Raw genomic sequence first — 57671 nt, 5'->3', positions numbered from 1 at the left:
CTTAACACATTCTGACTTAAAACCTTTTCCCGTGTAGGATCTGTAGGAATTGGATCTGGCGCTAAAGTTGCTCTGCCAGGATATTTATCTATCACAAGCACATCCAAAGCTCTGTAATTATCTATAGTCGTGTAATTGGAATTAATTACAGCAGTAGGATCAATATACGCAAACCTCCTAATATCTCCAGGAGTACTAGCATACAGGTTAAAAGTTTTTCTACCCATATCATACAAAATAGATCCATTAGCCTGCGACGCATTGGTTGCAAACAGAGTTACAATATTTCCCCAGCTTTGAAGTTGCGGCCTGTTTAAAGAAAATATTAACTCTCTCGGATTACCAGTATCTGTATTATTCCACATTTTAACGTATGGATTCTTGGAAGTATATGCATTCAGATCTTTATGAGCCTGATTATTTTGAGCCAGATTACCTGGATTAGGGGGACTTGCCACCGTAAGTGATAAACCAGAAGTATTTAACACTGCCTGTGCCGCAGCTTTAGCTTGAGGATACATACCTCTGTATAAATAATACCTTGCTTTAAAGGCATTTAAAAAATTTTTCGTAATCCTGTAATAATCACCACTGGTTGTCAAATTACTTTCTGCAAAGGCGATATCCGCATCAATTAATGCAAAAATTTGAGAATTCGCAACCCTTGGTTTAGTTTCTGTCAACTCAGGAACATCTTCTATTAGCATAACCCCTAAAGCATTAGGATCTTTCATATCTGTAGAAAAATAGGACAAAAGAGTAAAATAAGAAAATGCTCTTATTAGTCTGGTCTGCGAAACCACATTATTATATCTAGCTCGTTCAGACTCTGCCGGCACTATACCCTTGGCTCCTACCAAAAGCCTGTTAGCCCTATTTATTGTTGTATAATTCCCAAGCCAGATACCAGAAGTAGGCCCATTAGTAATATCAAGGTAAAATTGATGAGCACTAAGTGCCAACTCAGAATTCTGAGGCCCCATCCCCAACTCATCAGTTATTTGAGCAGATAAAAATAAATTATTGGTAATATCTAAACTAGTATATACAGCACCATTAAGATATTTATCTAAATCGTTTGTGTTAGTGAATGTCGACTCACCATTCAGTTCTCCCGCCTGCGTGATATCCAATGCATCATTACAAGAAGACACACTTACAATAACAGCTAAGGATAATATTGTTGTTTTAAAAATACTTTTCATATTGAATAATTAATAATTACTAAAAATCTAAATTAGCTCCAATTGAGAACGTTCTTGGGTTTGGATAAACACTTAAAGGAAATGTACCCAATCCCTCAGGGTCATACCCTCTCCATTTTGTCCAGGTAAAAATATTTTCACCTTGAATAAAGATTCTAGCAGCCTTCAGTATAGATTTTTCATTAAAGAATTTTTTAGGCACATTGTACCCTAGAGTTACATTCTTCATCCTCAAGAAGGATGCATCATATAGAAGCCTATCAGTAATGCTAGACATGGGTGCATTTAACGAAGGAATATCTGTATTAGTGTTAGTAGGAGTCCACGCATTAAGCAAATCAGCAGAAACATTATTTCCAGCACGCATGTATGATGGATTTAACGCCCATGCCAACTGATTGTCTGATCTCCAGAACTTAGCTTGGAATGAGAATAATGCATCTAAGAAAAACCCTTTATACTCACTATTAAAGCCAAAACCTCCCGTGTACTTTGGAAAATAGTTTTTCCCCGTTTTTCTTCTGTCTTTATCTAATGCTTGTTCTGATACATTCCCATTTGAATCCAAATATAACTCATTTCCATTATTAGGATTCACCCCTAAATAAGGCACTAGATTCCATTCATTGATGCTACCTCCTTCTACTAAAAGTAAAGATCCTGTACTTACTGGAATTGACAGTTTTTTAATAGTATTTTTATTATATGATCCGTTGGCAAATATTGTTAACTTATAATCTGATTTATTGAAAATATTATATCTCAGCACCGCTTCAAAACCTTCGTTTTTTAAAGCTCCATAATTACCTCTATAAGTATATTGACTGGTAATTGCCGATGAAGGAATATTATAATAAAGCATATCGGTATCTTTTCTGTAGACATCAAAATTACCTTCCAGCCTATTCTTAAACAATTTAAAATCCAACCCGAAGTTTGTTTGTTTAACCTCTTCCCATCGAAGTGTAGGGTTTGCTATATTACTAACAAAATAACCTGAAGTGTTGGAATACCCATTTCCAACCACATTCAAATCCCTTGTAATACCAGTTCCTAAAAGCATAGGATTCGTATCATCTCCAGCCGCAATTACGTTAGCATTCCCTTGGGTACCATACGAAGCTCTTAACTTCAACATATCGAATATTGATCCCTGCATAAAGTTTTCTTTATCAATATTCCAACGTCCTCCAACAGACCAAAACGTTCCCCATTTATTACCAGGAGCAAATCTATAACTACCATCCCGTCTTAATGTTCCACTAAAACCATATTTATCTTTATAATCATAATCTGCCGTTGCAAAATAAGAAAGGGAACCAGCAGTAGCCTTAAATGCCGAAACCGATGGTAGATAAATATTTCTCACAGGATCGAAAGCAATATACCCGACACCTGACCCAATCGCAAATGATCTTGGATCTAAACCATTTTGAGTTTGACTACTTGAATAGAAATGAACCTTATTATACTCTAAATATGCTCCTACTCCAATAGTATGATCTCCTAATACTTTATTATAATTAACGCTGGAAACTGTAGTAAAGTTCAGCTCTCTGGAGTTACCAATAGTCTCACTACCTCCGTACTCTGTCCCATTTGTTGCAGCAACCACCAACGAAAGATACCCGTTAGGATTTCTTCCTGCCATTGAATTGCCTATTTTAACATCTACCCCCGTTCTATTATTAAGCGTAAAGTCGTCTGTAAGTTTGTACGATGTAGTTACATTAGTGAAAATAGAAGTTTCATTGAAACGTCCAAATACGGATTGATCACCTCTCAGTACATCTTCAAGAATGTAGGCAAAATTACCCTCCCCTCCGGAATTAGTCCCAATTGCATTAAATAGATCACGACCATTAGCATATTGCCCAGAAGCAATATAAGGCAAAGCAAGAAAAGATCCTATTAATGGGTTTTGAACATAATTTCCATTTATACCAGAATTACTCTCTTGATTCAGCTGTTTTCTAGCAGAATACCCCAAACCAACTATAGCAGTATAATTAAACCTCTTATCAGCTGATCTACCTGTGATATTATTTCTAAATGTAAATCTCTTAAAATTCGTATTCGGAACTAAACCTCCTTGCTCCAAATATCCTAAAGATGAATATACCGATGTATTTTCACCACCAAAAGTTGCAGAAACATTATGTTGCTGCGTAACATCTGCCTTAAAGAAAGTTTTTTCCCAGTTTGTATTAATTGGATAGTTTGCAATTTCTTCATCAGTAAGCTTTCCGCCTGTAAGATTTGTTTGATTATTATTTTTTTGAATCCTAAGTAACTGCTGAGCATTTGCCATATTATATTTGTTTTTAGGCATAACACTAACCCCAGTCATAGTACTATAGCTTAATCTCAATTTTGAGTTAAACTTACCTCCTTTAGTTCTAATCAACAACACTCCATTCGCTCCCCTATTTCCATAAATTGAAGTCGCTGCCGCATCTCTCAAAATTGAGATAGATTCTATATCCTCCGAATTTAAATTCCTAAACTGATTAGCCCCAGTAGGAACCCCATCAATAATCACTAATGGCTCTGTATCTGCCGAAAGTGATGAAATCCCTCTAATAACCAGATCAATTTTTGCAGAACCAGGAGAACCCGAATTAGACGCAATAGTAACTCCAGGAGCAGAACCTTGTAATGAGTTTAGAAAACTAACATTTGGCCTGTTCTCTAAAACCTCCGCATTTACAGTAGTATTCGCACTGACATCCTTAGGCTTAGTTAAAGTTCTATTGTATCCTAAAACCACAACCTCCTCAATATCTTTTGATTTGATTGTGTCATTTTTTTTAACAGTTTGTGCATTATATAGGCCACATATAAAAAACAACGCGCCAGCACTCACCACCCGTAATTTAACATTCATATTAACATATTTTAATATATACAAGACAAATATGTTAATTAATACTAATATTTACAAATACATCAAACCAATAACATCAAATAAATTTAACTTTAATTCAAAAATCACCTACAATTGAATAATTATTCATCAAAAAAAGGCGCAAATATTAAATAAAAATAATATTATTATGACTTTTTAACTTAAATAATGATAATATAAAAAAATGTTAAAAAAACAATTTAGAATCAATATAAATTATATTTAAACAAAAAAAACCACTTTCGTAAAAAAGTGGTTTTCAAATATTTAGATGATTAATAAATTATTTCAATTTCTTCTTCACTGCAACTTCTTCATATACCTCAAGAATATCGCCGATTTCAATATCGTTATAACCTTTTAAATTCAATCCACATTCGTAACCTTTAGTTACTTCTTTCACATCATCTTTAAAACGCTTTAAACTCTCCAGCTCCCCGTCAAATTTAACGATACCATCTCTTAGAACTCTTACTTTAGCACTTCTTGTAACCTTCCCTGAAAGAACCATACATCCGGCAATTGTTCCCACCTTCGAAATTTTAAATACTTCTCTGATTTCCACATTACCAATTACCTGCTCTTTAATTTCAGGAGAAAGCATACCTTCCATTGCCTCTTTTACCTCATCAATAGCTGCATAAATTACAGAATAAGTTCTGATCTCAATTTCTTCCTTATCTGCTAATTCTTTAGCATTACCACCAGCCCTAACATTAAATCCAATGATAATAGCATCCGAAGCTGTAGCTAAGTTAACATCAGATTCTGTAATCTGACCAACTCCTTTATGTAAGATATTAACACTGATCTCTTCCGTTGACAACCTTTGTAATTGATCTGATAATGCTTCAACAGAACCATCCACGTCACCTTTCAGGATTATATTCAACTCCTTGAACTCACCTAGAGCAATTCTTCTTCCAAGTTCTTCAAGTGTTGTATGTTTCTTAGTTCTGATAGAAAGTTCTCTTTGAAGCTGCTCTCTCTTATTGGCAATAGTTTTTGCCTCACTCTCATCAGCATAGACTTTAAATTTATCCCCTGCTGTAGGAGCACCATCCAGACCTAAAATAGTAACCGGGATTGATGGCCCTGCCTCTTTGAGGTTTCTACCACGTTCATCAAGCATTGCTTTCACTTTACCATGGTTTTTCCCTGCAAGTACATAATCACCAACTCTTAAAGTTCCGGTTTGCACAAGCATCGTAGCTACGTACCCTCTTCCTTTATCTAAAGAAGCTTCAATTACAACTCCCTGAGCATTTCTATTCGGATTAGCTTTCAGCTCAAGCATTTCTGCCTGAAGCAACACTTTCTCCAATAAAAGGTCAATATTATTACCAAACTTCGCAGAAATTTCCTGAGCCTGAACATTACCACCCCATTCTTCAACCAAAATATTCATCCCAGATAATTGCTGACGGATATTATCAGGATTTGCACCCGGCTTATCAACTTTATTCAAAGCGATAATCATTGGTACACCTGCTGCCTGCGCGTGAGAGATCGCCTCTTTAGTCTGAGGCATTACATCATCATCGGCTGCAATTACAATAATGGCAATATCGGTAATCTGAGCACCCCTTGCTCTCATAGCCGTAAAGGCTTCGTGACCAGGAGTATCCAGGAAGGTAATCCTCTGCCCGTTTTCTAACTTCACATTATATGCTCCAATGTGCTGTGTAATACCTCCTGATTCACCAGCGATAACATTGGTTTTTCTGATATAGTCAAGTAAGGATGTTTTACCGTGGTCAACGTGTCCCATTACGGTTACAATTGGTGCTCTTGGAGAAAGATCCTCCTCAGCATCCATATCTTCTTCAGATTCTGCTTCTTCAAGATCAGCATCCGAAAACTCAATTTTATAACCAAATTCATCAGCTACCAATAACAAGGTATCAGCTTCAAGTCTCTGGTTCATAGTTACCATAACACCTAGAGAGAAACATGCAGAAATAACTTCTGTTGGAGAAACGTTCATCAAACTGGCAAGTTCCCCTACTGTAATAAATTCAGTAACTTTTAATGTTCTGTCCTGTGCATCAATCTCTTGCTGACGTTCATCCTGCTCTCTACGATAAGTTCTCTTATCTTTTCTATGCTTAGCAGATTTAGATTTACCTCCTTTATTAGTTAACTTCTCAAGGGTTTCTTTAATCTGATTCTTTACTTGTTCATCAGTTAGTTCCACAGGCATTGTTCTTTGCCCCGGTCTATTATTCTGACCTCCTTTCTTGAATCCTCCACCCTGACCTTGAGGACGGTTTCCTTGATTGTTATTATTGTAAGGACGGTTTCCACCAGGACCACCTTGACCTTGCGGGCGATTACCTTGACCACCCTGACCTTGTGGACGATTGCCTTGATTACCTCCTTGCGGACGGTTTCCTTGACCCCCTTGCTGATTGTTTCCTCCAGCCTGCTGATTGTTCCCTGTATTCTGTTGATTAGGTCCTCCAGGTTTTTCAATCCTTTTTCTTTTCTTCTTCGCACCTGAGTTAGGCTTAGGAGCAAATTGCGTTAAATCAATTTTTTCACCAACAATTTTAGGTCCGTCTAATTTTTGATAAACGGTTTCAATCTTCTGAGGCTCCTGAGATTGCTCGTCATCTTTTACAGATTCTTCCTTCACAGCATCAATTGGTTTGGCCTCAGTTTCAACAACTGGTTTTGGAGTTTCTTTCACAACTTCAATTGGTTTTTCTTCAGCTTTTTTCTCCTCCACTTTTGGTTTATCTTTTTTAACTGGTCTGTTTCTTGACTCTATTTGTGACAAGTCAATTTTATCCAGAACTTTAAATTCCTGTTTCTCTGTAGCTGCTTTAGTTTCAGGTTCCGGTTCTGACACTATCTCTTCCTTCTTCTCAACCGGAGGAGTTACAGGAGCCTCAGAAATCTCTTCAGCCTCAGGTTTTTTAGAATCCAAATCTATTTTACCTAAAATTTTAGTTTCTGGTTTATTAGCTTTAGCTCTTATTACTTCAGGGGTTTTCTTTTCTTCTATTTCCAGTTTTTCTTCCGGAACTTTAATGATCACCACCTCATGGGAAGCTTTACGTTGTTCGCCATCCTTGGCAAACTCAGCCTCCAATGCAGAATATGCCGCTTCTTCTAATTGAGCGTTAGGATTGTTTTCAACCTCGAAATCCTTTGACTGTAAAAACTCTACTAATCTGGACATCGAAATGTTGAATTCCTTAACCGCTTTATTTAATCTTATTTTTGGCATTTATATTATTTACTGTTTTTTTTAATTTCTAAAATTAAAGTATTTCTTTTTTACTTTTTATTAAAATTTATTTAAAATCTTAATCTTCAAATTCTTCTCTCAGAATGCGCTTTACATCTTCGATGGTTTCTTCTTCAAGGTCAACCATATTTAAAAGACTTTCAGTATCCTTATCCAATACTGATTTCGCAGTAGTAAGACCTACTTTCTTAAATTCATCCAAAATCCACTGCTCGATATCGTCATTAAATTCTCTCAAATCAACATCGTCATCCTCGCTAGACTCTCTATAAACATCTATTTCATACCCTGTCAACCAAGAAGCCAGTCTGATATTTTGACCTTGCTTTCCAATTACCTTAGAAATTTCTTCTACAGGTGTATAAACTAACGCATAGCTACTGTTCTCATTGATGTCTATTTTGTTAATTGTAACGTTACCTAACGCTCTCTTAACTAAAATTTCAGGATTTTTAGACCACTGAATAACATCTATATTTTCATTTTTCAACTCTCTTACAACTCCATGAATCCTGGATCCCTTAACACCCACACAAGCACCAACCGGATCAATTCTATCATCATAAGCATCTACGGCAATCTTAGCCTTTTCACCAGGAATTCTTACCACTTTTTTAAGCATAATCGTTCCATCCTGAATCTCAGGAATCTCCAGCTCCAATAATTTCTCAAGGAACTTAGGTGCAGTTCTGGAAATAATAATTTGTGGCTTTGAACCTTTAAAATCAACTGACTCTACGATAGCTCTGATGTTCTCTCCTTTTTTAAAGAAGTCAGAAGGAATCTGGTTTTCTTTTGGTAAAATAAATTCATTACCCTCATCATCTAACAAAATTACATGTTTGTGACGAATATGATGAATTTCTCCAACAACAATCTCTCCAATTCTGTCTCTGAACTGCTCATACAACATTGCATTATTATGCTCCTGAAGTTTTGTAGCGAGAATCTGCTTCAAAGTTAATATATTTCTTCTTCCCAGCTGTGCAACAGGAATCTCCATTGTAAAGTCTTCCCCTACTTCAAAAGTCGGATCGATTTTTTTAGCTTCAGAAATTTCAATTTCCAAATCATCGTCTTCCGACATCTCATCCTCTACGATTGTTTTATTTAAAAATATCTGAAAATCCCCCTTATCAGGGTTTACAATCACATCAAAATGATCATCTGAATCAAACCTTTTTCTCAAAAGAGTTTTCAGTGAATCTTCAATAATTGCCATAAGATCAATTTTACTGATCCCTTTTTCGTCTTTAAAATCACCAAAGGATTCAATCAACGCTATATTATCCATTTATTCTTTTTTCTTTTTAAAATTTAATTACTACTAATGCTTTTTTTATCTCAGAGTAAGGAATTTCCTTTTCCTCCTCCACATCTACTTTACCTTTTCCAATATCTTTTGGTTTTCGGTATCGTAAAATAAGTGTGATTTTTTCTTCATCCACTTTTGACAATTCACCTTCTATTTTAGAAGAATCATCAAGAACAATTTCAATTTCTCTTCCTATATTTTTGTTAAACTGTCTGGGAGTAGATAATGGTTCGCTTAGTCCCGCAGACATAACCTGAAGACTAAAATCATGTTCTTCACGATCCATATTGAACTCTATTGCCCGGCTTGCATCAAGACAATCCTGCAAAGAAACTCCATTATCACCATCTAAAATCACTGTAATATCATCCCCTGCAGAAAACTTCAGATCAATAAGAAATAAATCTTTTCTGGTTTCAAGGAATTCATTTAATAATTCTTCAATTTTCTTTCTAAACTCCATAATTTTATGCTTGATTTACAGTACGAAAAAAGGCTTTCTTCCGAAGCCTTCCCATTTTTTTCCGTAAATCCAATGCAAATATAAGATATTTTTTCTAAAAAAGCAAAATCATCTTATTATCAGATAAATAACCCGGCGATGTATTAACATTAAATTTAAAGAGGGGTTGACAGTATTTTTATTATTTTTGTGATGAATTTTAAAAACAAACATTTTGAATATAACAATTGTAGGAACAGGTTATGTGGGATTAGTTACCGGAACTACCCTTGCAGAACTTGGCAATTCAGTATACTGTGTTGACATTGATGAAAAAAAAGTTGAAGGCATGAAAAACGGCATTGTTCCCATATATGAGCCGAACCTTGAAGAGATGTTCCATAGAAACATTCAGTCTCAAAGGTTATTTTTCACCACCAATTTAAAAGAAGCATTAGATAAAAGCGAAGTCGTATACCTTGCTTTACCTACTCCTCCCGGGGAAGACGGATCTGCTGATCTTTCTTATGTGTTGAGTGTTGCCAATAGTATTGGCGAACTGATGACTGAATATAAGGTCATTGTTAACAAAAGTACAGTTCCCGTGGGAACGGCAGAGAAAGTAAGAGAAGTTATTTCTTCAAAAACAAACATTCCTTTTGATGTTGTTTCAAATCCGGAATTTTTAAGGGAAGGCTTTGCTGTAGAGGACTCTATGAACCCTGCAAGAGTTGTTGTCGGATCAAGTTCAGAGAGAGCTAAAAATATCATGTCCAAGATATATCAGCCTTTTACCAATACAGGAATTCCTATTATATTCATGGATGAAAAATCTTCTGAACTTACCAAATATGCATCAAACTCATTTTTAGCGGTGAAAATTACCTTCATGAATGAGATTGCCAATTATTGTGAAAAGGTAGGCGCTGATGTTGACAAAGTAAGATTGGGAATGGGAAGTGATGACAGAATTGGTCACCGCTTTTTGTTTCCCGGAATTGGGTATGGGGGAAGTTGTTTCCCTAAAGATGTGAAGGCATTAATTAAATCTGGGAAACAGGAAGATTTTAACTTCCGTATTTTAGAAGCTACAGAGAATGTAAATACAACTCAAAAAGTTATTCTGGTTTCTGATATTGAAAAATATTTCGAAGGAGATCTTAATGGAAAAAAGATTGCAATTTGGGGACTAGCTTTTAAGGCAAATACCGATGACATACGTGAAGCTTCCTCTTTGGACAACATTAATCTTTTGTTGAAAAAAGGAGCTAAAATAACCGCGTATGATCTAATCGCTGAAAACAATGTTCGTCAGATTATTGGAGACCAGATCCAATATGCAAAAACGATGTACGATGCTTTAGAAGGAGCTGACGCATTATTCATTGCTACGGAATGGCCGGAATTCAAAAATCCTAATTTTGATCTGATGGCCGAAAAAATGAACAATAAAGTTATATTTGACGGAAGAAATATGTATCCTTTGGAGGTTCCCAAACAACATGGATTCTATTACAAAAGTATTGGAAGGCAAACTATCCTGAATCCATAAGCTCAATAACAAAAAACAAAGTACCGTTTCTTTTCTTTATAAAAATTCAATACCCTATATTTATAACATAGCAGGTATAGAATTTACATTAATACCTTAGTAACTTTAATCTTAACTGTTTCAAAATATTAAAATGAAAAATATAATTATTACGGGAGGAGCAGGTTTTATTGGCTCCCACGTTGTTAGAGAATTTGTCAAGAATAACCCTAACACCACGATAATCAATCTGGACGCTCTTACTTATGCTGGAAATTTAGAAAATTTAAAAGATATCGAAAACGAAGCCAATTACGTTTTTGAAAAAGCAGATATAACAAAACCGGAAGAATTAAGAATAATTTTTGAAAAATACAACCCTGATGCTGTTATACATTTAGCTGCAGAAAGTCATGTAGACAGAAGTATTACGGACCCTATGGCTTTCATTAATACGAATGTAAACGGCACCGCCAACCTTCTTAATCTATGTAAAGAATTCTGGACTCTAAACCCCGATCATACACACGGAAGATTCCCGAATGAAACAAGAAAAAATTTATTCTATCACGTTTCTACAGATGAAGTTTATGGCAGTTTAGGAGAAACTGGTTTCTTCCTGGAAACAACATCTTACGATCCACAATCTCCTTATTCCGCTTCTAAAGCAGCTTCCGATCATTTAGTAAGAGCTTATGGAAATACCTACGGAATGCCTTTTATCGTATCCAACTGTTCAAACAATTATGGTCCCAATCACTTCCCGGAAAAGTTGATTCCTCTTTGCATTTCCAATATTATTAATGAAAGACCGTTACCTATTTATGGCGATGGTAAATATACCCGTGACTGGTTATTTGTTATTGATCATGCAAAAGCAATTTATCAGATATTTAATGAAGCCAAGACAGGTGAAACTTATAATATCGGAGGATTTAATGAATGGCAAAATATTGATCTGGTAAAAGAATTAATCAAGCAAATGGATGCAAAACTTGGAAAACCATCTGGTTACTCTGAAAAATTAATCACTTTTGTAAAAGACAGACCAGGCCATGATAAGCGTTATGCTATTGATGCATCAAAGCTGAACAAAAACCTGGGATGGAAACCATCAGTGACATTTGAGCAGGGATTATCAAAAACAATTGACTGGTATCTTGAAAACAAAGAGTGGTTAGAAAACGTAACCTCGGGAGATTATCAAAAATACTACGAAAAACAATACAACTAAACCATCAAAAAACAATCATTTCACCAAATGCAATGTTCCATAGGACATAATTGAAAAAATAAAAAAACAAATACATGAAAGGAATAATTTTAGCCGGTGGTTCCGGTACTAGACTTTACCCTCTTACCATTGCAGTAAGTAAACAGTTAATGCCTGTTTATGACAAACCAATGATATACTATCCTTTATCTACATTATTATTAGCGGGAATAAGGGATATACTAATTATAACAACCCCTCATGACCAGGAAGGTTTCGTTAAACTATTAGGAGATGGATCTCAGATAGGTTGCAATATTGAATATGTGGTGCAGCCAAGCCCGGATGGTCTTGCTCAGGCTTTTATTCTTGGAGATTCTTTCATTGGGAATGATCCGGCAGCACTAGTATTGGGAGATAATATTTTTTATGGATCTGAAATGGGAACCCTTTTAAAAAACAAAACAAATCCTGATGGCGGAGTTGTCTTTGCCTATCACGTTTCCGATCCCGAAAGATATGGAGTTGTAGAGTTTGATAATGATTTTAAAGCTGTTTCTATAGAAGAAAAGCCTACACATCCAAAATCCAATTATGCAGTTCCCGGCTTATATTTTTATGACAATGAAGTTGTTGAAATTGCAAAAAACATACAGCCTTCTGCACGAGGTGAGCTTGAAATTACAGATGTAAATAATGTTTATCTTAAAAAAGGCAAGCTGGAAGTTGGGGTTTTGGATAGAGGGACAGCATGGCTTGACACCGGAACTTTTGATTCTCTTCATGATGCTTCAGAATTTGTAAGTGTTATTGAAAAGAGACAAGGATTTAAAATCGGATGTATTGAAGAAATTGCATTTAGAAATAAATTTATTAACGAGGAAAAGTTATTACAGACAGCTTTAAAGTACGGAAAAAGCGGATATGGCAAATACCTTACGCAACTCGTAAACAAATAATCTTAAATCAGAAATCTATAAAGCTGTTATCATCAATGATTACAGCTTTTGTTTATAATAATAAATATCAATATATTAGTTATTATTTTTAGTTTTTACATGAATAACAATTCATAATATATAGAACTATGAGAAAATTATTTATTATAAATTTGCATAAACTTAACACGAATGAATGAACCACAACAAAAGTGGACAGAAACCATTGAGGCCAACCATACTTTATTTGACTTAAGGCTCAAAGAAGTATGGAGATACAAAGATCTTATTTATATGTTTGTGAAAAGAGATTTTATATCCAGTTTCAAACAAACGATCCTAGGCCCTATATGGTTTTTTATTAATCCGATTTTCACCACAATTACGTATCTGATTGTTTTTGGAAAACTTGCTAACTTACCTACAGACGGTGCACCACCATTGCTATTTTATCTAGCTGGAGTTACTCTTTGGAACTATTTTTCAGGGGCACTACTTGGTACTTCAAATACATTTGCAGGAAATGCGGCTATCTTCGGAAAGGTATATTTCCCGAGGCTTGTCACCCCTATTTCAATTGTAATTTCAAATTTAATGCGTCTTGGTGTCCAATTCTTTTTGTTCATCATTGTTTGGGGATACTATCTCGCTAAAGGAGATATTCATTTTAACATATGGATCTTGGCTACTCCGTTTTTGGTTGTTCTTATGGCTCTTTTCGCATTAGGTGTTGGTATGATCTTTTCTTCTCTTACAACAAAATACAAAGACCTTAACATGCTATTGGGCTTTGGTGTAAGCTTATACATGTATGCAACTCCGGTTATTTATCCTGTATCATCGCTACCCGGATATTTTAAAAAGTTAGCCTATTACAACCCATTAACCGGTATTTTTGAATGTTTTAAGTATGGATGGTTAGGTGTTGGAGATTTTTCACCATTGATGCTTGGAATAAGTACTATAATCATCCTTATTCTTTTAGGGATAGGAGTTGTTGTTTTCAATAAGGTTGAAAAAACATTTATGGATACTGTATAATTATTAAACTAAAAAAATATGCTCGCTTTAAAAGCAGAAAATATATCAAAACAATATCGTTTAGGACAAGTTGGAACAGGCACACTTTCTCATGACCTTAATAGATTCTGGTACAGGTTAAGAGGTAAGGAAGATCCTTATTTGAAAATTGGAGAAGCTAATGACAGAACTTCAAAAGGAGATTCCGAATATGTTTGGTCACTTAGAGATATTAATTTCGAAACAAAGCAAGGGGATGCTTTAGGAATTATTGGCAGAAATGGTGCAGGAAAATCAACACTATTAAAACTTTTAAGTAAAGTTACCAAACCCACAACGGGAAAAATCTACACCCAAGGAAGAATAGCTTCTTTGCTTGAGGTGGGAACTGGCTTCCATCCGGAAATGACAGGCCGGGAAAATGTATTTTTAAATGGGGCAATTTTGGGTATGACCCGAAAGGAAATCACAAGAAAGTTTGATGAGATCGTTGATTTTTCTGGCGTAGAAAGGTATATAGATACTCCGGTAAAAAGATATTCATCAGGTATGTATGTACGTCTGGCATTTGCTGTGGCCGCCCATTTAGAATCGGAAATTCTTATTGTAGATGAAGTTTTGGCTGTTGGAGATGCAGAATTTCAAAAAAAATGCCTGGGGAAAATGGGTGATGTCACCAAAGGAGAAGGAAGAACTGTACTTTTTGTAAGTCATAATATTACTGCTATTAAAGAGCTTTGTAACACTGCATTATTATTAGATAAAGGATTATTAATAAATCAGGGGGATATTAATAAATGTATTATAGAATATCAAAAAAATAATGAAGCCAAATTTTTCTACAATTATTTGGATGATCCTATAAAGCTTGAAAATGAGAAGATTTTAATTAAATCCTTCAAAACCGAACCAATTAATGGAGATATGATTAATATAAAGTCGGGTATCCTTGTGACTGTTTCTTTTATGTCAAAGATGGCGAATGTCGATATTGACCTTTCCTTTCTTCTTAAAAATAGCCACGATCTTACAGTAATGAGTACTGGATTGATGTTAAGTATTAACAGAGAATCTCAAAAAGGAGATTATACTGTTACATTTGAAATACCTCCATATACCCTTAATGAGGATTCCTATTATTTTGATTTTTTCTGGGGTGTTAATAGATCAGACATAGCATTCAGAACACAAATTTTTGGTTTTGAAGTAAATGGAATGCAAAATCAATTCGGGGAAATAATTAAATCTCCAGGAGTTTTATTTCCAAAAATCACACATAATGTAAATTATGAGAAAATGTAAAAATAAGGGATATCTGGATAACATATTATTAAAGTCCATTACATCCTTTGTTATATAAAATTTATACATTTACTTGAAATAATTTATTACTAACTAATTATATTCATTCGATGGATATCCCACATATCATAAATTTTTCTAAAATTGGCTCCCAGGATTTGGGATATATTACTGTTGCAGAAACACAAAAAGACACTCCTTTTGAAATAAAGAGAGTTTACTGGACTTATTATACTCCTCAGGATGTTATAAGAGGAGGTCATGCACATAAAGAACTTCAACAAGTGATATTTGCAACCTCTGGTATTATAGAATTTAACACGCTTGATCTTCAGGGAAATAGAGAAAATTTCATTTTAGATTCACCTTCGAAAGGCCTCTATATTCCTAAACTAATTTGGAGAGATATCAAGTTTAGCCACAATGCTGTACTCCTGTGTTTAGCATCTGAACTTTATGATGAGAAAGATTATTTCAGAGATTTTGAGGAATTTAAAAATTATAAAAAATGATTCACTCTCTGGCTGATGTACAATCTCAAAACATAGGTGAAGGAACCTACATATGGCAATTCTGCGTCATTCTTAAAGACGCAGAAATTGGAAGTAACTGTAATATCAATTGTCAGGTATTTATAGAAAATAAGGTAATTATAGGGAATAATGTAACAATAAAGCCCGGTGTTCAGATCTGGGATGGAATTACAATAGAAGATGATGTTTTTATTGGCCCTAATGCAACTTTCACGAATGACCTGTTTCCAAAATCCAAAAATAAGCACTTTAAACCGGAACATACATTGATAAAAAAAGGAGCATCTATTGGTGCAAACGCAACCATACTGGCGGGTGTGACAATTGGAGAAAATTCGCTTATCGGAGCAGGGAGTGTTGTTACCAAAAACATTCCTGCCAATGAAATCTGGGTTGGAAATCCAGCAAAATTTTTAAAGAAAAATACTCATGATTAAATTTCTTGATTTACAGAAAATAAATCTTACCCATCAACAAGAAATTGAAGATGCCATCTTAAGTACTTTCCGTTCCGGATGGTATTTGTTGGGTGATAGAATAAAAACATTTGAAACAGAGCTTGCTCAATATTGCGATGTTCCTCATGCCATTGGCGTGGCAAATGGGTTAGATGCATTAAGGTTAATTTTCAGAGCTTATATTGAGCTTGGTATTATGACTGAAGGAGATGAGATTCTTGTTCCCGCCAATACCTATATTGCTTCTATCCTTGCCATCACAGATAATAAATTAGTTCCGGTTTTAGTAGAACCAGATCTTAATACTTACAACATTGACACTTCTAAAATAGAAGAAAAAATTACTTCACGGACCAGAGCAATTCTACTTGTTCATTTATATGGGAGTATTGTATTTTCAGAGAAAATACTACAAATTTCAGAAAAATATAATCTAAAAATAATTGAAGATAATGCTCAAACAATTGGAGCATTATGGAAAAACAAAAAATCAGGAAGTTTAGGAGATGCTGCAGGATTCAGCTTTTATCCAGGGAAAAACCTTGGAGCTATAGGAGATGCCGGCGCTGTCACATGTAAAGACAATGAATTGGCGACTTGCGTGAGAACTTTGGCAAATTACGGTTCTCAAAAAAAATACGTTAACCAATATCGTGGTTACAATTCGCGTTTAGACGAAATTCAGGCTGCTGTGTTATCTGTAAAATTAAAATATTTAGACGCAGAAAATTACGAACGAAAAAAAATTGCAGATAGATACCTTAAGGAAATTGTAAATCCAAAGATTATTCTCCCTCAGCATAAATTAGAAGAAAACAGCCATGTATATCACCTTTTTGTAATCAGGACAGAAGATAGAGATAAGCTGCAAAAGTATCTTGAAGAAAATGGAATCCAAACCCTCATACATTATCCGATTCCACCTCATCATCAGGAAGCATACTCAGAATGGAAGGAACTTAGTCTGCCTGTTACCGAAAAGATTCATAATGAGGTTTTAAGTTTACCAATTTCCCCAGTAATGACAGATGAGGAAATTTTAAAAGTTATACAAACTTTAAATGCATTCTAATGGTTCTCAATATAATATTTTCTTACAATCGTGCGATTCAGTTAGATTACTTATTACAATCTACTTTAAAACATTTTAAAACAGATTCAAAAATCGTTGTTTTATATCATACGAGTGGACCTCATAAGGAAGGATATGAACTTCTTAAGAAAAAGTATGCAGAACAGCATGTAAATTTTATTGAAAGAAAGAGTGTTATTTTCGATTTATCTTATTTTAAATCACTTAATTCAAAAAAAGATTGGGAATTTTTCAAGAAAAAAAATTTATTTAATAAAAACGGAGATAATTTCAAAGGATTACTTCAAAAAATCATTCGCAACAGCAATTGTGAATTCCTAATGTTCAACACAGATGATGGAGTTTTTTATGATGATATTACAATTCCGAAAGAAGTGTTTGACATCATAAGAGCCAATCCTGAAAATGCTTCTTACAGATTGTACGTTGGTGAAAATTTGGAAGGACAACCATCATATCTTGAGAAAAAGAACAACTATTATCAATGGGATTATTATACCGATACGGTTATTCATCACTGGTCTTATCCTTTTTCTGTTGATGGAACAATCTATAATTCCAAAGGACTTCTTAAGCATCTCGAAAAAATGGTTTATCATAATCCGGTAACCCTTGAAGAAAATGGATTTCAGTATATTAAACAACGTAAACTTTTCCGCATTGGTTTAAGTCCATTAACATCCAAGTTAGTAGCAACTAAATTGAACAGGGTGTCGGTAGACTCACTTAATCCGACAATTCACATAAAACCGGATTTCCTCAACGAAAAATTTATTGCTGGCTACACGTTAGAGCTAGTGATTCCAAAGAAAATCGACAATGCGAATATAGTCCCATCTGAAATCTATCTGGTAAAGAAAGATCAAAGAGAACTTATTTATTCCTTAGATGCTCACGGAGAAAAGGTACAGAGTTTGTTAGGTATTGAAGGGGCAAAGGAACAATTAGAATAATTATTTTGGAAAAAAAAGGGTTAGTAAGTATTATAGTTAGTAGCTATAATCATGAAAAGTATATTAACGAATGTCTGGATAGTATTAAATCACAGACCTATCCATACATAGAATTGATTCTTGCAGACGATTTTTCACCGGATGATTCAGTTTCTGTATATGAAAATTGGCTTAAAAAAAATAACTATTCAGCCAAAAACAATTTTCAGAAAAAAAATACTGGCCTTTCAACTATGCTGAACAATTGTATGAATCTTGTAGAAGGAGAATACATAAAAATAATTGCAGCCGATGACTTTCTCCATCCTGAAGCGATAGAAAAATGTGTAGCAGAACTGGAAAGACTAGGTAATGGGTTCGGAATGGTATTCACAGACACATATGGAGTAGATGAAAATTCAAACAGCATTCCGGATATCGCAGATTATAACTCGCTGGGAAATATTGATAAAGACCTTTTTAGGAAACAATTAATTAAGAGCAACAGAATTGCTGCCCTAACAGTTCTCATGCGAAAAAAAGCCCTTGTAGATACAGGAGAATATAAATCAGACTTTTTAGTGGAGGATTATTTTAGATGGCTAAAGATAAGCGCTCTTTATTACATAGCTTATATTCCTCAAAAACTAGCTTATTACAGAATTCATGATAATAATCTTTCTTCTGCTAAAAAAGAAAGAATAGAGATGGAAACCTTGATTCTTCAGATGATGTTTGATAAAAATGGTGATATAAAAGATAAAATAAACGGAATAACACAGAAACATTATATATCGGGTGAAAAATTACCTTTGCGATATCTCAAAGCCTACAAAAATTATCCTTTTAAAGTAAAACGATTATATACTGCCATGCATTATAAGCTACCGGTTCCATTATTTAAACTTTTAAATAAAATCATTTAAAAAAAATGAATCCAGAAATTTCCATAATCGTTCCATGCTACAATCAGGCTCAATTTCTTGATGAATGCTTAGAAACAGTTCTCGATCAAAATTATGAGAACTGGGAATGTATTATTGTAAATGACGGTTCTCCGGATAACACAGAAGAGATAGCAAAAAAATGGATTGAGAAAGACCCTCGTTTTCAGTATATTTATAAAGAAAACGGAGGATTATCTTCAGCCAGGAATGCGGGTATAGAAATCTCAAAAGGAACATGGATATTACCATTGGATGCCGATGATAAAATAAGCAGCCGGTACCTTGATTTAGCTGCAAAAGAATTTAATAAAGGATATACAATTATCTATTGTGAAGCAGAAAAATTTGGTTCAGAAAATGGAAGTTGGGAACTACCGGCCTATAGCAGAAAGATGCTTGCCGTAAAAAACATGATTTTTTGTTCTGCTTTCTTTAAAAGAGAGGACTGGATGAAGGCAGGAGGCTATGATACTAACCTTATTTACGGATGGGAGGACTGGGATTTTTGGATTTCTCTTTTGAAGGAAAAAGGTAATGTTTTCAAAATTAAAGAAGTAGGGTTTTATTATAGAATTAAAGAAATATCTATGATAAAAGAAATGTCGGCAAATGGTAATTCAAAGAAATTGTATACTCACAATATAATCTATAGAAAACATATAGAGTTTTTCACGAAGGAGCTTGGAAGTTTTGAAAATTTATTCGAAGCTAATGAAAAGTTAACCTCCGAAAACAAACACCTAAAAGCTATTTTAAACAGTAAAAGGTATGTTTTAGTAAGTAAAGTTTTTAAATTTTTCAAATTATGAAGGTATCAGTAGCACTGTGTACATACAATGGTGAAAAATATTTATCCACTCAGCTAGATAGCATTTTACATCAGACTTTGATTCCTGATGAGCTGATCATCTGCGATGACGGCTCTACTGACCGAACAATTGAAATTTTAAGCACTTATGAGAAAAAGTATCCTGAGATTATCAAAGTATTTACAAACGAAACCAATTTAGGATTTATAAGAAATTTTGAAAAAGCGATCTATTTATGCAATAATGAAATCATAATTATTAGTGATCAAGACGATGTATGGGAAAAGAACAAGATAGAGGAGACGATTCTTTTCTTCCAGAAAAACCCTGATTCCGATGGAGTATTTCATGATTTAAAACTAATCGATGAAAATAATGTTCAGCCATCATATCTTAATTGGAAAAATATAACACACGAAAGTATTATTAATGACATTCGGGAGCATAAGCTTTTTGTTTCATTAGTAAGTAAAGGTAGTTTTATTCTGGGTTGTGCACTTGCCATAAGGAAAAATGCACTTGAAAAATACAATATCAAAGATTTTCCAATGGCTCATGATTATTTTATTGTACAAATACTGAGTATTAAAAATAAATTGGGATTCATTCCAAAAGCCCTTTCTTCCTACAGACTTCATCCTGGTCAGGTATATGGGCTCAGATATAATTCTGAGAAATCTGAAACTCCCTCCAGTCTTTCGGTACACCAAAAGTATTTTAAAAATTATGTATGGCCATATTTAAAATCTATCGAAAGGCTTCAGGAAATAAATCCTAAAGAGGATCCTCAAAAAACAGAAATATACTCTGCCTTTATTAAAAATAGGAATTCTTATTTGAAAACAATGAACTTTCTTGACAGGAAGATATATATAGCGAAATGTATTCGTCATAAATATTTAGACTTGAAATTGTCAGACCTGTTTACAATCTAACTCATTATGGATATCAGTATTTGCATCACTACATATAAACATGAAAAGTATATCAAAGAATGTCTGGAAAGTATTTTTTCCCAGGAATTTTCCGGTTCCTATGAAATTATTGTATGCAATGACAATTCTCCCGACAACACAGAAGATATTATTAATCAACTCATTACCACACATCCCAAAGGTAACAGAATCAAATATTTTAAAAACATACCCAATTTAGGTTATGTTAAAAATACTTTATTTTCTTTTTCAAAAGCTTCAGGAAAATATATTGCTATTCTAGATGGAGATGATCTGTGGATTGACCATTCAAAAATTCAAAAGCAATTTGATTTTTTGGAATCTCATCCCGATTTTTCAGCTGTAGGAGCAGATTCCAAGGTTGTTTATGAAGATACTCCAACCCCAAGCCATAGCTTTACTGATCATCCGGGAGATGAATTGTTAAAAGATGATTTAACCGATCTGAAAATATGTCAGACATCCACCTTTTTTTTTAGAAAATCGATATTAAAGGATGACTTTCCAACGGATATTATTTCCGCAGACAGATGTTTATATTTATTGGCAGGTTGCTATGGCAAAGTAAAAATATTTCCGGAACAAATGAGTACCTACAGACAATTTGGAGCCAGTATTTCAAAAAATGTAACTTCAGAAGTCATGAAAAAAGATTTTGCTATTATTCCCTTTATAAAAAAATATAACTCAGATTATAGCCAATTAAAACTTAAGAGCTATTTTTATTATACCCTTATGTCTTATTCAAATATGATAAGCAAAATCGATTTTTTTAAGGCGAGCATTGGTTATTTTTTTTATAATGTTTTGTCTAAATTTTCCTTTACTCCGACCAAATTATACCATACCATTAAATGGAGCAGAAGAACAATTAAACAAAAATATCAGATAAAAAAACAAAACAATAGTTTTGTATAGATTAATAAACACAAAATATGATTATAGGAAACGGGCTTATTGCTAATTCATTAAAAAATATTGATACTGAAGATGTTCTTTATTTTGCTTCTGGTGTTTCAAATTCCCTTGAAACTAAAGAAACCGAATTTAAAAGAGAATTTGATCTTTTAAGCAACGCCCTTGTAAATAATAAAGAAAAGAAATTGGTATATTTTTCCACTCTAAGTGTACATGATCAATCAAAGCAGAAAAGCAATTATGTATTACATAAGCTTGAAATGGAAAATTACATTAAGAATAAATCTAATAATTATCTTATCTTAAGAATTGGAAACATTGTAGGAAAAGGAGGTAATCCCAATACTCTTTTCAACTTTCTCAAAACAAAAATTAAAGATAACAGTAGATTTACAGTTCACCGTAATGCCAGAAGATTGTTATTAGATATTGATGACATCTCAGGCTTTCTTGATACTACATGCAGATCTGTAAAAAACGAAACAATCAATTTTGCATTTCCTTATTACTATAACTTAAGAGAGATTGTCAATGCTATTCAGGATCAGATACAACAGGAAGCTTACTATGATGAGGTCGAAGAAGGAGATTTTTATAAAGTAACTTTTGATCAAAATACGGATGCTTTTTTCTCAGGAGTAAAACCCGATGTTTATTTAAACACTTTAGCTCAAAAGTATATTTAAAAACATAAAAACAGTGATACCTAAGATTTATTTTATTATTGTTACCTACAATGCCATGAAATGGGCAGAAAGATGCTTTACAAGTCTAAGAGAATCTTCTGTCCCTGTACAGTGCATTGTTATTGATAATGGATCTACTGATGGCACACAGGAATATATAAAAGAAAAATTTCCTGAAATACAGTTTATTCAGTCCCCAGAAAACTTAGGATTTGGAAAAGCCAATAACATCGGAATTGAGAAAGCATATAAGGATGGTGCAGATTTCTTTTATTTAATGAATCAGGATGCATGGTTATATCCGGATAGTATAAAGAACCTCCTGCAAGTCTACAATACCCACCCCGATCAAAACGACATTGGAATTATAAGCCCAATGCAGGTAGACGGATCAGAAAAATACCTGGATATTTTTTTAGATAAATATATAGCTCAGAACTGTGATAAGACGAGATTAATCTCTGATCTTTATTTTCAAACAATAAAACCTTTCTACGAAATCAATTTTATTAACGCAGCACATTGGCTTCTACCGAAGCAAACGATAGAAACAGTTGGCGGATTTAATCCTTATTTTTTCCACTATGGCGAAGATAATGAATATGTAAACCGGGTTCATTTTCATAAAAAAAAGATCATCCTCGTACCCTCTAGTAAGGCAGTGCATGATGGAGTACAGTTACTGAATAAGATTGATTACAATAAGTATAAAGATCTGCGTATTGAAACAAATATTATAAATCCAAACTTACCTAACGCTCTACAACTGGAGAAAAAATCACTGAAACAGAGTATTTTCAAAAACCTTTTACTAGGGAACAGAACCGAATATAAAAAATTATCTCACCGATATAAAAAAATATCCCAAGAGGAAAAAATACTTATTGATATTCGAAATAAGGTAAAACAGGAAGGTCCTTCTTTTCTCAATCTTTCGTAAATTAGTCCCAAGAGATGGAATTTTTTTAACAAAATGGTGATGAAAAAACAAAACAAATGTGTGGAATAGCAGGAATTATCAGCAATAATGCCAGAAATTATACAGAAGAAATCAAAAAAATGACTGATGCAATTGCGCATCGTGGCCCGGATTCTTCCCATTATGAATTTTATGATCATATTGCTTTGGGACATCGCAGATTATCAATCATCGATTTATCTGAAAATGGAATACAACCCATGTACTCCAACACAAAAAACGAATGCATCGTTCTGAATGGTGAAATTTACGGTTATCTTGACATAAAAAAAAGGTATGCCGAATATCCATATCATGGAAGTTCTGATACGGAGGTGATTTTAGCCATGTATCAAGGGAAGCAGGAAAACCTCATTCATGATCTTCCCGGAATGTTTGCATTTGCTATTTGGGATGAACAAAAGCAACAGTTGTTTTGCGCCCGTGATCGTTTTGGAGAAAAACCTTTCTTTTATGCTATTGGACATAACAATGAATTTATTTTTGCCTCAGAAATCAAAGCAATCCTTGCTTCCGGACTTATACAACCTAAGGTAAATCCTGATGCATTAGGACACTATCTCCAGAATGGATATGTAAACACATATCAAAGTATATATTCTAATATCTTTGCACTTCCTCCAGCCCATCAACTCATCTGGAAGGATGGAAAAATTGAAGTTTCACGCTATTATAATTTACCTGCGAAAGACAGAGTTATAAGCTTATCTGATGCTAAAGAAGAATTTTTATATCTTTTAAAAAATGCGGTTAAAAAACAGCTTATTGCAGATGTGGAATTGGGAAGCTTTCTAAGTGGAGGACTCGACTCTTCCTCTATTGTTGCATTAGTTAATGAATTTTTACCTAAACAAACTACTATTAGTTTTGGCTATGATCATAAAGATAGCGAGCTGAAATACGCAAAAGAAATTGCTGAAAAGTACAACACCAACCACATTGAAGTTCATGAAAAAAAACAGGATATAGTAGCTTCACTTTTAAAAGTTTCGCCCTTTCTGGATGAGCCCTTTGCTGATATTTCTTATCTCCCCCATTATGAAATCTGTAAGAACGCAAGAAAGAATCTCACCGTTGTTCTATCAGGAGATGTTGGTGATGAATTATTCGGAGGATACCATTTTTATAAAGTTGAAGATCAACTAAGAAATCATTTTAGCTATAAAAACATCATCGCAAAATTTGGATTAAAGCTTTATCAGAATTTTAGAAAGACTTCTTTTGTTACCCAAAAGAATCTGCAATATTCTTCTGTTTTGGATTTTCATCAGAACTCCGTAAGAAATGCATTTAATAAAAATGAACAAAAGCTTTTGGGAATTTCAACAGATTATCACCAACCTTATAGCTTTATTCCTGACCCTGATTCTCTGAATGATATTATGAGGGTCGATCTTGAAAATTATGTACCTGGCAATATGATGATGAAATCCGATAGGATGGCAATGGCTAATTCGCTGGAAGTTAGAACCCCTTTTCTCGATATGGATTTTGCTGAATTTTGCATCCAACTTCCGGAACAATTGAAATTAAAAGGTGATGACGATAAAATCATACTCCGTGAAGCTATGGGGTCGTATTGGACTGAGACTATAAGAAAACGGCATAAGCAAGGATTTGGAATGAGCATTAAGGCATGGTTTGAAGAAGAGTCACTCATTAACCTTTCCAACGATCTGCTCAAAGATCCTAATCAGAAAATCTTTGACTATATTGATTTTGATAATGCTCAAAAATTTCTGAATAACGATCATAAACATTGGAATTTATTACAGCTTGCTTTATGGGCTTATAACAATAAATCTATATTATGATGCTTGAAATCTCAGTAATTATTCCTGTATATAATGCAGCTGAGTTTTTAGAAAAATCAGTTCAGTCAGCATTACAATTTGAAGAAGTAAAAGAAGTTATTTTAGTCGAAGACAAATCAATTGACAATTCACTGCAAATCTGTAAAAAATTAGCTAGTGAAAACAACAAAATCATCCTTCTTCAACATCCTGATAAAGAAAATCACGGTGCTGCAGCCTCGAGAAATCTCGGGATGCAAAAATCCACAGGAGACTTTATCTCATTTTTAGATGCAGACGATTATTACTTACCCAATCGTTTCGATGCAGAAAAAGAAATATTTAAAGATCCTAAAATAGAAGGAATCTTTGGTGCTATTGGCATAGAATACCTGACCGAAAAAGGGAGACAGGAATTTCAGTCTAAGTTTAATGATACCTTTCTTACCACAGTAAATTATCCCGCAGAAGGCATGGAGGTTTTTAAAGGACTTCTGGGGTTAACACCTAAAACCTTCGGTACGTTTTTTCACTTAAATGCACTCACTATAAGAAGACATTCTATCAACACACATAACCTCAGGTTCAATGAACTTCTAAGGGTTCACCAGGATTCGGATTTTATAATTAAACTGACTTATCATTGTTACTTAAAGTCCGGGATTATAGATAAACCTATCGCCATTCGAGGCATACATGATGACAACAGAATCACTAAAATTATTAAATATTCTCCTCAATACAACCAAAGGCAACTTCTTTTCTGGAAATCATTATATGATTGGGCTGAGCAACAAAATATTCCCTCTGGATCCAAAGAAAAAATTTATTTAAAGTATAAATCCTTTGATTTATCACAAAAAACCGGACTCATAAAATATTATAATATCTTTATTGAAGCAATTAAAAACCCCAATATATTAAAAACACAATATCGATTTAACTATCAAAAATAGATGAAATGAAAATCTCAGTAATTATTCCTGTATATAACGCTGAAAAGTATGTTTCTCATGCAGTGGAGTCAGCAATAGTGCATGATGAAGTATTCGAGGTGATTTTAGTAGAAGATGCATCACCGGATTCTTCTTTAGAAGTTTGTAAGGAATTAACCTCAAAGCATGATAAAGTTAAATTATACCAACATCCGGATAAAAAAAACCATGGAGCCGGCCCCAGTAGAAATCTTGGGATAGAAAAATCTACTGGAGACTTTATCGCCTTTTTAGATGCTGATGATTATTATCTCCCCAATCGTTTTGAAGCGGAAAAAAAGCTTTTTATAAATCCTGAAGTAGAAGGAGTTTATGGTGCAATCGGCGTTCATTATTATTCGGAAAAAGCAAAAGAACAGTATTATAAGCTTTTCAAAGACTCACTTACCACCGTATATAAAAAACATAGCCCAAAAGATGTTTTTCCCGGATTAATTCATAAACTTGGAAGTTTTGGACTCTTCAGTTTGGATGGGCTGACCATCAGAAAAGCTTCGATGATAAGAAAACTAAATCCATTATTTAAACCGATGAAACTTCACGAAGACACGGAATTCTTATTTCGTTTGTCTTATTATCTTGAACTATATCCTGGAATTATTGAACAGGCAATAGCAATGAGAGGAGTACACGAAAGTAACAGAATTACTAAAGTAGATTCCAATAAAACCAAGCCTGCAATTTCAAGGACTATCCTCTGGAATGAAACTTATAAGTGGGCAAAAGATGAAGCAACCATATCTGATGATATTAAAATTCATATCAAGAGAATGCAGCGCAGTTTTGAAATTGCTAATGCCCCTAAACTAAAAAAATGGGGTATGATAATCAAATATTTAGTGACAGATTATGAAAGTATAAAGTCTGGATTATATAATATTAACTTCAGATATTCATTAATTTCGTAATCTTGTATAATATTATATCGTTTGCCTGTTTAAATTAATTGATCATAATGAAAATATCTGTCATTATACCTGTTTACAATGCAGAGAATTACATCTCTCAAGCTGTGCAATCAGCTCTTCAGTTTGAAGAAGTATTTGAAGTAATTCTTGTGGAAGATAAATCTCCGGATAATGCATTGGTCGTTTGTCAAAGACTGGTGGAAGAGCATGACAGAGTAAAATTATATCAGCACCCTGATAAACAAAATCATGGTGCCGGAGCATCTAGAAACCTGGGAATCCAAAATGCCACAGGTGATTTTATCGCTTTTTTAGATGCAGACGATTATTACTTACCCAATCGTTTTGATGCAGAAAAAGAGCTTTTTCAAAATCCTGATGTTGAGGGGGTATATGGGGCAATTGGAGTACACTATTATTCGGAAAAAGCTAAGGAACAATACTATAAAATTTTTGAAGACCGCCTGACCACTGTTTATAAAAAACATAATCCTCAAGATGTATTTCCCGGCCTTCTTAATATGAAAGGAAGTTTTGGCCTTTTTAGTCTGGATGGATTAACAATAAGGAAAAGTGCTTTATCAAAAGTAGGACAATTCTTCAAAACTCAATTAAGACTTCACCAGGATACTGAATTCATCTTCAGACTATCGTTCTATCTCCGCCTTTATTCTGGGCTATTGAATACTGCAGTTGCAGTAAGAGGAGTTCATGAAAATAACAGAATTACACAGGTAGACGTTGGTAAAATAAAACCATCATCTACCAGAATTATGCTTTGGACAGAAGTCAATAGTTGGGCGCAGCATGAAAGTTTGATTTCAAATGATATAAAGAAACATATTGAAAGGACTCTCCGAAGTTACCAGATTGCAGAAGCTTCTGTTCCCAGAAAATGGGGAATGATCACAAAATATTTGTTTACAGATTTTAGAAGCATTAAATCCGGATTGTATAATATTAACTTTAGAAAGTATTTACTTTAGTATCTTTTTAATATATCAAAATTTCTTTACTACAAGAAAATAGTCTAATACTATTGTTCTGATATAATTTTATTTGATAAAAATTCCTACAAACTTATTATCCATTTCAATAATGGTCGTTTCAATATGATTTTTTTCACAGAAATCCTGATAGGCTGAATTATCACCGATATCATCACTAATAAACACTCCTCCACTCCTTAAATGGGAATAGAGCTCACTATAAGCCCATGACATCCCGTTATAACTCTTGTCTGAATCGTAATGAATAACATCAAAAATTTTATTCTCAACAAAAATTTTCGGCAAAGATTCTTTATCTGCAAAACGGAATAGTTTCCAGTTTCTTTTAAGATTTTCGGGAACCACATATCCAACATATTGATCTCCATTTTGTCCCAGGTAAGGCATATCGGAACTGTACAAGATTCCATTTCTTTTTTCCAGAGAAAGCAATGATGCCAATGAGGACCATCCATAGGCTACTCCTGTTTCTACTACATTTTTCGCCTGCGAAAATTCACATGCATAATAAATAAGTTCTAAGGCTCCAGGTCCTCCCATTTTTATTGGACACTCCTTCTCTCGTTGTACAGCATAATCTAAAATTTCACGATAACTGGATTCAAATGAAAATGTACTTACGCCAAAAAGCTTTGTTATAGCATCTCTCTGGGAAATTGCTTTTGATCTTGCCCAAAAATTTGTTTTTTCCTTTCCTTTAAACGCATTATTTCGGTTAACTGTATTTTTTAAAATTTTCCTACCCAGTTCAGGATAGAGATCCGGCCTTTTAAGATAGGCTACAAATGTTGTAAAAACTCTTTTTAATTCTCCCATCGTGTTACTTTACACAAAAATATATTTTTTTTTAGTTACATTTGTTTAAACTAAAATCAATTTTAGTACTCAAATGATAAAAATTAGTGTAAGGTACTTGCAAAAGATCTGCCAATAATTTTATAAAAAAATAAACAAAGATAAAAGAATGCTTTCCCGATTTTTTGAAACTCTTCAAAGAAAAAAACAAATTACTATCCTTCACAAACATCCCAAAGTAATTTTAGGAAGTATAAAACTGGGGATTTCTAATCACTTTATCATCTATAAAAACATTGGAAAAGCAATTTTTGGAAAAAATATCAATTTCAGAAATTACATTCATATTTTAGTTAAGGATGAAGGAATCCTGGAAATTGGGGATAATGTTTTTATGAATAATTTTTGCTCTATCAATTGTTTAGACCACATCTCTATCGGTGAAAATACTTTGTTTGGTGAAAATGTAAAATTATATGACCATAACCATGCACACCAAAGTATACCGGAATTCAAAATTTTCCATAATGAGTTTACAAAAGCTCCTATAAAAATTGGGAAAAACTGTTGGTTAGGAAGCAATGTTACTATATTAAAAGGTGTAAATATCGGCGATAACTGTATAATAGGAGCAGGCTGCACCATATATAAAGATATTCCTGCTAATACAACAGTCCTTAATAAGCAGGAATTAATTTTCAAATCATAAAAAAATGAAATTTTCAGTTCTTATAGCACATTATAACAATGGTAATTACTTTAAAGATTGCTATGAAAGTCTTCAACAACAAACCTATACGAACTGGGAAGCTATCATAGTGGATGATTGTTCTGCTGATACCGAGAAAGAAATGATAAAATCCCTGATATCCGATGACAGTAGGTTTTTGTTTTTTGAAAATGAGACCAATAAGGGAGTAGGCTATACCAAACGAAAATGCGCCGAGCTTGCCACTGGTGAGATCTGTGGATTTGTGGATCCCGATGATGCCATTTTTCCGACAGCTATCGAAGAGTCAATAGAAGTTTTCAAACAGAAAAAAAATGTAGTCCTTACCTATTCCAGATTTTTATCATGTGATCAGAACTTAAATATTCTTTATCCTTTTAAATCTGCAAAACAGATCCTAAATAAAGATCCTTATTTTTTTAATTATCCAATCCAGATTGCTCATTTTGTAGCATTCAGACGAGAAATATATTTAAAAACTGAAGGTATTGATTCTACATTAAAGAGTGCCGTTGATCAGGACCTATATTTAAAAATATTAGATTTTGGTGACGCGTACTTTATTGCCAAGGATCTATATAAATACAGACTTCATCCTAATGGGGTATCTCAGGCAACATCAAAAGGAAAGGCTAAAGACTCATTTGCAAAAGTTATTTTTAATACATTTAAAAGAAGAAATATTATATCTATAAATGGGCGAGCTGTTCCCCAAGTTTATCAAAATGCTGAAGAGGTTTTCAGTTTACTTGATTATCAAACGAAAATGGCACACAGATTAAAGATTAAAATATTAACATTTTTGCAGAACAATTGATATACTTGAAACTAAACACACTTCATAGAAAAAATTATTTATACAAAAGTTCAGAATAATGGAGCATAATAAAAAAATAAAAGTTCTTTTCAGACATCGCTCTATGGAGATTGGCGGTGTGGAAAAAGTAGTATTAAGTATGCTCAACAACCTGAACAAGGATAAATTTGAGCTCACAATATGCTTAAGCCTTAATCAGGGAGAGTTACGGAATGAGTTTCCTGACAACATTAGAAAAGTATACATCGCGGAAGGGAAAGAAGATTTCTCAAAAAATCCGATTATTCAAAAAATTCAACTGGCTAGAAGAAAATTTAGACTTAATAAGATCGACAAAAATCCCAGGCTTACGGATGGGATTTTAAAAGATCAATATGATGTAGAGATTGCAACTACATACGGCATTTATAAAGCCGTTCTAAACTCAACAAATAAAGAATCTAAAAAGATTGCATGGCTTCATTCAGATCTTTCATTGGAAGGCTTTGCTCCTTACCGTGAGGAAATCTTTAAAAACATGCAACAGTTTGATTATATCATTTATGGTTCACAGCAATGTAAAGATATATTGACTGAAAAATTTCCGGACCTTAAGTTGCCTCCGGGCGAAGTTGTTCTGAATGCTATTCCCATAAAAGAGCTAAAAACAAAAGCAAAAGCATTCATTCCTGAATTTGAAGAGCTCCCTACTTTTGTATCAGTGGGCAGACTGCACTATAGAAAAGGATACAGAACATTACTGGAGGCTCACAAAAAACTAATTGATGACGGGTTTGATCATCGGATTGTTGTTATCGGTGATGGAGAGGATTATGAACTTCTTTCCAAAAGGATTGAGGAATTAAATGTAAAAAATTCTTTCAAGCTATTAGGTACCCAAATGAATCCATACCCATACGTTTCCAATGCAGATTTTTATATCATGCCGTCAGAAAGTGAAGGATGGCCATTAATTATTGCGGAAACCCTGATTCTCCAGAAACCAATATTAGCAACCAATGTTGGGGGAATTCCTGAAATGATTACTCATAAAGAATCCGGTTACCTGACAGATTATTCCCAGGAAGGCCTGTACAACGGTATCAGGGAATTTTTAACGAACAAAGAGCTTGTCCAACATATACAGGACAACCTGAAGGATATCGAAAAGCGTTTTGATAATGAAAAGATTTTCAAAAGTGTGGAAAATATTATCGAGAATCTATATCAAAGTAAAATTAAAAACCAATAACTCTTAAAGTATATCATAACACAAGTTGCAAAAGATGAATTCCTTTATTGAAAATTTATACCAATCTTTTCTCCTCAACAGCAAACAAGTCTGCTTAATCGTAGAGGATAAAGAATACACCTATGAGGAAGTCTTAAATTTGACCCATCAAATAAGATATCAGCTACAAACCATAAATTCTCAAAACTTAGGAATCTATCTCACTGATGATGTATACATGTATGCTTCAATTCTTGCAGTTTGGTTTGCAGGAAAAACATACGTTCCCATACATGCAGAATTTCCTTTCAGCAAGAATATGAATGTTATTCAGCAAGCGGATATAGAAGCAATCCTTACATCAGCAGAAATAACAGAGAACTATGAAACTAAGCTGATTGACACAAAAAAGATGGCTGAAGGGGTCCTTTCTACATTACCTTCAGAGTCTTCCATAGATAATAACGCCTACATCCTCTTCACTTCCGGAAGTACAGGAAAGCCAAAAGGTGTTCCTATCAGGTTCTCCAATTTATACTATTTCTCTGATGCTTTCCATTCAACTTTTGGAAAATTAAATTCTGAGGATCGTGTGCTGCAAATGTTTGAGCTTACATTTGACCTTTCGGTAATGAGTTATCTGATTCCCTGGTTAAACGGAGCAACGGTTGTTGGTCTTCATAAAAAAGAAACTAAGTTTTTGCAGATCCTGGACCTGTTAGAAGCAGATAAAATTACGATAGCCTTAATGGTTCCAAGCATCTTAAATCTGATCATACCTTACCTTGATCCCGAAATAAAAAATAGAAGCTTAAGGCTAAATTTATTTTGTGGTGAGGCATTATTGACAAAGCAGATTACCGGGTGGAAGGATTTCATACCCAATGCCAGTATCTACAATGTATATGGACCAACAGAAAATACAATTTTCTGCACTCATTATAAAGTGGAAGACCCGATAAAAGAAAAAAATGGCATCATAAGTATCGGAAAATCGGTTATCAACTCTACAATGAGCTTTTCTGACAATGAAATGAATGAAGGAGAACTCTTATTATCCGGAAAATTGTTGGCAAATTCTTATTGGAAAAATGAAGAAAAAACAAAAGAAGCATTTGTTCAAAGAGATCATACAACTTTCTACAGGACAGGTGATTGGTGCGTAAAAGATAATGAAGGAGATTATTTCTATCTGAACAGGATCGATTTTCAGGCTAAGATCAATGGTTTCAGAGTAGAGTTAGCAGAGATCGAATATTTTTCAAATGAAAAACTGGAAAACGCAATCAGTGTTGCTGTTATTCACAAGGACAAAAACAATAATGATATTCTCGTCTTGTTTATCAATGAGCCAAGTGTCAATGAGGATTTAATTCTTTCTCACCTGAAAGATAATCTTCCGGAATATTGTATTCCTTCAAAAATCATTAAACTCGAAAAGTTTCCGGTCAATACATCCGGAAAAATAGACCGAAACGAATTAAAAAAGACTTTGTTATGATCAGCATCAGAAAAGCCACAAAAGATGACATTCCCTTGATCATAAAAGGAATATTAGCCATTGAGACCCATCCAATATCACTGTCTGATACTTTCAGCAATATTTTCGGAAGCGACATTGATACGACTAAAGAATATCTTAATCAATTTTTTTTAGATGATGAGAACTTCGATACTGAATTATCTCTGAATACATATACCATAGCAGAAGTGGATGGGATAGCTGCAGGATGTTGTGCACTGATCCTTACCAATGTCAATTACTATCAGAATAAAAGTGAATTATTTCCGATTCATCTGAAAGGTGATCATTTATCTTCATTCATACATAAGGCAAAAAACTTACCTGAGACCAAAAGTTATTCTGAAAACAAATACCTGATCCAATATGTTTTTGTAGATGATCTCTTCAGAGGAAAAGGGGTGGCGGAATTTTTATTAAAGCACATCATTTCGGAGATGAAAAATCTTACTGATGAACTTTACATAGATGTACTCGAAAGCAGCCCGCACCTTATACAATACTATGCTAAATTTGGATTTTCCGAATATGAAACAATGGAAATAGACACTCAGGAAAATAAAATTTACCCCAGTATCAAAAAGGTTATTCTGAAAAAGAATTTAAAAGACTAGTCGAACTTCTCTTTTCCTATGGCCTCCGTTAAATCTTTTATAGTATTAATACTTCTGAAAGATCTTGGATTAAGGCTTACGCCAAATTGATTTTCAACCAACTGCATAACCAAAACTGCTGACAGAGATCCATAGCTCTCTAATTCCTTAAAATGCGTATCCGCAGTTATTGTAGTTTTTTCGTTAAGTTCTTGCTGAAGCAGTTCGCAAAAATGTTCGATCTTCATTGTGTTATATATTTGGAGGGACAAATTTATAAAATAATTTCTAACTTTGTTTTACTATGATGATATATAAGATTATTAATAAAATATCTACCCTTACTCAGGATTTCCAACATTCCGTTTACCTTAAAATATGCAAAAACAGCGGGCTAAAATTAGGAAAGAATGTAGTGATACGAAATAATGTTTCCTTTGGCTCCGAACCATTTCTCGTGGAAATTGGAGATGATACAAGAATTGCCTCTGGGGTAACGTTTGTAACCCATTCAGGAGCTACTGCCAATATCAGGAAGCTGGAAGGCTATGAAGAGGTAAGAAATTTCGGATGGATAAAAGTGGGGAAAAACTGTGCCATCGGTAGCAATTCGGTAATATTACAAAATGTTGAGATAGGAGATAATTGTGTTCTCGGAGCTAATTCAGTTTTGTCCGAATCAATGCCTGAACATACTGTCTACGCAGGAAATCCCGCCAAATATATTTGCGAAATAGAAGATTATGCTGATGTTCTAAAAAAAACCACGATTGACTATCCTATCCATCTTGAAAAGAATAGAAAAGAGCTTAATCAGTGGCTGAAATTGAATTTACCTCAAAAGTTCAAAACTTCGAAATAGTGCCTAAGAAAAAGATCCTTATCAGAATTGGTTCCCTACGTCACGGTGGCGCAGAAAAAGTACTTGTAACTTTTCTAAAAAATTTACCTTCTGATCGCTATGAAATTGATTTACTCTTAAATTTATACTCTGGAAAGTATTTACCGGAAGTCCCGGATTGGATCAATGTCATTTACCTTAATAAAGGTGAAATGATCACTACAAACCGCATACAGGATATTCCTAAAAAAGCAATCCGTGTTATTTATCAGAAATCACTAAACCGACTTCCATCTCTTCTTTACAATGGCAAATTAAAAAATAAAAAATACGACATTGAGTTTGCCGCTATTCACGGAATGCGGGATGAAATTCTAAATTCTCCTCTTCAATCATCTAAAAAAATCATCTGGATCCATAATGATTTATCACAAGTCAAAGGATATACCCATGATGAAATCCGTAAATTTTTCGGATTTGATAAAATACTGGTTATTTCTGAAAAGATTGAACAGCTATTTTATAAGGCAGCAAAAAATGAATCGGAGAAACACAAAATTATTAAGATCTACAACCCTCTTGACACAGAGGAAATTCTACAAAAAGCAGAAAAATCAATTGATGATTACAGCTTTGATTCGTCTGTACCCACTTTTGTTTCCGTGGGAACCGTATTTCCACAAAAAGGATTTGACAGACTTTTAAAAGTTCACCAAAAACTTATTGATGAAGGCTTAAAACATAGGGTTTTAATTATCGGAGACGGATATGATTTTGAAAACATCAAAAAATTGAAATCGGAACTTGGAATAGATGAAACGGCTACCATGCTAGGATTTACGGATAACCCGTATCCCTACTTTAAAAGTGCCGACTTTTATATTTTAAGTTCAAGATATGAAGGTTTTCCTACGGTTTTATTTGAGGCCATAACTTTAAAAAAGAAAATTATTGCTACAGATGTTTCCGGGGTAAAGGAAATGTTGAACAACGGGGAACTTGGTATGATCGTAGATAATTCCGAAGAAGGCATCTACTCCGGAATGAAGCAGGCTTTATTACATCCAGATACTTTTCTACAATATAAAGAGGCATTGAATAATTACCTTATGCCTTTTAACCTTAAAAACTCCGTACAGAAAATAACCCGTATTTTAGATGAGTTATAAATAAATTTATCTTTCTAACCCTACATATAATTTATATGCCAGATCAATATACTACTATCCAAAAAGACTTCTACCGCGAAAATGGAAAATGGCTTTCTAAATTTGAGATGTGGGCTAAATGTGTAAACCCCAACCTCCATTTTATTTATATACTTAGAAAAGCCCAATCCTACAAAAAGAAATCCCTTGCCGGAGCATTCTGGAGATTTGTATTAAGGCACCACCAGATAAAGTATGGGTTTCAGATCTATCCGGAAACCCAAATTGGAGAAGGGTTTTACTTAGGACATTGGGGAAGTTTGGTCATTAATCCTAAAACCAAGATCGGAATTAATTGTAACATTGCCCAAGGTGTAACCATTGGCCAGCAAAACCGGGGGAAAAACACAGGAATTCCGGCTATTGGAAATGAAGTATGGATAGGCGCTAACGCTGTAATCGTAGGTGGAATTACTATTGGAGACAATGTACTAATTGCACCCAACTCCTATGTAAACTTTGATGTTCCTTCCAATTCTGTAGTTGTAGGTAATCCTGGAAAAATATATCCCAAAGAAGACGCGACGGAAGGTTATATCAATAACAAAATATAAAATTTTCGCTTGCCCAATACGCCTGTTTTAAGCATTTAAGAATATTTTAATTCCTAAATCAATACATTCTGTCTAATTGTTCGTACTTTTATTTAGATTTTTGTTCCGTTTAAATTTTGGAAAAGATAATAATTAGTATTAAAAATAAGATATAATGCTTGATTTTAAAGCAGATGTATGATTTTAAGCATATTTTAATATTAAACTTTGTTAAAAGAGATCAACTTTTCATCAAAAATTATATTTTTGCATAATTATTGATTTGATCTATTGGATTTGAAAATAATTTAAACGAAATGAATAATTATAAACCTTAAAAATTTATTTTATGTCCCAATCGTACGAAGTTATTTTTGAAAACAACAAAAAATGGGTCGAATCCAAAATTTCACAGGATCCGGCTTTCTTTGAAGAATTAGCCAAAACCCAACATCCGGACTATCTATATATAGGATGCTCGGACAGTAGGGCAACAGCTGAAGAATTAATGGGAGCTAAACCTGGAGAAGTTTTTGTCCACAGAAACATTGCCAATGTTGTAAATACTTTGGATATGAGTTCTACAGCGGTTATTCAATATGCAGTAGAGCACTTAAAAGTAAAACACATTATTGTTTGTGGGCATTATAATTGTGGTGGAGTAAAAGCAGCGATGACTCCTCAGGATTTAGGATTATTAAATCCGTGGCTTAGAAATATTCGCGATGTTTACAGATTACACCAGACTGAACTGGATTCAATTCAGGATGAAGGAAAACGTTATGACAGGCTTGTAGAACTTAATGTTCAGGAGCAATGTATCAACGTAATCAAAATGGCCTGTGTTCAGGAGAGATACATATTAGAAGAGTATCCTATAGTTCATGGCTGGGTTTTCGACCTTCGAACCGGAAAAATTATTGATCTGGAGATTGACTTTGAAAAGGTTTTGAAAGACATCCAGAAAATATATAATCTAACCGAATCAGACTGGGTCATGAACAGAAAAACAAAATAGTTTTTCCAAAAAAGAGTGAAATGAAATTCTGGAGTATTATTGTATTGACGGTTTTCCTAAACTTTACAGCCTTGCCGAGCATTGCTGCAGTAGCGGGCTGGGATTTACTGAGAACCAATATAATAGTCAATGAAGAAGAACCACACTCCCATCCTACTTCTTTTACAGTGTACGAAAAAACACTTCCTAAAACATTAGATGTATTTGATTATCTCAAGTTCTTTGAACCGGACGTAAAAGACAGATCTTTTGTATTGGTGGATGATGATTTTCACCTGTCTCCCTTATTAACCATATTTTCTCCACCTCCCGAAGCTTAATTTTTATAGTTAGAGTTTTTTGATACCTATTCCTTATCAACTTTTTTGATAATGAATACATACGTGCTTTAAAAATTAAATTTTCAATCTTTATAACTAGCTTATTTAAAGACAAATATGCTGGTTATATCTCACAGCTTCACATCATGAAAAAGACATCATTAATAGGAGGAATCAAGGAAAATTTCCCTTCAGGACTCGTGGTATTCTTAGTAGCACTTCCTCTTTGTTTAGGAATTGCTTTAGCATCAGGTGCGCCTCCTTTGTCCGGAATTATCGCCGGTATCGTAGGTGGCCTGGTCGTAGGAACAATAAGTAATTCAAACATTTCTGTTTCCGGCCCTGCAGCTGGTTTAACAGCAATTGTTTTAACAGCCATTACAGATCTTGGCGCCTTTGAATTGTTTCTTTGTGCAGGAATTATTGCAGGATTTATTCAATTGATTTTAGGGTTTGCAAGAGCTGGAAGTATTTCCAACTATTTCCCTAATAATGTAATTGAGGGAATGCTTGCGGCAATAGGAATTATTATTATCCTAAAACAGATTCCCCATGCATTAGGATTCGATAAAGACTACGAAGGACATGAATCTATTTTCGACAATGGCTTAAACTTTAATTACTTTACCGAGCTTTTCGGGGCCATACATCCGGGAGCCGTTCTTGTAACAGTAGTATCAGTGAGTATTCTTCTGCTTTGGGATAAAGTTCCCGCACTCAGGAGAATGAAGATGCTTCCTGGAGCGTTGGTTGCCGTAGTTACAGGAATCCTATTAAATGAAACTTTTAAAATGACTGGAAGCCCACTGGCCATAAAAACAGAACACTTGGTTTCATTACCTGTTCCAAAATCCATTGATGATTTTAAAAATTTAATCTTATTACCGGATTTTACCGGATTTACAAATCCCAAAGTATGGATCGCGGGTGCAACGATCGCTATTGTTGCCTCCATTGAGACCTTGCTTTGTATTGAAGCATCTGACAGGCTGGACAGACAGAGAAGAATAACAGATACCAATTTAGAACTTAAAGCACAGGGAATCGGAAACCTTGTCAGCTCATTTATCGGCGGACTACCTATGACCTCCGTTGTTGTAAGAAGCTCGGCAAATGCTAATGCAGGGGCAACATCAAAGCTTTCAGCAATGATCCACGGTGTTCTGCTTCTGGTATGCGTACTGACCATACCATTTCTACTTAATTTAATACCATTGGCAACTTTAGCCGCCGTATTAATTTTAGTAGGATATAAATTAGCAAAACCGGCTACATTCAAACATTTCTGGCATTTGGGGAAATTTCAGTTTATCCCTTTTTTAGCAACAGTTGTAGCTGTTGTGGCAACAGACTTGTTAAAAGGAGTTGGAATAGGTCTCGCCATTTCCATTTTCTACATCCTTCAGGGAAATATGAAAAGAGCATATTACCTTAGCAGGGAGAATCTGGATGATGCAGACGAAATCAATATCAAACTGGCTGAAGAAGTTTCTTTTTTAAACAAAGCAGCCATCAAAAAAACACTTAAAAATATAAAACCTAATTCTGCAGTAACCATCGACGCCAGGGATACTTCATATATAGCGACAGACGTTTTAGAAATGATCCAGGACTTTGCCAACATCCGCGCAAAAGAAGAGGATATAACGGTAGAGCTTCTGGGCTTCAAAACCTCGTACAGAGATTACGAAAAAAATGAAGATTCACACATACTGGTTACACACAGAAGAGCTATGTAAGCTCATTTATCAACAATTATTTTTTAACTTTAAAATTTGAAAAAACCATTAAATTATATGAAAGCACATACGTACGAAACCCAATCAACGATTACTCCCGAAAAAGCTTTAGAGTTTTTAAAAGAAGGAAACCAAAGATTTGTAAACAACTTAAAGGCTAACAGAGACCTTTTGGAACAGGTAAATGCTACCCGTGAAGGACAGTGGCCTTTTGCAGTTGTTTTAAGCTGTATAGACAGCCGTACCTCAGCAGAGCTAATCTTTGATCAGGGATTGGGTGATGTTTTCAGCATCAGAATTGCCGGTAACTTTGTAAATCAGGATATTCTGGGATCAATGGAGTTCGGTTGTAATGTCGCAGGTTCCAAACTTATCGTTGTTTTAGGGCATACCAAATGTGGTGCCTTAAAAGGAGGACTTGATGCAGCACAAATCGAAGGAATGGGAATGGATAACCTGAACCACCTGATTAACCATTTTGATCCGATCATCAATGAAGTGATTGAAGAAAATGAAGAACGTTCATCAAAAAACAGTTCATTATTAGAAAGACTGAATCATCAGAATGTAAAAAATGCTATCGAAGACATCCGTAAACAAAGTTCAACGCTTAGAAACCTTGAAAATGAAGGTAAAATCAAAATCGTTGGAGCGAACTACGATGTTGAAACAGGTGCTGTAACCTGGTTATAGTATTCAGATATTACTATGTAATAGTTTAGATCAATTAATTTTTAAATTCACAATAAAGAACCATCGCAACCCGGTGGTTCTTTTATTTTAAGCATAAGAATTTTCAAGGCTCAATTTTTCCTTACATTTGATGTGTAAAATTAATGTTGCAGACAAACTTATGAAACTACAGGTAAACTTCATTCTGATTGGCATTTTAATAGTATTGAGCGGATCTTTAAAAGCACAAAAGCAAGTTACAGATACCCTCGCTTATCTTAAAAAATTTGAAACAAACAAAGAAAAATACATTGGTAAACCTTTTTCACTACTACTAAAAGACCTTTCCCAGTTACAACCTAAAAAAACAAAATCAGATATTAATGAAAATCCCGGTAGTCCTCTGTTAAATACAATATTCAGGTTTTCAGAAAGCGATATCAACTCCGCTCATGCACCCACAATAATTATTAAATGGAAGCCCGATAACTCTCCCACAACTCCAATAGAGTTTTTTGAACAGGAGCATAATTACCGTTTTACCATCAGTGAAAGAAATTTTTTTGAAAAGAAAATTGTAAAGGATATTGTTGTTGCTAAATAATAAAACCTCCTGACGGAGGTTTATTGTTTTATATAAAATCTGATTTATTTCCCGTTGAAAGCTGACATTGTATTGTTAATGCCCGCAAAAACAAATGAAAGGCACGCCTTTGAAAACTGTTCAATTCTTTCTGGCAATTTTTCTCTTTCCTCTTCATTCCACGTACCCAAAACATAATCTACCTGTCTCCCTTCAGTAAAGTCCGCAGAAATTCCAAAGCGAAGCCGTGCGTAATTCTGTGTCTTCAGAACTTCATTAATATTTTTTAAACCGTTGTGTCCCGCATCAGATCCTTTCATTTTCATTCTTAATGTCCCGAAAGGAAGTACCAGATCATCCGTAATAATTAATATATTTTCCAGAGGGATATTTTCTTTGTGCATCCAGTATTTTACAGCATTACCAGAAAGATTCATATAAGTGTCCGGTTTTAAAATAAAGACTTTCCTGCCCTTATATTTCCCTTCTGCCATCCATCCGAAATTGGTTGTATTAAATGAAGCTTCAAGACTTTCTGCTATTTTTTCTGCAACCTTGAATCCTATATTATGACGTGTATTTTCATATTCCGCACCCTTGTTACCGAGTCCGACTATTAAATATTTCATTTGAAATTTTTTGCAAAATTAAGGGATAAAAAATAAAAAAACTCAATCCGTTAAAGAATTGAGTTGATCTATTGTTAAAAAAAATTTTATAAAGGCTTGTAGATATAATTTATTCCATACCCTTTTGTTACGTAAGTCTGCGGATCGTAATGATAATCTGTACTGAACACTGCCGGAACAGGAATAGGTGTAGTAAGATCTGTTATCGCCATTCTCTTAGGACTGTTTGGAGATAGGATCAGACTTCTCTTATCATTCATTTCTGTAGAAAGGATCACAGATATTTTATAAGCAAAAGGAAGCAATGTATATGCACTTATCTGAGTGTCAAAGTTCGCATAATCATAACCCAGTTTACCTGTTGGTGCGCCAAATACGTCATTACTCATCGGGCCATAATGTCTTACTACTTTACTTACATTATCCCCTAAATAAGTATATCCAGTTCTTGAATAGTTTTTGTAAACAAACGGAACTCCTGAAACATCCTCTCCTGATCTCATGATAATACTGTCAAGCTTGCTTGTTGAAGCTGCATATTTCAAATTATAAAGAGTCTTGGTTTTTCTGAAAAGAGTTTGAGGTCCTGGAGGATCTCCCGGAATAACCGGAGGTGTTCTCCTGAACACTGAACGGCTTTCAGATACCTTATCTATTTTTCCGGATACACCATAAGTGAAAATCTGAGAATATGAAACACTATCCTTATCTAATTTTCCATTATTATCTAAATCAAGAAAACCTCTGAAATCAATCTTGCTTACCTTATCTCCGCTATACATAATATCTGTAATAGAAGCACTATCTGTAAGCACACGGGATAAAAGCAGCCCACTGTAATGATACTCTGCAATGGTATCAGCATCCGTAATTTCTCTATACAAAGCTCTAGGCCCTGTCAGTCCGGTATTGTTATGTAAATCAACAAGTGGATTTCCGTCTTCATCAATAAGATCTTTACACGAATGAATGGAAGAAAAACCAGCAAACAGTAAAATAAAATAGAAAAGTTGTTTCATTTCCAAGGGGATTATTTATTTTTTCACAAATATAATTTTTTTTTAAACAAAAAGCATATATTTATTTATATTATAAGAAAACTAACAATCAAATAAGCAGGTTTTCTTGTACTTTAGATATTCTGAAGAGAAAAGTTGGGTAAAAAAAATATATTTCACTGTAGACTATATCTTTAGGAGAGCTATTTACTTATAAGTAAGTTGTGCTATAAAACAAAAAAACTAAAAGCGGATCTTTTAGTTTTTTTGTTTTTTTATCGATAAAATTAATGATTAGTAAGGTTGCAGTACCTGAGTAGTAAGTACTGATTGTGCCATATCATCATTTAAATAAGTTGTATTTACAGCTTTTCCTGTTCCTAAAGTTCCGGAGTTCAGGTTTCTTTTAGTACATGCTGCTTTAACGCTATAGTTATTCTGAGGAGTAAGGTTAGTAAGTGTAGCATTAAGATTGAAAATCTTATTTGTACCATCACCTCCAACCAAAACGTCAGTCCTCACAGCCTTAAGCGTATTGTTCACAAAAATTCCGCAAGCATAACTTATTGAAGAATTTGCATTAGCCGTTTTTTGTGTCGTTGTCTGAAAAGTAAACACTACTTTATTCGTTGCATTGGTAATAGAAAAAGTATCAACAGCTCCTGTCAGAACAGTCCAAGTAGCATCTAAGGCCGCATTTTCTGCATAAGGTGATGTAGAACCGTTTGCCCCTGAAAAAGTAGCACCTACTTTATCAGAAACCGTATTGATGGAAAACAAAGCCATACTTCCCTGTCCGTCTGCAATCTTTATACTTTTCCAATCGTTACTAACCAAATCGGAATTGTTATGAAAAATCTCTCCAGCATTTCCTGCGTTCCCTTTTACGGTATTAGTCCCTCCTGTTCTCAATTCTTTATTTACATTGACATCTCCATTAATATCTAATGTGTTTACAGGTGTTTTAGTATTGATTCCCACTTGAGCTTTAGACAAACCAACACCTAATAATAATGTTATTAAAAATATTTTTTTCATGATTTAATTTAAAATGGTGTTAAAGACTTGAGGGATTTCGTAAACGTCCACTTTAAGAGAAGACTGGGCAATAAAGCTATCGATATTGGTTGCCACGTTGATTCCTATTCCCAAAGTAGCATTATTCGTATTATATGACTGCAATCTTGAACAAGCCACACTTACAGTATGAGTTCCTTTTGTAAGATTCGAAGCAATTCCGATTTGATTGTGAGTTAAAAAGGTATTACTTGCAGTACTGGCTTTAATATTCCCTTGTCTTAGGTTCACCAATTTATTATCTACAAAGATTCCGCAAGCATAATCAATCGAAGTATCTGTAGCACCATTAGCAGGGAAATTCGTATGAACTACAGTTTCAAACTGAAAATACGTTTTACTATCCGTACTGTATACCTGGAACGGCTGAGATAAAGCATTGATCTTTTTAAAGTTATTAAAAATGCTGAAGTCGCTCCCTTTTACAAAGCTCGTAGATCGTGTAGATCTTGTAGAAGATTCCTCAGTTCCAGTAAAAGTAACACCTGTTCTATCTGAAAAAGAGTTATTAAAGATCAGGTAAAACTGATTAGGTTCATATTCAGGAATTCTAAGTGTTTTCCAAATCGGAGGATAATTTTCTCCCTGTGAAACCAATATCTGGCCATTTGTCCCCTGAACGAGGCTATTGTCTGTTGTATTTAAAACAACCAGTTTATTACGAAGGTTAATATCTCCGTTTACATCAAGTTTTGCTCTTGGAGTTACTGTTTTTATTCCTATCTGCGCAGAAACAGAAAGCCCGATTGATAAGAATAGAAGCGATAATATATTTTTCATAATTAGTTGGCTTTGTAGGTTACGTATTCAATAATATCAATCTTTAGATCCGATTCTAAAGTAAAGGCATTAGAAACTGTATTGGAATTCGAAATGTTACGTCCAATCGAAAATTGGCTGTTCACATCAGAAGACTCAATTTTTCTACAAGCCACTTCAATTTTCTGAGCACCAAGGGGAACGTTTTGCTCAGTGTAATTCAGTGTAAAAATATAGTCCTGAAATCCTCCTTTGTCTGTATTATTTGTAGAAGAGACCTTATCAGGACGAACAGCAACAAGCTTACCTCCTCTGAATACTCCGCATGTAAAGCTTATATTCTGAGAAGTAGTAGCCACGGGAGCTTTCAGTTCAATCCCTGTCTGGAATTGGTAAGTAATCCTGTTTTTAGGATTTTTAACTGTAAAATTATTTTCAAGGCCTTCAATCTTCACCCATTTACCCTTGCTGGTATCGGTTATATTATCCCCAACAACATTGGTATAGATCATATCACCTGCCACACCATTAGATAGACTGGTAATTCCTTTTTGATCCAGAGACAGGTACGAATTAATTAATTTGTACTGTCCTTCTTCCATAAAAGATACGTTGATTGATTTCCATACAGGAGGTAGATTTTCTCCCTGCGAAACTAAAACTTGTCCGTTTAGTCCGGCATTTCCAACTTGAGTAGGAGTACCTCCCACTCTTAATTCTTTTCTTAAGGTGGTTTTCCCGTTTACATCGAGAGTCGAATTTGGTGAATTAGTGTCAATTCCCACCTGCGCGTGAGCATAGACAGAGCAAAGCCCTGCTATGCAGTAATACATAGTTTTTTTCATAATAAGCGGCACAAAGGTACACAATTTTAATATAAAACCCTATAGTTTAATTATTTATACCATAGAAATATGCCTATGTATTAATAGAATTCTTCGTAACGAAAAGTAGAATTATCTTTAAAACAGGGCTATAGCTGCAATATAGACCTCAACAAAATATTTACTTCATCTACATTTTTTACCTTATCTTTTCTCATCATTAAATTATTCCCTTCTTTTCCTATTTTTTCTTTTAATTGAGCCTCCGAAGGATTTTGAGTAAGGTAATTGATAATGTTCCTGAATTTTTCTGTCTGATAAAACTTATCTTGAGGATTACCTGGAAAATACCCTAAAAACACACCATTCTTCATAACTATTTTTTCAAATCCAATGTCTGCAGCGAGCCATTTTAAAGACACACTTTTTAAAAGATTAACAGCTTCCTCCGGTAAAGGCCCAAAACGGTCTATCAATTCGGATTCAAATTTCTGAAGATCTTTTTCATTATCAATTTCTGCAATCTTCTGATACAGCAATAACCTCTCTTCTGTATTAGAGATATAGAAATCAGGAAGCATGAGCTCCAGGTCGGTATCTATATTCACTTCCTTTACAGATTTAAAAAGTTTCTGCCTGTCCTCTTCATTGTCAAATAGGTTTTCAAAATCTTCATCATCTTTTAACTCCTCCAAAGCTTCCTGCATCAGCTTCTGGTATGTTTCAAATCCCATTTCATTAATAAATCCACTTTGCTCAGCACCTAACAAATCTCCTGCGCCACGGATTTCCAGATCTTTCATGGCAATCTGGAATCCACTTCCAAGATCTGAAAACTGTTCAATAGCTTCCAATCTCTTTCTCGCATCAGAAGTCATCATATCATAAGGAGGAGTAATCAGATAACAGAAAGCTTTCCTGTTACTTCGTCCAACCCTTCCCCTCATCTGATGGAGATCCGCCATACCGAACCTTTGGGCATCATTGATAAATATCGTATTGGCATTCGGAACATCTACCCCACTTTCCACAATAGTTGTTGAGACCAGTACATCATATTTGCCCTCCATAAAATCAAGGACATTCCGCTCCAGCTGCTTCCCTTCCATTTGGCCATGACCGGTAATAACCCTGGCGTCCGGAACCAATCTCTGGATGAGTCCCGCAATATCTTTTAAATTTTCAATCCGGTTGTTGATAAAATAGACTTGTCCGTCTCTTTGTAATTCATATGAAACGGCATCACGAAGAATCTCTTCATTAAACCCGATAATCTGAGTATCTACCGGCTGCCTGTTAGGCGGTGGTGTTTTGATGACAGATAAATCTCTTGCAGCCATTAAGGAGAACTGCAAAGTTCTCGGAATAGGTGTCGCCGTCAGTGTAAGTGTATCCACATTGCTTTTAAGCGTTTTCAGCTTATCTTTTACGGAAACTCCGAACTTATGTTCCTCATCAATAATCAACAAGCCTAAATCTTTAAACTTAACACTATTGCTGGCAAGCTGATGCGTTCCTATGATGATATCTACTTTACCATTTTTTAATCCTTCTAAAGCTTCCGATTTTTGTTTTGCTGACCTGAATCTATTGATGTATGAAACATTCACCGGAAAATCTTTCAGCCTTTCCTTAAAGCTTCTGTAATGCTGAAATGCAAGAATTGTCGTTGGAACTAAAACCGCAACCTGTTTGCCATCTGTTGCTGCCTTAAACGCAGCTCTTATTGCAACTTCTGTTTTACCAAAACCTACATCTCCACATACCAGACGATCCATCACAGTACTAGCCTCCATATCCGCCTTCACATCAATCGTTGCTTTTTCCTGATCCGGAGTATCTTCATAAATAAAACTGGCTTCCAATTCATTCTGTAAATAAGAATCCGGGGTATAAGCAAAACCTTGAGCGGTTTTTCTTTGTGCATAAAGTTTGATAAGATCAAAAGCGATCTGCTTTACTTTTGCTTTTGTTTTTTGCTTTAAAGACTTCCATGCCGGAGATCCTAATTTACTCAGAACAACTTCTTTACCATCAGGCCCGTTATATTTTGATATTTTATGAAGTGAATGAATACTTACGTAAAGTAAATCTCCATTTTTATAGGTAAGTTTAAAACATTCCTGAATTTTCCCATCATTATTAACTTTTACCAATCCCATAAATTTACCGATCCCATGATCGATATGGGCAATATAATCCCCGACTTTAAGAGACATAAGATCCTTGAGGGTAAGCTGCTCAGATTTAGCAAAAGTATTTTTAGCCTTATATCTTTGATAACGGTCAAATATCTGATGATCGGTATACACAGATATTTTATGGTTATTATCAACAAAACCTTCATGAAGTTCAGATTTAAAGCTTTTGAAGATCATTTTATGTTCAAGTTCTTCAAAAATTGACTCCAGTCGTTCTCTTTGTTTTTCTGTTGAAAACGAAATCCAGGTATCGAAACCGTCATTCTGCTTCTCTTCCAGATCCTGAATTAATAATTCAAAATTTTTATGAAAAGAAGGCTGGGAAGTTTGCTCTATACTAATCTCATAAGTGTTAAGCCCTTCAATAGCAACACTGCTGAAATCAATTGTTTTGAACTTCTTGTAATCAAATAAAAACTCCTGATCGGAAATGAACAATTCGTCAGGAGTCCTGTGAGCAATATCTTTACTTAACGATTCATACTTTTCCAACGACTTCTCATAGAATGATCTTATTTTTTGCAATCCTACCACTCCATTTCTCGAAATCACAAAACTCTCTTTCGGCAGAAGCTGAAGTAAGGAAACCCGGCTGCCAGAAACCGAAAAGTTCATATTTGAAACAAGCTGAAATTCTTTGATCTTATCTACCGATAGCTGCGTTTCAATGTCAAAAGTTTTGATGCTTTCTACCTCGTTACCAAAAAAAGTGATTCTATAAGGCTTTTCATTAGAGTAAGAAAAAACATCTACAATTCCTCCTCTTACTGAAAACTCCCCAGGCTCGGATACAAAATCTGCCTGCTGAAACTGATAATGGGAAAGCAGTTCATCCACAAAATCAAAATCGAGCTGATCTCCTACTTTGATATGATGTGAAATTGCTTTAAAATCTTCTTTTTTCAGAACTTTCTCTGATAAAGCTCCGGCATATGCTACAATTACTTTTGGAGATTTCCCGGAATTTATTTTATTTAAAACCTCTGTTCTTAAAACAAGATTTGCATTCTGAGTTTTTTCAACCTGATAGGGTTCAAGATGAGTGGCAGGAAAATAAAGAACCTTGTCTTTACCCAACAGATCCTCCATTTCCGTATTAGCATAAAGAGCATCTTCCTTATCATCTATAATGTAAAGAATATTCTTCTTTTGGGTCAGGAAAAGCTCTGCCACAAAAACAGAAGTGGAAGATCCTGCATTCCCTTTTACCGAGATGTGTTGATTCGCTTCCAGTTGTGTGAAAATTTCTTTGCCAAATTCTTTTTGTAATAAATCCGGAAGAAATTTTTCATGAATAGGTTTTAACTGCATAAGTAATAACGGTATAAACGACAAAATCGATTTCGGAAGTTCTCCGAAACCGTTCATTAATTTAGAACAAAGGTAGCTATATTTTTTCCAACACAATAAAATAGCAAATTATTTAAAAATCAAAATAATCCACCAACGATAATCTAAATAGCATCTTTCTACTAAAAACTCTAATTAAAAGTTAAAAAACTAACCATTTTACTTCATGGCACAGTGTTTGAAAACTTCATTCATACGAATATAACAACACTAAAAATAGTATTATGAAAAAAGCAATTAAAATTCTGGGCATTTTTATGGTGACATTTTTTGCAGCAGTCACTATAGCATCATGTAGCAGGGATGATGATCCCGCAAACAATGATTTCTTCGCAGGCACATACCGAGGAAGCGTATCTTATAATGATGGTTCAACAAATACAAGCACCAATGACGGTAGTGTATTTGTAACCAAAATCGCCAGCGGTACAAAGTATAATTTTGCATTTTCAAATGACATTCCTGCTCTTAATGGAATAGAGTTTGAGCAAAAAGGTGATAATAGTTTAGTTATGATTGGCTCTAGCGCAACCTCTTATATAAGGATTGATAATAATGAATTAAAGATCCTTTATCTTAAAGATGGCAAAACATGGACAGCCAATTGTACACGATAATAATTATTTTTTTTAACAGGCCTGTTTCTTTTTAGAAACAGGTTTTTTCTTTTAATATCTGCGATCGTTTAATCTTTTTTTAATCTGTAATAAACTTTAGTTAAGTTTCTATATACTAGATCTATCTGTACGATTTTTGCATACCTTTACTCAACAAAACCAAAATAATGTAATTCTATGAAAAAATTATTAACCGCAATGTCATTAATCTTAGGATTAGGTCTTGCAACTGCTCAACAAACAACTCCGGCAACTGCAACTAAAACTGTTCAGCAGGCTCCGAAAACTTTGAAAGCTCAGGAAGCGCCAAAAGCATTGAAAGCCACTGAAACTAAATCTGCTGCTACTTCAAATGGAATGAAAATGAAAAAGGACGGAACTCCTGATAAAAGATACAAAGCAAACAAACATTTAAAAAAAGACGGCACACCAGATAAAAGGTATAAAGCCAACAAATAAACTCAACATATAGTTGTTATTTTCATAATCAAATTTCGAAGAACCGATGAGACTATCATCGGTTTTTTTTATTTCATATTCCATAAAAGTATTCTCAGATTATTTAGTTATTTATAAATTTGAACCATGTTAAGCTTCCTAAAGAAAAATATAGCACTGGCCTGGGCAAAAAAACATGTCCAAAAAGCCGAAGAATTCAAAAAGAATGCAGAAAAGGATCAGGAAAAATTGCTTTTATCACTGATTGATACTGCAAAAAAGACTCTTTTTGGAAGAGAACATCAATTCGAAAATATTCAGTCAGTACAAGACTTCCAGAAAAAAGTACCTGTATCTGATTACGAAGATTTAAAGCCTTACATCGAACGGGTAAAAAAAGGACAAGCAAATATCCTTTGGCCGGAAACGCCCCAATACTTTGCCAAAACCTCGGGAACAACTTCTGGATCAAAATACATTCCCATTTCAAAAGAAGGGATGCCCTTTCAGGTAGCAGCAGCTCAAAGTGCATTATTCCATTATATTTCCCAGAAAAAAAACGCTGATTTCGTCAATGGAAAAATGATTTTCCTGCAGGGAAGCCCTGTTCTTGAAGAAGTGTATGGAATAAAGACAGGACGTCTCTCAGGTATTGTAGCCCATCACATTCCTAACTATCTGCAAAAAAATCGTCTCCCAAGCTGGGAAACGAATATCATTGAAGATTGGGAAACCAAGGTTGATAAAATTGTAGAAGAAACAGAGAAAGAAAACATGACCCTGATATCGGGAATTCCGCCATGGCTCATCATGTATTTTGAAAAGCTTACTGAAAAGCATGGTAAAAAGATCAAACAACTTTTTCCAAACCTTCAGCTTATTGTTACCGGAGGAGTAAACTATGAGCCGTATCGTGATAAGATGGAGGATCTTCTGGGCGGACCGGTTGATATCATCCAAACCTTTCCTGCTTCAGAAGGCTTTTTTGCGTTTCAGGATAGCTATACCAAAGAAGGACTACTCCTTCTTACCCATCATGGTATTTTTTATGAATTCATTCCGTTAGAGGAATACGGGAAACCGGATGCCCGAAGATTAACACTAAAGGATATTGAACTAAATAAGGATTATGCTTTGATATTAACAACCAATTCCGGACTGTGGGCTTACTCTATCGGGGATGTTGTGCGATTTATCAGCAAAAATCCTCACCGGATCTTAGTAAGTGGGCGAACAAAACATTTTACATCCGCTTTTGGAGAACATGTCATAGCTTACGAAGTAGAGGAAGCCATCAAAGCCACTTTAGAAAAGTTTCCCGCTCAGATTACAGAGTTCCATCTGGCTCCGCAGGTAACTCCCATTGACGGACTCCCATATCATGAATGGCTGATCGAATTCGAAAAAGAACCTGTAAACCTTCAACTTTTCAAGGATGAACTGGATAATCAGCTTCGCAAACGTAATACCTACTATGATGATCTTATTTCAGGAAACATCTTGCAAAAGCTGCACATTACGCTTCTGAAAAAAAATGCATTTCAGGAATATGCAAAATCTCAGGGCAAACTGGGAGGACAAAATAAAATACCAAGATTGGCAAATGACAGAAAAATTGCTGATTTATTGGAAATTTACAAATTATAATTACATTTTTTCAATTCCAAAAACAAATATTCAAAAAAAATTATAAATTTGAAAAACTAAATAAAAATAATGAAAGCATCTGTACTTTTAAAATCATCTTTACTTACCTCTTTATTTTTAATCTCTTCATGTGCTACTACAAAGTACAGTGAAGATATTTCAAAAAATAATTATTCTAATCTGGAAGCGGGAAGAATATACATTGTCACTATGAAAGACGGTTCTAAAAAACAAAAAATGTTATTCCGTAATATCCAGGGTGATAATATCGTAGGAACAGCAGGTAAAAAAGACAGTACAGAAGTAATTATTCCAAAATCCAATGTTGCTGCCGTAAAAGACAGATCAAGAGCAAGGGTAACAGGAGGAGCAGTGCTTATCGGTGCAGCTGCGGCTGCGGCCATCGTAGTGAGTGCTTCAAGGGCAGACTAAATAGATTTTATCTTTCAAAATACATTTGATTTATCATTTGAAAAATCAACTTCTCAGTAGCTCTAAATAAATATTTAGAGCTACTTTTGCGTATGATTTCCTTTACTCCCTTAAAAACCTTAGAAAATATTGAATTCAGAAATCTACTTACCGGAAGATTTTTCATTGTTTTAGCCTTCAGAATGCTTGCCACTTTATTGGGGTGGTGGGTGTACCAGTTAACAAAAGATCCTTTCTCAATAGGATTAATTGGTCTTTCGGAAGTAATTCCGGCTGTCAGTTGCGCATTATATGCAGGACATGTAATTGATATGAATGAAAAAAAGCGACTCTTGCTCATTTGCAACTATGCTTATATTTTTCTCATCGGGCTCCTGCTTATTCCAGCTTTTTTCAATGTTGAAATGCATTTTAGCGGGCATCAGATCACCTATTTTATTTATAGCGTGATTTTTTTTACGGGAATTGCAAGGGCGTTTATTGGTCCCATCGTTCCCTCGATGATTCCTAAGATTGTAAAAAAGGAGAATCTTCCTCATGCTGTCACCCTTAATCAAGCTACATTTCTAATCTCTTCTGTTTGTGGTCACGCCATAGGAGGTTTCCTTATTGGTTTTTTTGGCGTAAAATGGACTCTTGTGGTCATCATCCTGCTCATTTTTATCGCCTCGTTATTTTTCTGGCAATTGAAAAAACAATTTTCTGAATATAAAAAAGGGAATATTAATGTTGTGGAAAGTATGAGGGAAGGTATTTCGTATATTTTCAAAACTAAAGAAATCTTAGGAGCATTATGTCTGGATATGTTCGCCGTACTGTTTGGAGGTGCCGTAGCCATGATCCCGGTTTATGCTACCGACATATTAAAGGTGGGAGCTGAAGGTTTCGGGCTTCTTAATGCAGCCTCAGATATTGGCTCTATGTGCATCATCACCATTCTCTCCATTGTTCCACTGAGAAAAAATCAGGGAAAAATATTACTTGGTGTGGTTACCGGATTCGGGCTTTGTATTATAGGATTCGGACTCTCTCATATATACTGGTTATCATTTATGTTTTTAGTGATCAGTGGAATGCTGGATGGTATTTCCGTTGTAATTCGTGGAACCATTGTACAATTGAAAACACCTGATCATATAAGGGGACGTGTACTCAGTGTTAATTCAATTTTTATCATGTCCAGCAATGAAATGGGACAATTTGAAAGTGGGTTATCTGCAAAACTACTGGGCGTGGTCCGTTCGGTAGTATTCGGAGGAAGTATGACGGTTCTTATTGCCTTACTTGTCGGAAGTACGAATCCTAAGCTACGAAAAATGCAATATTAAACACATATTCCACGTTATATTAAATAAAACTTAAAAACATTAATTAAAATTTAATAATTTTTTATATTTGTCGTATAAAATCCCCCCTTATGAAAAAATTTCTACTAATTTCAGGCTTCTTCTTGGCTGGCTTTTGGATAAACGCCCAAACCTACTCAGAAAAAGACTTCCAACAATCTATATCACAAGTAAATACAGCTAAAACAAAAGCCGACTACGACAACCTTTTCCAAAAATTTTCCAAATTCACAGGATACAAAAAGAATGACAGATGGCAAGCTTATTATTATGCCGCAGTTTCTATGTATCTTAAAACAGAGATTCAGCAAAATCAAACCATGCATGAAGATCTTCCGGGCGCTAACGCTCTCGCCAGAAAATTTGCAAAAGGGGCATTTAATGCTCAGCAGGACAATGCCGAAGCTAATATTCTGTTAGGATTGCTATATTTCCAGAAAATGCAGGTGAGTCCATCAGGTGACACACAAAAGGATATGGAAATTGTTTCTCAGGCAGTTGCAAAAGCTGAGGCTACCTCTCCAAACAATCCAAGGCTTGCCATTCTAAAGGCAAGAATAAAAGAAAAATCAGGAAACCAAGCTGACGCTGATGTACTACTGCAAAAAGCAAAAAACGGATTTGACAGTAAAACTTCTATGGGCAGTGCTGCACCAACATGGGGCAGACAGTTAATTTCAAATAAATAAGAATTAAAATTTTAAACTGATCAAAATGAAAAAAGTTCTACTTATTTTTCTGATAATTATATCTCAGATAAGTTTTGCCCAATCCAGCTCTGACTGTGGTGGAAATGTTCAGGTTTGCGGAAACACACCTATTTCTTTCACCCCTACAGGACCTGGAGACATCCACGAAGTACTGGGAGACTGTCTAAGCATGGAACATTATTCCATCTGGTATACTTTTACGGTTGCCACATCAGGAACATTGACATTTAATATCGATCCAAACGTTTTCGCTGACGATTACGACTGGGCTGTTTATGGCCCGAATGTTACTTGTGCAAATCTTGGGTTTCCCATAAGATGTAACTATTCCGGCGCCGATGGCCCCACCGGTTTAAATATGACCGCAACTGGAACATCAGAAAATGGAGGAGGCCCGCCATTCTGTTCTTATATGAATGTTGTTGCTGGCCAAACCTATTATATGGTTGTTGATAATTTCTTATCCACTGCAAATGGTTTTGTATTAACATGGGGAGGGACTGCAACTTTGGTTTCCCCTTTCAACAATGCTTTCCAACCTTATCCGTTTATGGAGCCAGGAAGCGCAGGACCAACACCTAATGATCCGAGAGAGGTTATTATCTGTTCAAATCCGGCAGTTTTTAATTTTAATTCATTATCTGCAGGAATTATAAACAATAACCCAAACTTCATAGTAACTTATTATACTAACGCAAACGATGCGATTACAGGTAATAATCCGATAACAACGCCTATAACCGTCAATACTACTGATATTTATTATTACGCCATTAGTTATTCCGATCCAAATGCCCCTTCAGGCGCGATCAACAGGTGTAGGATTCCGGGTAAATTTAAATTTATACAAAGAGCTATCACAGCGACTGATGTCACATTAACAGAATGTAATAACAACAATACAGGTACTGCTATATTCGACCTGACTACTGCTGCTGTAATTGCCGACCCAACCGTGACAAAAAAATACTATCCTACCCTTACAGATCTTAATGCAGGCACCAATGAGATCACGAATCCATATCAGTATAATTCTGCAGGAGGTAATGTTTTCGTTCTGGTAACTTCACAATTCGGATGTACCACTACTGCAAAAATCACCTTAGCATTCCATCCTGTAGTCGTGGTAAATGAGGCTACCCTTAGATCTTGTTTCATTGAATCGAATCCTTCAACGGCTTCTTTCAATCTTACAGCCGCTTCAGTAACAACACAGCCGGGTATTACTAAAAAGTATTACCCATCCATGACAGACGCTGTTAACGGAACCAACGAAATCACTACGCCATCTCCGTACATTGCACCGAATGGTGTGGTTTATATCAAAGTGACCAATGCAAATAATTGTTATACTGTTGCAAAAGTAAATCTGATCGTATTACCTCCTGTAAAATCTACAGTCCTTGCAGATAAAATAATCTGTATGGAAGACACAACTACACTGGATGCAGGACCTGGATTTGACGGGTATTTATGGAGCACAGGTGCTACGACACAAACCATCAGTAATGTAACTGTTGGTACTTATTCAGTACAATTGAAAACCGGGGAATGTACTACCAACCAAACTGTAACAGTTTATGCATCTGAGCAACCTGTTATATCCAATGTTGATATAGCAACAAATACGATTACTGTAAATGTAATCGGAGGTACTCCGCCATATAAATATTCATTGGATAATATCAACTGGCAAGATTCTAATGTATTCAATAATATACCAAGAGGAGATAATCATATTTATGTTAAGGATTCTTATGATTGTGAACCGATTGACATCAATGTGGTTGTTCCTAATTTAGTCAATGTGATCACTCCTAATAATGATGGTGTGAATGATGTGATTGATTATTCTGCACTGGCAGGAAAGCAAAACCTGATATTAAGTATTTATGACAGATACGGTGCAAAAATATTCCAGGCTGACAAAACGAATGGTTACAAATGGGATGGCACTACCAACGGAAGCAAAAAAGTTTCAACAGGAACTTACTGGTATTCTGTGACATGGAACGAAAATGATAAGAAAAATACACCTATCAAATTCTCCAGTTGGATTATGGTAAAAAACAGAGAATAGTCATATTTTTTGATAAAAACCGCTTAAAAAAGCGGTTTTTATTAATTCGAGCGAACTATAAACCAATTATCTTGTTATTTTCGCTATTTTTGTTACATTAAATTCATTTTAAAATGAGAAAATTCTTACTTCTTTTTATTTTATTTACTTATCAAATATATTTTTCACAGTCGGACTGTATCACTGCAATTCCCGTATGTGGAAATTCTGATATTTCCTACACCCCTAGTGGTCATGGTAATGTTCAGGAAGACTTAATGGGATGTTTGGCCACTGACGAGCATTATAGTGTTTGGTATTCTTTTACCATAGCCACTTCAGGAACTTTAACATTCCTTATTACTCCTAATCAGTATTCTGATGACTATGACTTTGGTGTTTATGGTCCTAATCAAACATGTGGCGCTTTAAGCCCACCAATCAGATGTAATTATTCTCCTGCAGACGGACCAACTGGTTTAAGTCTCACACTTACCGGCACCAACACTGATGAGGCTATGAGTGCATATATGGACGTAGTTGCCGGAGAAACTTATTATTTGATTGTTGATAATTATTCACACACAGCACATGGTTTTTCCATGACATGGGGTGGAACAGCTACTTTAACTTCAGCATTTAATGATCCGGCAGTAACACCGAATCCATTTATTACACCTGGGGTACCTGGTCCTACTCCGGATTCTCCAAATGAAATCCTGAAGTGTGCCTTGCCAACTTCATTTGACTTCAACTCATTAACAACAGGGATTCTAAATGGAAATGCAAATTTTACCGTTACTTATCATGATAATGTAAATGATGCGATAACGGGATCAAACCCATTACCAAGCCCTACGATGGTAGATGCTACAACGATCTACTACTACCGATTAAAATATACAGATCCGAATAACCCTAACAATCCGATTAACGGCTGTTTCCAGACAGGGAAATTTAAATTCAGGCAGGGAAACATTGTGGCAAGTGACGATACCATTTATGCTTGTAATAATAATGGTGCGGGGACAGGGACATTCAACCTGACGTTGGCCAATACATATTCTGGTACCGCGACAAAAAAATATTATCCTACATTGAACGATTTAAATGCAGGAACCAACCAGATTATGAATCCTGCCGCTTACGTTTCAGGAGAAAAAACAGTATATGTAAAAGTAACAACGCCTGAAAACTGTTCAGACGACTCGGCAATCACCTTGAAATTCTTTCCGGTAGTAGTGGTTAATGATGCAGAAATTGAATCCTGCTATATTGACACCAATATTACAACAGCAAAATTTGACTTAACAACAGCTAACGTATCAAGCCAGACACCCATCACGAAGAAATTTTATGCAACCATGGCCGATGCGGTAAGCGGAACCAATCCAATTGCTAATCCTACGGCTTATGTTTCTGCCAATGGAAATGTTTATGTAAGGGTATTCAGCGCAAATATGTGTTATGCTATTGCTAAAATCACCCTTAAAGTTCTTCCTCCGGTAAAATCGGCGGTTTTAAAAGACGTTACAATTTGCCCTGAAGATACTACAACATTGGATGCGGGGCCTGGTTTTGACGGATATGAGTGGAGCACAGGAGCAACAACACAATCTATCCAAAACGTTGCGATAGGAAGTTATTGGGTAAAACTTAAAACAGGAATTTGCTATACAGTACAGCAAGTAAGTGTAAAAGCTTCCCAACAACCAGTGATCAGCAGTGTAGACATTACAAACAATACAATTACCGTAAATGTTTCAGGAGGAACACCACCATACAAATACTCACTGGATGGTACTAACTGGCAGGATTCTAACGTATTTACCGGACTTCCTAGAGGGGAAAACAAA

At 34.8% G+C, this 57671-nt stretch carries 53 protein-coding genes (2 of these 53 only partly in view); 40 read left to right on the top strand and 13 right to left on the bottom strand.

Annotation, left to right across the window (positions count from 1 at the left end):
• From G9C87_RS14505 to rimP, 5 genes are all read right to left on the bottom strand, one after another.
• Positions 1-1205: the 5' portion of a RagB/SusD family nutrient uptake outer membrane protein gene (locus G9C87_RS14505; protein ID WP_172282364.1), read on the bottom strand. It extends 403 nt beyond the left edge of the window; 1205 of the gene's 1608 nt are visible here — the first part of the coding sequence; its start codon is at positions 1203-1205; the stop codon falls past the left edge of the window.
• Positions 1206-1224: 19 nt separating this feature from the next.
• Entirely contained in the window at positions 1225-4071 is a 2847-nt protein-coding gene (locus G9C87_RS14500) for a SusC/RagA family TonB-linked outer membrane protein (protein WP_317168562.1), read from the bottom strand.
• 325 nt (positions 4072-4396) lie between these two features.
• On the bottom strand, positions 4397-7348 hold the full coding sequence (gene infB / locus G9C87_RS14495) for a translation initiation factor IF-2 (RefSeq protein ID WP_172282360.1): 2952 nt from the start codon (positions 7346-7348) through the stop codon (positions 4397-4399).
• 79 nt (positions 7349-7427) lie between these two features.
• Positions 7428-8663, bottom strand: coding sequence for a transcription termination factor NusA (gene nusA, locus G9C87_RS14490; protein ID WP_172282359.1), 1236 nt, complete (start codon positions 8661-8663; stop codon positions 7428-7430).
• 16 nt (positions 8664-8679) lie between these two features.
• A complete protein-coding gene (gene rimP, locus G9C87_RS14485; RefSeq protein ID WP_172282357.1) occupies positions 8680-9147 on the bottom strand; it encodes a ribosome assembly cofactor RimP in 468 nt (155 codons plus the stop codon).
• A 214-nt stretch (positions 9148-9361) separates the two neighbouring features.
• Here rimP and G9C87_RS14480 point away from each other — a divergent pair, with 214 nt between their 5' ends.
• From G9C87_RS14480 to G9C87_RS14390, 19 genes are all read left to right on the top strand, one after another.
• Positions 9362-10678, top strand: coding sequence for a UDP-glucose dehydrogenase family protein (locus G9C87_RS14480; protein ID WP_172282355.1), 1317 nt, complete (start codon positions 9362-9364; stop codon positions 10676-10678).
• A 133-nt stretch (positions 10679-10811) separates the two neighbouring features.
• Positions 10812-11891 (top strand): dTDP-glucose 4,6-dehydratase, encoded by a 1080-nt coding sequence (rfbB, locus tag G9C87_RS14475; RefSeq protein ID WP_172282353.1) that lies wholly within the window; start codon positions 10812-10814, stop codon positions 11889-11891.
• Positions 11892-11965: 74 nt separating this feature from the next.
• A complete protein-coding gene (rfbA, locus tag G9C87_RS14470) occupies positions 11966-12829 on the top strand; it encodes a glucose-1-phosphate thymidylyltransferase RfbA (protein ID WP_172282351.1) in 864 nt (287 codons plus the stop codon).
• A gap of 171 nt (positions 12830-13000) precedes the next feature.
• Entirely contained in the window at positions 13001-13849 is an 849-nt protein-coding gene (locus G9C87_RS14465) for an ABC transporter permease (RefSeq protein WP_172282349.1), read from the top strand.
• A gap of 18 nt (positions 13850-13867) precedes the next feature.
• The gene (locus G9C87_RS14460) at positions 13868-15130 is read left to right on the top strand and encodes an ABC transporter ATP-binding protein (RefSeq protein ID WP_172282347.1); all 1263 of its coding nucleotides are present in this window, start codon (positions 13868-13870) and stop codon (positions 15128-15130) included.
• A gap of 110 nt (positions 15131-15240) precedes the next feature.
• Positions 15241-15642 (top strand): sugar 3,4-ketoisomerase, encoded by a 402-nt coding sequence (locus tag G9C87_RS14455; RefSeq protein ID WP_172282345.1) that lies wholly within the window; start codon positions 15241-15243, stop codon positions 15640-15642.
• Positions 15639-16100: an acyltransferase gene (locus tag G9C87_RS14450; RefSeq protein WP_172282343.1), complete on the top strand. Its 462-nt coding sequence runs from the start codon at positions 15639-15641 to the stop codon at positions 16098-16100. Before G9C87_RS14455 ends, G9C87_RS14450 begins: the two co-directional genes overlap by 4 nt.
• The gene (locus tag G9C87_RS14445) at positions 16093-17193 is read left to right on the top strand and encodes a DegT/DnrJ/EryC1/StrS family aminotransferase (RefSeq protein ID WP_172282341.1); all 1101 of its coding nucleotides are present in this window, start codon (positions 16093-16095) and stop codon (positions 17191-17193) included. Before G9C87_RS14450 ends, G9C87_RS14445 begins: the two co-directional genes overlap by 8 nt.
• Positions 17193-18167 carry a hypothetical protein gene (locus G9C87_RS14440; protein ID WP_172282339.1) on the top strand — a complete coding sequence of 325 codons (975 nt, stop codon included), beginning with the start codon at positions 17193-17195 and terminating at the stop codon, positions 18165-18167. Before G9C87_RS14445 ends, G9C87_RS14440 begins: the two co-directional genes overlap by 1 nt.
• A 5-nt stretch (positions 18168-18172) precedes the next feature.
• On the top strand, positions 18173-19072 hold the full coding sequence (locus G9C87_RS14435) for a glycosyltransferase (RefSeq protein ID WP_172282337.1): 900 nt from the start codon (positions 18173-18175) through the stop codon (positions 19070-19072).
• A 5-nt stretch (positions 19073-19077) separates the two neighbouring features.
• Positions 19078-19902 (top strand): glycosyltransferase family 2 protein, encoded by an 825-nt coding sequence (locus tag G9C87_RS14430; protein WP_172282335.1) that lies wholly within the window; start codon positions 19078-19080, stop codon positions 19900-19902.
• Positions 19899-20837 (top strand): glycosyltransferase, encoded by a 939-nt coding sequence (locus G9C87_RS14425; RefSeq protein ID WP_172282333.1) that lies wholly within the window; start codon positions 19899-19901, stop codon positions 20835-20837. Before G9C87_RS14430 ends, G9C87_RS14425 begins: the two co-directional genes overlap by 4 nt.
• 6 nt (positions 20838-20843) lie before the next feature.
• Positions 20844-21776 (top strand): glycosyltransferase family 2 protein, encoded by a 933-nt coding sequence (locus G9C87_RS14420; protein WP_172282331.1) that lies wholly within the window; start codon positions 20844-20846, stop codon positions 21774-21776.
• 17 nt (positions 21777-21793) lie between these two features.
• On the top strand, positions 21794-22462 hold the full coding sequence (locus tag G9C87_RS14415) for a hypothetical protein (RefSeq protein ID WP_172282329.1): 669 nt from the start codon (positions 21794-21796) through the stop codon (positions 22460-22462).
• Between the two features lie 13 nt (positions 22463-22475).
• A complete protein-coding gene (locus G9C87_RS14410; protein WP_317168561.1) occupies positions 22476-23402 on the top strand; it encodes a glycosyltransferase family 2 protein in 927 nt (308 codons plus the stop codon).
• Positions 23403-23458: 56 nt separating this feature from the next.
• Complete coding sequence (gene asnB / locus G9C87_RS14405; protein WP_172282327.1) at positions 23459-25255, top strand: asparagine synthase (glutamine-hydrolyzing); 1797 nt, start codon at positions 23459-23461, stop codon at positions 25253-25255.
• The gene (locus G9C87_RS14400; protein WP_228457019.1) at positions 25252-26190 is read left to right on the top strand and encodes a glycosyltransferase family 2 protein; all 939 of its coding nucleotides are present in this window, start codon (positions 25252-25254) and stop codon (positions 26188-26190) included. The genes asnB and G9C87_RS14400 overlap by 4 nt, the downstream gene beginning before the upstream one ends.
• Positions 26191-26195: 5 nt before the next feature.
• A complete protein-coding gene (locus G9C87_RS14395) occupies positions 26196-27137 on the top strand; it encodes a glycosyltransferase family 2 protein (RefSeq protein ID WP_172282325.1) in 942 nt (313 codons plus the stop codon).
• Between the two features lie 47 nt (positions 27138-27184).
• Positions 27185-28123, top strand: a complete 939-nt coding sequence (locus G9C87_RS14390; RefSeq protein WP_172282323.1) for a glycosyltransferase family 2 protein — start codon at positions 27185-27187, stop codon at positions 28121-28123.
• Positions 28124-28192: 69 nt separating this feature from the next.
• Here G9C87_RS14390 and G9C87_RS14385 read toward each other — a convergent pair whose 3' ends face one another.
• On the bottom strand, positions 28193-28963 hold the full coding sequence (locus G9C87_RS14385) for a class I SAM-dependent methyltransferase (RefSeq protein WP_172282321.1): 771 nt from the start codon (positions 28961-28963) through the stop codon (positions 28193-28195).
• Positions 28964-29111: 148 nt separating this feature from the next.
• Here G9C87_RS14385 and G9C87_RS14380 point away from each other — a divergent pair, with 148 nt between their 5' ends.
• The 5 genes from G9C87_RS14380 to G9C87_RS14360 are packed head-to-tail and all read left to right on the top strand — an operon-like array spanning position 29112 to position 33835.
• Complete coding sequence (locus G9C87_RS14380; RefSeq protein WP_172282319.1) at positions 29112-29651, top strand: acyltransferase; 540 nt, start codon at positions 29112-29114, stop codon at positions 29649-29651.
• Positions 29652-29655: 4 nt separating this feature from the next.
• The gene (locus G9C87_RS14375; protein WP_172282317.1) at positions 29656-30489 is read left to right on the top strand and encodes a glycosyltransferase family 2 protein; all 834 of its coding nucleotides are present in this window, start codon (positions 29656-29658) and stop codon (positions 30487-30489) included.
• A gap of 58 nt (positions 30490-30547) precedes the next feature.
• Positions 30548-31720 (top strand): glycosyltransferase, encoded by a 1173-nt coding sequence (locus G9C87_RS14370; RefSeq protein ID WP_172282315.1) that lies wholly within the window; start codon positions 30548-30550, stop codon positions 31718-31720.
• Between the two features lie 34 nt (positions 31721-31754).
• Positions 31755-33200, top strand: a complete 1446-nt coding sequence (locus G9C87_RS14365) for an AMP-binding protein (RefSeq protein ID WP_172282313.1) — start codon at positions 31755-31757, stop codon at positions 33198-33200.
• Positions 33197-33835: a GNAT family N-acetyltransferase gene (locus G9C87_RS14360; RefSeq protein ID WP_172282311.1), complete on the top strand. Its 639-nt coding sequence runs from the start codon at positions 33197-33199 to the stop codon at positions 33833-33835. The genes G9C87_RS14365 and G9C87_RS14360 overlap by 4 nt, the downstream gene beginning before the upstream one ends.
• Here G9C87_RS14360 and G9C87_RS14355 read toward each other — a convergent pair.
• Positions 33832-34062: an acyl carrier protein gene (locus G9C87_RS14355; protein WP_172282309.1), complete on the bottom strand. Its 231-nt coding sequence runs from the start codon at positions 34060-34062 to the stop codon at positions 33832-33834. The genes G9C87_RS14360 and G9C87_RS14355 overlap by 4 nt on opposite strands.
• Before the next feature lie 56 nt (positions 34063-34118).
• Between G9C87_RS14355 and G9C87_RS14350 the strand changes: the two genes are divergently transcribed.
• The 8 genes from G9C87_RS14350 to G9C87_RS14315 all read left to right on the top strand — a co-directional run bounded on the left by G9C87_RS14350 (position 34119) and on the right by G9C87_RS14315 (position 40749).
• A complete protein-coding gene (locus G9C87_RS14350) occupies positions 34119-34676 on the top strand; it encodes an acyltransferase (protein WP_172282307.1) in 558 nt (185 codons plus the stop codon).
• Positions 34676-35824: a glycosyltransferase gene (locus G9C87_RS14345; RefSeq protein ID WP_172282305.1), complete on the top strand. Its 1149-nt coding sequence runs from the start codon at positions 34676-34678 to the stop codon at positions 35822-35824. Before G9C87_RS14350 ends, G9C87_RS14345 begins: the two co-directional genes overlap by 1 nt.
• A 35-nt stretch (positions 35825-35859) precedes the next feature.
• Positions 35860-36417, top strand: coding sequence for a serine acetyltransferase (locus G9C87_RS14340; protein WP_172282304.1), 558 nt, complete (start codon positions 35860-35862; stop codon positions 36415-36417).
• Between the two features lie 328 nt (positions 36418-36745).
• Positions 36746-37414: a carbonic anhydrase gene (locus G9C87_RS14335; RefSeq protein ID WP_172282302.1), complete on the top strand. Its 669-nt coding sequence runs from the start codon at positions 36746-36748 to the stop codon at positions 37412-37414.
• A 20-nt stretch (positions 37415-37434) separates the two neighbouring features.
• Positions 37435-37734 (top strand): hypothetical protein, encoded by a 300-nt coding sequence (locus G9C87_RS14330; RefSeq protein ID WP_172282300.1) that lies wholly within the window; start codon positions 37435-37437, stop codon positions 37732-37734.
• A 146-nt stretch (positions 37735-37880) separates the two neighbouring features.
• Entirely contained in the window at positions 37881-39473 is a 1593-nt protein-coding gene (locus tag G9C87_RS14325) for a SulP family inorganic anion transporter (protein WP_172282299.1), read from the top strand.
• A gap of 57 nt (positions 39474-39530) precedes the next feature.
• Positions 39531-40166: a carbonic anhydrase gene (locus G9C87_RS14320; RefSeq protein WP_172282297.1), complete on the top strand. Its 636-nt coding sequence runs from the start codon at positions 39531-39533 to the stop codon at positions 40164-40166.
• A 160-nt stretch (positions 40167-40326) separates the two neighbouring features.
• Positions 40327-40749 (top strand): hypothetical protein, encoded by a 423-nt coding sequence (locus tag G9C87_RS14315; protein WP_172282295.1) that lies wholly within the window; start codon positions 40327-40329, stop codon positions 40747-40749.
• A gap of 44 nt (positions 40750-40793) precedes the next feature.
• On the opposite strand, the gene pth is transcribed toward G9C87_RS14315, so the two are convergent.
• The 6 genes from pth to mfd form a co-directional block, all read right to left on the bottom strand.
• Positions 40794-41357, bottom strand: coding sequence for an aminoacyl-tRNA hydrolase (gene pth / locus G9C87_RS14310; protein WP_172282294.1), 564 nt, complete (start codon positions 41355-41357; stop codon positions 40794-40796).
• 86 nt (positions 41358-41443) lie between these two features.
• Positions 41444-42376: a hypothetical protein gene (locus G9C87_RS14305; protein ID WP_172282292.1), complete on the bottom strand. Its 933-nt coding sequence runs from the start codon at positions 42374-42376 to the stop codon at positions 41444-41446.
• A gap of 273 nt (positions 42377-42649) precedes the next feature.
• Positions 42650-43393 (bottom strand): hypothetical protein, encoded by a 744-nt coding sequence (locus tag G9C87_RS14300; protein ID WP_172282290.1) that lies wholly within the window; start codon positions 43391-43393, stop codon positions 42650-42652.
• 3 nt (positions 43394-43396) lie between these two features.
• Entirely contained in the window at positions 43397-44212 is an 816-nt protein-coding gene (locus tag G9C87_RS14295) for a hypothetical protein (protein ID WP_172282289.1), read from the bottom strand.
• A 2-nt stretch (positions 44213-44214) separates the two neighbouring features.
• On the bottom strand, positions 44215-45024 hold the full coding sequence (locus G9C87_RS14290; protein ID WP_228457018.1) for a hypothetical protein: 810 nt from the start codon (positions 45022-45024) through the stop codon (positions 44215-44217).
• Between the two features lie 140 nt (positions 45025-45164).
• Positions 45165-48527: a transcription-repair coupling factor gene (gene mfd, locus G9C87_RS14285; RefSeq protein WP_172282439.1), complete on the bottom strand. Its 3363-nt coding sequence runs from the start codon at positions 48525-48527 to the stop codon at positions 45165-45167.
• Between the two features lie 263 nt (positions 48528-48790).
• Here mfd and G9C87_RS14280 point away from each other — a divergent pair, with 263 nt between their 5' ends.
• From G9C87_RS14280 to G9C87_RS14245, 8 genes are all read left to right on the top strand, one after another.
• Positions 48791-49183 carry a hypothetical protein gene (locus tag G9C87_RS14280; RefSeq protein WP_172282285.1) on the top strand — a complete coding sequence of 131 codons (393 nt, stop codon included), beginning with the start codon at positions 48791-48793 and terminating at the stop codon, positions 49181-49183.
• Positions 49184-49360: 177 nt separating this feature from the next.
• Positions 49361-49642: a hypothetical protein gene (locus tag G9C87_RS14275; protein WP_172282283.1), complete on the top strand. Its 282-nt coding sequence runs from the start codon at positions 49361-49363 to the stop codon at positions 49640-49642.
• Positions 49643-49768: 126 nt separating this feature from the next.
• Positions 49769-51268 carry a GH3 auxin-responsive promoter family protein gene (locus tag G9C87_RS14270; protein ID WP_172282282.1) on the top strand — a complete coding sequence of 500 codons (1500 nt, stop codon included), beginning with the start codon at positions 49769-49771 and terminating at the stop codon, positions 51266-51268.
• A gap of 69 nt (positions 51269-51337) precedes the next feature.
• Positions 51338-51700: a hypothetical protein gene (locus G9C87_RS14265; protein WP_172282280.1), complete on the top strand. Its 363-nt coding sequence runs from the start codon at positions 51338-51340 to the stop codon at positions 51698-51700.
• Positions 51701-51792: 92 nt separating this feature from the next.
• Positions 51793-53028 (top strand): MFS transporter, encoded by a 1236-nt coding sequence (locus G9C87_RS14260; RefSeq protein ID WP_172282278.1) that lies wholly within the window; start codon positions 51793-51795, stop codon positions 53026-53028.
• Positions 53029-53117: 89 nt separating this feature from the next.
• Positions 53118-53735 carry a hypothetical protein gene (locus G9C87_RS14255; RefSeq protein ID WP_172282277.1) on the top strand — a complete coding sequence of 206 codons (618 nt, stop codon included), beginning with the start codon at positions 53118-53120 and terminating at the stop codon, positions 53733-53735.
• A gap of 25 nt (positions 53736-53760) precedes the next feature.
• The gene (locus tag G9C87_RS14250) at positions 53761-55836 is read left to right on the top strand and encodes a gliding motility-associated C-terminal domain-containing protein (protein WP_172282275.1); all 2076 of its coding nucleotides are present in this window, start codon (positions 53761-53763) and stop codon (positions 55834-55836) included.
• Positions 55837-55949: 113 nt separating this feature from the next.
• Positions 55950-57671 carry the 5' portion of a gliding motility-associated C-terminal domain-containing protein gene (locus G9C87_RS14245; protein ID WP_172282273.1) on the top strand. 339 nt of this gene lie beyond the right edge of the window, so only the first 1722 of its 2061 coding nucleotides appear in the window; its start codon is at positions 55950-55952; its stop codon lies beyond the right edge, outside the window.

The sequence above is a fragment of the Chryseobacterium sp. LAM-KRS1 genome (genome assembly GCF_013184525.1).
GTDB classification, from domain to species: domain Bacteria; phylum Bacteroidota; class Bacteroidia; order Flavobacteriales; family Weeksellaceae; genus Chryseobacterium; species Chryseobacterium proteolyticum.
The sequence above is the reverse complement of the archived record's forward strand: the minus strand, read 5'-3'. Positions and strand labels throughout refer to the sequence as shown.

Bases quoted from the DNA above. Each gene is read 5' to 3' on its own strand.
- G9C87_RS14460 (WP_172282347.1), top strand. From the start codon at position 13,868: ATGCTCGCTTTAAAAGCAGAAAATATATCAAAACAATATCGTTTAGGA.
- G9C87_RS14455 (WP_172282345.1), top strand. From the start codon at position 15,241: ATGGATATCCCACATATCATAAATTTTTCTAAAATTGGCTCCCAGGAT.
- G9C87_RS14300 (WP_172282290.1), bottom strand. From the start codon at position 43,393: ATGAAAAAAATATTTTTAATAACATTATTATTAGGTGTTGGTTTGTCT.
- G9C87_RS14420 (WP_172282331.1), top strand. From the start codon at position 20,844: ATGGATATCAGTATTTGCATCACTACATATAAACATGAAAAGTATATC.
- rimP (WP_172282357.1), bottom strand. From the start codon at position 9,147: ATGGAGTTTAGAAAGAAAATTGAAGAATTATTAAATGAATTCCTTGAA.
- pth (WP_172282294.1), bottom strand. From the start codon at position 41,357: ATGAAATATTTAATAGTCGGACTCGGTAACAAGGGTGCGGAATATGAA.
- G9C87_RS14370 (WP_172282315.1), top strand. From the start codon at position 30,548: ATGGAGCATAATAAAAAAATAAAAGTTCTTTTCAGACATCGCTCTATG.
- G9C87_RS14450 (WP_172282343.1), top strand. From the start codon at position 15,639: ATGATTCACTCTCTGGCTGATGTACAATCTCAAAACATAGGTGAAGGA.
- G9C87_RS14250 (WP_172282275.1), top strand. From the start codon at position 53,761: ATGAAAAAAGTTCTACTTATTTTTCTGATAATTATATCTCAGATAAGT.
- G9C87_RS14355 (WP_172282309.1), bottom strand. From the start codon at position 34,062: ATGAAGATCGAACATTTTTGCGAACTGCTTCAGCAAGAACTTAACGAA.
- G9C87_RS14290 (WP_228457018.1), bottom strand. From the start codon at position 45,024: ATGTATTACTGCATAGCAGGGCTTTGCTCTGTCTATGCTCACGCGCAG.
- G9C87_RS14390 (WP_172282323.1), top strand. From the start codon at position 27,185: ATGAAAATATCTGTCATTATACCTGTTTACAATGCAGAGAATTACATC.
- rfbA (WP_172282351.1), top strand. From the start codon at position 11,966: ATGAAAGGAATAATTTTAGCCGGTGGTTCCGGTACTAGACTTTACCCT.
- G9C87_RS14325 (WP_172282299.1), top strand. From the start codon at position 37,881: ATGAAAAAGACATCATTAATAGGAGGAATCAAGGAAAATTTCCCTTCA.
- G9C87_RS14335 (WP_172282302.1), top strand. From the start codon at position 36,746: ATGTCCCAATCGTACGAAGTTATTTTTGAAAACAACAAAAAATGGGTC.
- G9C87_RS14280 (WP_172282285.1), top strand. From the start codon at position 48,791: ATGAAAAAAGCAATTAAAATTCTGGGCATTTTTATGGTGACATTTTTT.
- G9C87_RS14265 (WP_172282280.1), top strand. From the start codon at position 51,338: ATGAAAGCATCTGTACTTTTAAAATCATCTTTACTTACCTCTTTATTT.
- G9C87_RS14260 (WP_172282278.1), top strand. From the start codon at position 51,793: ATGATTTCCTTTACTCCCTTAAAAACCTTAGAAAATATTGAATTCAGA.
- asnB (WP_172282327.1), top strand. From the start codon at position 23,459: ATGTGTGGAATAGCAGGAATTATCAGCAATAATGCCAGAAATTATACA.
- G9C87_RS14440 (WP_172282339.1), top strand. From the start codon at position 17,193: ATGGTTCTCAATATAATATTTTCTTACAATCGTGCGATTCAGTTAGAT.
- nusA (WP_172282359.1), bottom strand. From the start codon at position 8,663: ATGGATAATATAGCGTTGATTGAATCCTTTGGTGATTTTAAAGACGAA.
- G9C87_RS14360 (WP_172282311.1), top strand. From the start codon at position 33,197: ATGATCAGCATCAGAAAAGCCACAAAAGATGACATTCCCTTGATCATA.
- G9C87_RS14400 (WP_228457019.1), top strand. From the start codon at position 25,252: ATGATGCTTGAAATCTCAGTAATTATTCCTGTATATAATGCAGCTGAG.
- G9C87_RS14375 (WP_172282317.1), top strand. From the start codon at position 29,656: ATGAAATTTTCAGTTCTTATAGCACATTATAACAATGGTAATTACTTT.
- G9C87_RS14365 (WP_172282313.1), top strand. From the start codon at position 31,755: ATGAATTCCTTTATTGAAAATTTATACCAATCTTTTCTCCTCAACAGC.
- G9C87_RS14380 (WP_172282319.1), top strand. From the start codon at position 29,112: ATGCTTTCCCGATTTTTTGAAACTCTTCAAAGAAAAAAACAAATTACT.
- G9C87_RS14445 (WP_172282341.1), top strand. From the start codon at position 16,093: ATGATTAAATTTCTTGATTTACAGAAAATAAATCTTACCCATCAACAA.
- G9C87_RS14315 (WP_172282295.1), top strand. From the start codon at position 40,327: ATGAAACTACAGGTAAACTTCATTCTGATTGGCATTTTAATAGTATTG.
- G9C87_RS14275 (WP_172282283.1), top strand. From the start codon at position 49,361: ATGAAAAAATTATTAACCGCAATGTCATTAATCTTAGGATTAGGTCTT.
- G9C87_RS14270 (WP_172282282.1), top strand. From the start codon at position 49,769: ATGTTAAGCTTCCTAAAGAAAAATATAGCACTGGCCTGGGCAAAAAAA.
- rfbB (WP_172282353.1), top strand. From the start codon at position 10,812: ATGAAAAATATAATTATTACGGGAGGAGCAGGTTTTATTGGCTCCCAC.
- G9C87_RS14295 (WP_172282289.1), bottom strand. From the start codon at position 44,212: ATGAAAAATATATTATCGCTTCTATTCTTATCAATCGGGCTTTCTGTT.
- G9C87_RS14330 (WP_172282300.1), top strand. From the start codon at position 37,435: ATGAAATTCTGGAGTATTATTGTATTGACGGTTTTCCTAAACTTTACA.
- G9C87_RS14320 (WP_172282297.1), top strand. From the start codon at position 39,531: ATGAAAGCACATACGTACGAAACCCAATCAACGATTACTCCCGAAAAA.
- G9C87_RS14430 (WP_172282335.1), top strand. From the start codon at position 19,078: ATGAATCCAGAAATTTCCATAATCGTTCCATGCTACAATCAGGCTCAA.
- infB (WP_172282360.1), bottom strand. From the start codon at position 7,348: ATGCCAAAAATAAGATTAAATAAAGCGGTTAAGGAATTCAACATTTCG.
- mfd (WP_172282439.1), bottom strand. From the start codon at position 48,527: ATGCAGTTAAAACCTATTCATGAAAAATTTCTTCCGGATTTATTACAA.
- G9C87_RS14340 (WP_172282304.1), top strand. From the start codon at position 35,860: ATGCCAGATCAATATACTACTATCCAAAAAGACTTCTACCGCGAAAAT.
- G9C87_RS14255 (WP_172282277.1), top strand. From the start codon at position 53,118: ATGAAAAAATTTCTACTAATTTCAGGCTTCTTCTTGGCTGGCTTTTGG.
- G9C87_RS14305 (WP_172282292.1), bottom strand. From the start codon at position 42,376: ATGAAACAACTTTTCTATTTTATTTTACTGTTTGCTGGTTTTTCTTCC.
- G9C87_RS14395 (WP_172282325.1), top strand. From the start codon at position 26,196: ATGAAAATCTCAGTAATTATTCCTGTATATAACGCTGAAAAGTATGTT.
- G9C87_RS14425 (WP_172282333.1), top strand. From the start codon at position 19,899: ATGAAGGTATCAGTAGCACTGTGTACATACAATGGTGAAAAATATTTA.
- G9C87_RS14350 (WP_172282307.1), top strand. From the start codon at position 34,119: ATGATGATATATAAGATTATTAATAAAATATCTACCCTTACTCAGGAT.
- G9C87_RS14415 (WP_172282329.1), top strand. From the start codon at position 21,794: ATGATTATAGGAAACGGGCTTATTGCTAATTCATTAAAAAATATTGAT.
- G9C87_RS14465 (WP_172282349.1), top strand. From the start codon at position 13,001: ATGAATGAACCACAACAAAAGTGGACAGAAACCATTGAGGCCAACCAT.
- G9C87_RS14385 (WP_172282321.1), bottom strand. From the start codon at position 28,963: ATGGGAGAATTAAAAAGAGTTTTTACAACATTTGTAGCCTATCTTAAA.